Origin of the sequence: Cupriavidus necator (assembly GCF_040578825.1) — a bacterium.
Classification (GTDB): Bacteria; Pseudomonadota; Gammaproteobacteria; order Burkholderiales; family Burkholderiaceae; genus Cupriavidus; species Cupriavidus necator_E.
This window is the reverse complement of sequence record NZ_JBEFLI010000041.1, coordinates 1-56,355: the sequence shown is the minus strand read 5'-3', so window position 1 is coordinate 56,355 and position 56,355 is coordinate 1. Positions and strand designations below refer to the sequence as shown.

At 66.1% G+C, this 56,355-nt stretch carries 50 protein-coding genes and 2 pseudogenes (1 of these 52 only partly in view); 35 read left to right on the top strand and 17 right to left on the bottom strand.

Annotation, left to right across the window (positions count from 1 at the left end; translation table 11 throughout):
- A protein-coding gene (gene benA / locus AB1I47_RS20275; protein ID WP_354685519.1) for a benzoate 1,2-dioxygenase large subunit crosses the window boundary here: on the bottom strand, positions 1-661 show its 5' portion. 734 nt of this gene lie to the left of the window's left edge; only the first 661 of its 1,395 coding nucleotides appear in the window; it begins with the start codon at positions 659-661; its stop codon lies beyond the left edge, outside the window.
- A gap of 95 nt (positions 662-756) precedes the next feature.
- Positions 757-1,680: a catechol 1,2-dioxygenase gene (gene catA / locus AB1I47_RS20270; RefSeq protein ID WP_354685518.1), complete on the bottom strand. Its 924-nt coding sequence runs from the start codon at positions 1,678-1,680 to the stop codon at positions 757-759.
- A 160-nt stretch (positions 1,681-1,840) separates the two neighbouring features.
- Here catA and AB1I47_RS20265 point away from each other — a divergent pair, with 160 nt between their 5' ends.
- Positions 1,841-2,758: a LysR family transcriptional regulator gene (locus AB1I47_RS20265; RefSeq protein WP_354685517.1), complete on the top strand. Its 918-nt coding sequence runs from the start codon at positions 1,841-1,843 to the stop codon at positions 2,756-2,758.
- Positions 2,759-2,762: 4 nt separating this feature from the next.
- Here AB1I47_RS20265 and AB1I47_RS20260 read toward each other — a convergent pair whose 3' ends face one another.
- Positions 2,763-3,656: a LysR family transcriptional regulator gene (locus AB1I47_RS20260; protein ID WP_354685516.1), complete on the bottom strand. Its 894-nt coding sequence runs from the start codon at positions 3,654-3,656 to the stop codon at positions 2,763-2,765.
- A 110-nt stretch (positions 3,657-3,766) separates the two neighbouring features.
- Here AB1I47_RS20260 and AB1I47_RS20255 point away from each other — a divergent pair, with 110 nt between their 5' ends.
- The 4 genes from AB1I47_RS20255 (at position 3,767) to pcaD (ending at position 7,171) form a co-directional block, all read left to right on the top strand.
- Entirely contained in the window at positions 3,767-4,903 is a 1,137-nt protein-coding gene (locus tag AB1I47_RS20255) for a muconate/chloromuconate family cycloisomerase (RefSeq protein WP_354685515.1), read from the top strand.
- A 44-nt stretch (positions 4,904-4,947) separates the two neighbouring features.
- A complete protein-coding gene (catC, locus tag AB1I47_RS20250) occupies positions 4,948-5,226 on the top strand; it encodes a muconolactone Delta-isomerase (protein WP_354685514.1) in 279 nt (92 codons plus the stop codon).
- Positions 5,227-5,255: 29 nt separating this feature from the next.
- A complete protein-coding gene (locus AB1I47_RS20245; protein WP_354685513.1) occupies positions 5,256-6,269 on the top strand; it encodes a tripartite tricarboxylate transporter substrate binding protein in 1,014 nt (337 codons plus the stop codon).
- 119 nt (positions 6,270-6,388) lie between these two features.
- Positions 6,389-7,171: a 3-oxoadipate enol-lactonase gene (gene pcaD / locus AB1I47_RS20240; protein WP_354685512.1), complete on the top strand. Its 783-nt coding sequence runs from the start codon at positions 6,389-6,391 to the stop codon at positions 7,169-7,171.
- A gap of 56 nt (positions 7,172-7,227) precedes the next feature.
- Here the strand turns inward: pcaD and AB1I47_RS20235 are convergent, their stop codons facing one another.
- The gene (locus AB1I47_RS20235) at positions 7,228-8,244 is read right to left on the bottom strand and encodes a LysR family transcriptional regulator (protein ID WP_354685511.1); all 1,017 of its coding nucleotides are present in this window, start codon (positions 8,242-8,244) and stop codon (positions 7,228-7,230) included.
- Here AB1I47_RS20235 and AB1I47_RS20230 point away from each other — a divergent pair.
- On the top strand, positions 8,243-9,346 hold the full coding sequence (locus AB1I47_RS20230) for an NADH:flavin oxidoreductase (RefSeq protein WP_354685510.1): 1,104 nt from the start codon (positions 8,243-8,245) through the stop codon (positions 9,344-9,346). The genes AB1I47_RS20235 and AB1I47_RS20230 overlap by 2 nt on opposite strands.
- Positions 9,347-9,517: 171 nt before the next feature.
- On the top strand, positions 9,518-10,522 hold the full coding sequence (locus tag AB1I47_RS20225; RefSeq protein ID WP_407935874.1) for a tripartite tricarboxylate transporter substrate-binding protein: 1,005 nt from the start codon (positions 9,518-9,520) through the stop codon (positions 10,520-10,522).
- Between the two features lie 24 nt (positions 10,523-10,546).
- Here AB1I47_RS20225 and AB1I47_RS20220 read toward each other — a convergent pair whose 3' ends face one another.
- Positions 10,547-11,470 (bottom strand): LysR family transcriptional regulator, encoded by a 924-nt coding sequence (locus AB1I47_RS20220; RefSeq protein ID WP_354685509.1) that lies wholly within the window; start codon positions 11,468-11,470, stop codon positions 10,547-10,549.
- A gap of 206 nt (positions 11,471-11,676) precedes the next feature.
- Here AB1I47_RS20220 and AB1I47_RS20215 point away from each other — a divergent pair, with 206 nt between their 5' ends.
- On the top strand, positions 11,677-12,855 hold the full coding sequence (locus tag AB1I47_RS20215) for a CaiB/BaiF CoA transferase family protein (protein ID WP_354685508.1): 1,179 nt from the start codon (positions 11,677-11,679) through the stop codon (positions 12,853-12,855).
- Between the two features lie 26 nt (positions 12,856-12,881).
- A complete protein-coding gene (locus AB1I47_RS20210) occupies positions 12,882-13,700 on the top strand; it encodes an HpcH/HpaI aldolase/citrate lyase family protein (RefSeq protein ID WP_354685507.1) in 819 nt (272 codons plus the stop codon).
- Positions 13,701-13,718: 18 nt separating this feature from the next.
- Here AB1I47_RS20210 and AB1I47_RS20205 read toward each other — a convergent pair whose 3' ends face one another.
- On the bottom strand, positions 13,719-14,345 hold the full coding sequence (locus AB1I47_RS20205; RefSeq protein ID WP_354685506.1) for a helix-turn-helix transcriptional regulator: 627 nt from the start codon (positions 14,343-14,345) through the stop codon (positions 13,719-13,721).
- 205 nt (positions 14,346-14,550) lie between these two features.
- On the opposite strand from AB1I47_RS20205, the gene AB1I47_RS20200 reads away from it, so the two are divergent.
- The 3 genes from AB1I47_RS20200 to AB1I47_RS20190 all read left to right on the top strand — a co-directional run bounded on the left by AB1I47_RS20200 (position 14,551) and on the right by AB1I47_RS20190 (position 17,442).
- The gene (locus tag AB1I47_RS20200; protein WP_354685505.1) at positions 14,551-15,399 is read left to right on the top strand and encodes an HTD2 family dehydratase; all 849 of its coding nucleotides are present in this window, start codon (positions 14,551-14,553) and stop codon (positions 15,397-15,399) included.
- A gap of 28 nt (positions 15,400-15,427) precedes the next feature.
- Positions 15,428-16,588, top strand: a complete 1,161-nt coding sequence (locus AB1I47_RS20195) for an acyl-CoA dehydrogenase family protein (RefSeq protein ID WP_354685504.1) — start codon at positions 15,428-15,430, stop codon at positions 16,586-16,588.
- Between the two features lie 347 nt (positions 16,589-16,935).
- Positions 16,936-17,442 (top strand): DUF6496 domain-containing protein, encoded by a 507-nt coding sequence (locus AB1I47_RS20190; protein ID WP_354685525.1) that lies wholly within the window; start codon positions 16,936-16,938, stop codon positions 17,440-17,442.
- A 151-nt stretch (positions 17,443-17,593) separates the two neighbouring features.
- On the opposite strand, the pseudogene AB1I47_RS20185 reads toward AB1I47_RS20190, so the two are convergent.
- The 3 genes and pseudogenes from AB1I47_RS20185 to AB1I47_RS20175 form a co-directional block, all read right to left on the bottom strand.
- Positions 17,594-17,674: pseudogene (locus AB1I47_RS20185) on the bottom strand (helix-turn-helix domain-containing protein); the annotation flags it as partial.
- A gap of 385 nt (positions 17,675-18,059) precedes the next feature.
- Complete coding sequence (locus tag AB1I47_RS20180) at positions 18,060-19,586, bottom strand: sensor domain-containing diguanylate cyclase (RefSeq protein WP_354685503.1); 1,527 nt, start codon at positions 19,584-19,586, stop codon at positions 18,060-18,062.
- 64 nt (positions 19,587-19,650) lie between these two features.
- Entirely contained in the window at positions 19,651-19,785 is a 135-nt protein-coding gene (locus AB1I47_RS20175; protein WP_354685502.1) for a hypothetical protein, read from the bottom strand.
- A gap of 46 nt (positions 19,786-19,831) precedes the next feature.
- On the opposite strand from AB1I47_RS20175, the pseudogene AB1I47_RS20170 reads away from it, so the two are divergent.
- Positions 19,832-20,197: pseudogene (locus AB1I47_RS20170) on the top strand (RraA family protein); the annotation flags it as partial.
- 56 nt (positions 20,198-20,253) lie between these two features.
- Here the strand turns inward: AB1I47_RS20170 and AB1I47_RS20165 are convergent.
- The 3 genes from AB1I47_RS20165 to AB1I47_RS20155 form a co-directional block, all read right to left on the bottom strand.
- A complete protein-coding gene (locus tag AB1I47_RS20165) occupies positions 20,254-22,545 on the bottom strand; it encodes a xanthine dehydrogenase family protein molybdopterin-binding subunit (protein WP_354685501.1) in 2,292 nt (763 codons plus the stop codon).
- A 76-nt stretch (positions 22,546-22,621) separates the two neighbouring features.
- Positions 22,622-23,608, bottom strand: coding sequence for an FAD binding domain-containing protein (locus AB1I47_RS20160; protein WP_354685500.1), 987 nt, complete (start codon positions 23,606-23,608; stop codon positions 22,622-22,624).
- Positions 23,605-24,186 (bottom strand): 2Fe-2S iron-sulfur cluster-binding protein, encoded by a 582-nt coding sequence (locus tag AB1I47_RS20155; RefSeq protein WP_354685499.1) that lies wholly within the window; start codon positions 24,184-24,186, stop codon positions 23,605-23,607. The genes AB1I47_RS20160 and AB1I47_RS20155 overlap by 4 nt, the downstream gene beginning before the upstream one ends.
- Before the next feature lie 179 nt (positions 24,187-24,365).
- Here AB1I47_RS20155 and AB1I47_RS20150 point away from each other — a divergent pair, with 179 nt between their 5' ends.
- Positions 24,366-24,743: an enoyl-CoA hydratase/isomerase family protein gene (locus AB1I47_RS20150; protein ID WP_354685498.1), complete on the top strand. Its 378-nt coding sequence runs from the start codon at positions 24,366-24,368 to the stop codon at positions 24,741-24,743.
- Positions 24,744-24,822: 79 nt separating this feature from the next.
- Here AB1I47_RS20150 and AB1I47_RS20145 read toward each other — a convergent pair whose 3' ends face one another.
- Positions 24,823-25,047, bottom strand: coding sequence for a DUF2188 domain-containing protein (locus AB1I47_RS20145; RefSeq protein WP_354685497.1), 225 nt, complete (start codon positions 25,045-25,047; stop codon positions 24,823-24,825).
- Between the two features lie 510 nt (positions 25,048-25,557).
- Here AB1I47_RS20145 and AB1I47_RS20140 point away from each other — a divergent pair.
- Positions 25,558-26,088 carry a cysteine peptidase family C39 domain-containing protein gene (locus AB1I47_RS20140; RefSeq protein ID WP_354685496.1) on the top strand — a complete coding sequence of 177 codons (531 nt, stop codon included), beginning with the start codon at positions 25,558-25,560 and terminating at the stop codon, positions 26,086-26,088.
- Between the two features lie 63 nt (positions 26,089-26,151).
- On the opposite strand, the gene AB1I47_RS20135 is transcribed toward AB1I47_RS20140, so the two are convergent.
- On the bottom strand, positions 26,152-26,304 hold the full coding sequence (locus AB1I47_RS20135; RefSeq protein WP_354685495.1) for a hypothetical protein: 153 nt from the start codon (positions 26,302-26,304) through the stop codon (positions 26,152-26,154).
- A 209-nt stretch (positions 26,305-26,513) separates the two neighbouring features.
- Between AB1I47_RS20135 and AB1I47_RS20130 the strand changes: the two genes are divergently transcribed.
- The 3 genes from AB1I47_RS20130 (at position 26,514) to AB1I47_RS20120 (ending at position 28,432) form a co-directional block, all read left to right on the top strand.
- Positions 26,514-27,074, top strand: coding sequence for a hypothetical protein (locus tag AB1I47_RS20130; RefSeq protein WP_354685494.1), 561 nt, complete (start codon positions 26,514-26,516; stop codon positions 27,072-27,074).
- A gap of 17 nt (positions 27,075-27,091) precedes the next feature.
- Positions 27,092-27,736, top strand: a complete 645-nt coding sequence (locus tag AB1I47_RS20125) for a hypothetical protein (RefSeq protein ID WP_354685493.1) — start codon at positions 27,092-27,094, stop codon at positions 27,734-27,736.
- Between the two features lie 243 nt (positions 27,737-27,979).
- Positions 27,980-28,432, top strand: coding sequence for a fumarate hydratase (locus tag AB1I47_RS20120; protein WP_354685492.1), 453 nt, complete (start codon positions 27,980-27,982; stop codon positions 28,430-28,432).
- An 82-nt stretch (positions 28,433-28,514) separates the two neighbouring features.
- Here AB1I47_RS20120 and AB1I47_RS20115 read toward each other — a convergent pair whose 3' ends face one another.
- Complete coding sequence (locus AB1I47_RS20115) at positions 28,515-31,961, bottom strand: adenylate/guanylate cyclase domain-containing protein (protein WP_354685491.1); 3,447 nt, start codon at positions 31,959-31,961, stop codon at positions 28,515-28,517.
- 129 nt (positions 31,962-32,090) lie between these two features.
- Positions 32,091-33,173: a GlxA family transcriptional regulator gene (locus AB1I47_RS20110; protein ID WP_354685490.1), complete on the bottom strand. Its 1,083-nt coding sequence runs from the start codon at positions 33,171-33,173 to the stop codon at positions 32,091-32,093.
- Positions 33,174-33,517: 344 nt separating this feature from the next.
- On the opposite strand from AB1I47_RS20110, the gene AB1I47_RS20105 reads away from it, so the two are divergent.
- The 7 genes from AB1I47_RS20105 (at position 33,518) to fdhA (ending at position 42,065) form a co-directional block, all read left to right on the top strand.
- Positions 33,518-34,906, top strand: coding sequence for an L-serine ammonia-lyase (locus AB1I47_RS20105; protein ID WP_354685489.1), 1,389 nt, complete (start codon positions 33,518-33,520; stop codon positions 34,904-34,906).
- Between the two features lie 16 nt (positions 34,907-34,922).
- Positions 34,923-36,167 carry a sarcosine oxidase subunit beta family protein gene (locus AB1I47_RS20100; protein WP_354685488.1) on the top strand — a complete coding sequence of 415 codons (1,245 nt, stop codon included), beginning with the start codon at positions 34,923-34,925 and terminating at the stop codon, positions 36,165-36,167.
- Positions 36,168-36,192: 25 nt separating this feature from the next.
- Positions 36,193-36,525 carry a sarcosine oxidase subunit delta gene (locus AB1I47_RS20095; RefSeq protein WP_354685487.1) on the top strand — a complete coding sequence of 111 codons (333 nt, stop codon included), beginning with the start codon at positions 36,193-36,195 and terminating at the stop codon, positions 36,523-36,525.
- The gene (locus tag AB1I47_RS20090) at positions 36,522-39,533 is read left to right on the top strand and encodes a sarcosine oxidase subunit alpha family protein (RefSeq protein WP_354685486.1); all 3,012 of its coding nucleotides are present in this window, start codon (positions 36,522-36,524) and stop codon (positions 39,531-39,533) included. Before AB1I47_RS20095 ends, AB1I47_RS20090 begins: the two co-directional genes overlap by 4 nt.
- A complete protein-coding gene (locus AB1I47_RS20085; RefSeq protein ID WP_354685485.1) occupies positions 39,523-40,176 on the top strand; it encodes a sarcosine oxidase subunit gamma in 654 nt (217 codons plus the stop codon). The genes AB1I47_RS20090 and AB1I47_RS20085 overlap by 11 nt, the downstream gene beginning before the upstream one ends.
- A complete protein-coding gene (locus AB1I47_RS20080) occupies positions 40,173-40,628 on the top strand; it encodes a dihydroneopterin aldolase (RefSeq protein ID WP_354685484.1) in 456 nt (151 codons plus the stop codon). The genes AB1I47_RS20085 and AB1I47_RS20080 overlap by 4 nt, the downstream gene beginning before the upstream one ends.
- A 240-nt stretch (positions 40,629-40,868) precedes the next feature.
- The gene (gene fdhA, locus AB1I47_RS20075; protein WP_354685483.1) at positions 40,869-42,065 is read left to right on the top strand and encodes a formaldehyde dehydrogenase, glutathione-independent; all 1,197 of its coding nucleotides are present in this window, start codon (positions 40,869-40,871) and stop codon (positions 42,063-42,065) included.
- Between the two features lie 262 nt (positions 42,066-42,327).
- Here fdhA and AB1I47_RS20070 read toward each other — a convergent pair whose 3' ends face one another.
- The gene (locus AB1I47_RS20070; RefSeq protein ID WP_354685482.1) at positions 42,328-43,353 is read right to left on the bottom strand and encodes a GlxA family transcriptional regulator; all 1,026 of its coding nucleotides are present in this window, start codon (positions 43,351-43,353) and stop codon (positions 42,328-42,330) included.
- A 450-nt stretch (positions 43,354-43,803) separates the two neighbouring features.
- Between AB1I47_RS20070 and AB1I47_RS20065 the strand changes: the two genes are divergently transcribed.
- The 10 genes from AB1I47_RS20065 to AB1I47_RS20020 all read left to right on the top strand — a co-directional run bounded on the left by AB1I47_RS20065 (position 43,804) and on the right by AB1I47_RS20020 (position 56,202).
- On the top strand, positions 43,804-45,078 hold the full coding sequence (locus AB1I47_RS20065; RefSeq protein WP_354685481.1) for a serine hydroxymethyltransferase: 1,275 nt from the start codon (positions 43,804-43,806) through the stop codon (positions 45,076-45,078).
- A 29-nt stretch (positions 45,079-45,107) separates the two neighbouring features.
- Entirely contained in the window at positions 45,108-46,079 is a 972-nt protein-coding gene (locus tag AB1I47_RS20060) for a dipeptidase (RefSeq protein WP_354685480.1), read from the top strand.
- A 137-nt stretch (positions 46,080-46,216) separates the two neighbouring features.
- Positions 46,217-46,750, top strand: coding sequence for a DUF5943 domain-containing protein (locus tag AB1I47_RS20055; RefSeq protein WP_354685479.1), 534 nt, complete (start codon positions 46,217-46,219; stop codon positions 46,748-46,750).
- 60 nt (positions 46,751-46,810) lie between these two features.
- Complete coding sequence (locus AB1I47_RS20050) at positions 46,811-48,874, top strand: NADH:flavin oxidoreductase (protein ID WP_354685478.1); 2,064 nt, start codon at positions 46,811-46,813, stop codon at positions 48,872-48,874.
- A gap of 2 nt (positions 48,875-48,876) precedes the next feature.
- The gene (locus tag AB1I47_RS20045) at positions 48,877-50,802 is read left to right on the top strand and encodes a (Fe-S)-binding protein (protein ID WP_354685477.1); all 1,926 of its coding nucleotides are present in this window, start codon (positions 48,877-48,879) and stop codon (positions 50,800-50,802) included.
- Positions 50,803-50,806: 4 nt separating this feature from the next.
- Entirely contained in the window at positions 50,807-51,973 is a 1,167-nt protein-coding gene (locus AB1I47_RS20040) for an electron transfer flavoprotein subunit alpha/FixB family protein (RefSeq protein ID WP_354685476.1), read from the top strand.
- On the top strand, positions 51,970-52,755 hold the full coding sequence (locus AB1I47_RS20035) for an electron transfer flavoprotein subunit beta/FixA family protein (protein WP_354685475.1): 786 nt from the start codon (positions 51,970-51,972) through the stop codon (positions 52,753-52,755). The genes AB1I47_RS20040 and AB1I47_RS20035 overlap by 4 nt, the downstream gene beginning before the upstream one ends.
- Before the next feature lie 55 nt (positions 52,756-52,810).
- Positions 52,811-54,052: an aromatic ring-hydroxylating oxygenase subunit alpha gene (locus tag AB1I47_RS20030; RefSeq protein WP_354685474.1), complete on the top strand. Its 1,242-nt coding sequence runs from the start codon at positions 52,811-52,813 to the stop codon at positions 54,050-54,052.
- A 20-nt stretch (positions 54,053-54,072) separates the two neighbouring features.
- A complete protein-coding gene (locus tag AB1I47_RS20025) occupies positions 54,073-55,221 on the top strand; it encodes an FAD-binding oxidoreductase (RefSeq protein WP_354685473.1) in 1,149 nt (382 codons plus the stop codon).
- Between the two features lie 117 nt (positions 55,222-55,338).
- Entirely contained in the window at positions 55,339-56,202 is an 864-nt protein-coding gene (locus AB1I47_RS20020) for a glycine betaine ABC transporter substrate-binding protein (protein WP_354685472.1), read from the top strand.
- Positions 56,203-56,355 lie beyond the last annotated feature (153 nt).

The window sequence follows — 56,355 nt, the reverse complement described above, 5'->3', positions numbered from 1 at the left end:
TCCAGTTGCCTTCGAAGGTATAGGTCGACGAGCCGCGCAGCACTTCCAGGCCGTCGGCGGACTGGTCGACGATCATGTCGATGATGCGTGCGGCTTCACCCAGGAAATCCTTCAACGGCAGCACGTCCGGATTCAGGCTGCCGAACAGGAAGCCGCGATAGTTCTCGAAACGCGCTACCTTCTTCAGGTCGTGCGAGCCTTCCTTGTTGAAGCAGTCCGGGTAGCCGGCCTGTTCGGGGTCTTTCACCTTCAGCAGCTTGCCGCTGTTGTTGAAGGTCCAGCCATGGAAGGGGCAGGTGTAGGTGGCCTTGTTGCCGCGCTTGTGGCGGCACAGCATCGCGCCGCGGTGGCTGCACGCGTTGATAAAGGCGTTCAGCTCGCCCTGGCGGTTGCGCGCGATCACCACCGGCTGGCGGCCGATATGGGTGGTGTAGTAATCGTTGTTGTGGGGGATCTGGCTCTCGTGGGCCAGGTAGATCCAGTTGCCTTCGAAGATGTGCTTCATCTCCAGCTCGAACAGCGCTTCGTCGGTGAAGGCGCGGCGATGCAGGCGGTAGTCGCCGCGGGCCTTGTCTTCCACCAGGAAGGTATCGAGGTCCAGCGGCGCGCTGGTGTCGGGGCGAGCGGGGGCCGCGCCCTTATCCGGATAGATAGGGATCATGGAGTCGTCTCCTGCCGAGGTCTTGTCTGCCGTGGCGGCGCACCGCCCGGCCTGCTATGGGCGCCCCATCCGGGGCGGCCCGGCCGTGGGGAAAATCAGGCGGCGGCGCGCTGGCGTTCCACCTCGGCGGCGGGGGCGCCGGCGGTCTCCGGCAGCAGCCGGAAGTCGAAGTCGATCGAGGCGAACGGGCGGCTCACGCCATGCTTGTCGAGCGCGGCGGCATCGGCCACACGCGTGACTGCCGGCACCAGGCCCTCGCGGCTGGCGAAGGCGAAGTCGTCCCACAGGTATTCGTCGCCGTCGATATTGATCTGCGTGGTCAGCTTGCGGTGGCCGGGGGCCGACACGAAGAAGTGGATATGCGCGGGGCGGCGGCCATGGCGGGCCAGCAGGTCCAGCAGGCGCTGCGTGGTGCCTTGCGGCGGGCAGCCGTAGCCCATCGGCACGGTGCTGCGGAACTGGTAGCGGCCGTCGGCATCGGTGACGATGGTGCGGCGCAGGTTGAAGTGCGACTGGGTGGTATCGAAGAAGGAATAGTTGCCCAGCAGGTTGGCATGCCAGACTTCCACGCGCGCACCGGCCAGCGGCTTGCCGTCGGTGCCGTAGACCGTGCCCTGCATGAACAGGATTTCGCCCTGGTCCTCTTCGCTGCCGTCGTCCAGGCGGGCAAAGCCGGTGCTTTCCGGCGCGCCGGCCACGTACAGCGGGCCTTCGATGGTGCGCGGCGTGCCGCCGGCGAGCCCGGCGCGGGCTTCGGCCTCGTCGGCGCGGATGTCCAGGAAGCGCTCCAGGCCCAGGCCGGCGGCAAGCAGGCCGAGTTCCTGGCTGGCGCCGGCCTCGGCAAAGTACTCGATGCCCTTCCAAACTTCGCTCGGGCTCAGGTCCAGGTCTTCGATCGCCTTGAACAGGTCGGACGTCAGGCGCACCACTACCTGTTGCACGCGCGGATTGGCCTCGCCGGGGCGGGCGGTTGCAACGATAAAGCCCTTTACCAGCGCTTCGATTTCCGTGTGGGTCATAGCTGTCTCCAGTCTCGTGTTCGCGGGGTGTCGTTGATTGCTCAGACAATGCTTTTTTGGTATCAAGCTTGCTGTCTGGCCCGAGACGGAGCATAGTTGACGCGTATTTGCGCGGTCCAACACCGATTTAGTATCTCTTCGATACCCGGAAGGTATATTCGTGGAATTGCGTCACTTGCGTTACTTCGTCGCCGTGGCGGAGGAACGCAACTTCACCCGCGCCGCCGAGCGGCTGCATATTGCCCAGCCGCCGTTGTCGCGGCAGATCCAGCAACTCGAGGAGGATCTGGGCGTCCAGCTGTTCGAGCGCCAGACGCGCCCGCTCAGGCTGACCGACACCGGGCGCTTCTTCTACACGCATGCGCTGCGGGTGCTGGCGCAGACCGCGGAACTGGAGGCCATGACCCGCCGCGTCGGCCAGATCGAGCGCAAGATGCAGGTCGGCTTTGTCGGCTCCACGCTTTACGGCATGCTGCCCAGGATCATCCGGCGCTTTCGCGAGGAACACAGCGACATCGAGCTGAGCCTGCACGAGATGTCGACCATGGACCAGATCAGGGCGCTGAAAGAGGGCCGCATCGACGTGGGCTTCGGCCGCATCCGTTATGAAGACCCTGCCATACGGCGCGTGGTGCTGCGCGAGGAGCGCATGATCGTGGCGCTGCCGGTCGGCCATCCGCTGGGCGAGGGGCGGCAGGAGCTGTCGCTGCATGAGCTGGTGGGCGAGATGCTGATCATCTTCCCCAAGGCGCCGCGGCCCAGCTATGCGGACCAGGTGCTGGCCGCCTTCCACGACCGCGCGCTCAAGCCGCGGCGCATCCAGGAAGTGCGCGAGCTGCAGATCGCGCTGGGGCTGGTGGCGGCGGGCGAGGGGATCTCGGTGGTGCCGAGCAGCGTGCACGGCCTGAAGCGCGACGATGTCACCTACGTGGAGCTGGACGACCCCAAGCTGGTGTCGCCCATCATCATGAGCATGCGCATGCTCGACGAGTCCGCCGACCTGCGCGCCATGCAGGAAATGATCTACCGGTTGTACGAAGAGGCGGGCATTGCCTACCTGCCGCCCACGCAGGAGTAGGGCATCACGCCAGTTCCTGCTGCCCCTGCTGCAGCACCCATGCCACCGCGCGCGCCAGGAAGGGCGAGGTATCGCCGGCGCGCAGGCTCATGATCACCGGCGAGACGAAGCCGGGGGCGTCGATGGGGCAATAGCGCACGTCGTCGCGGTGCAGGCGCTGCACGGAGGCGGGCACCAGCGTAATGCCCAGTCCCGCCGCCACCAGCCCCAGCGCCGTCTGCAGCTCGTTGGCTTCCTGCACCACGCGTAGCTGCAGCCCGTGCGCGCGGAACAGCGACAGCACATGGTCCGCATAGCTGGGCCGCGGCCGCGCGGGGTACAGCACGAAGGGGTGTCGGGCCAGCGCCTCAGCGGTCAGCGTGCCGTCGCGCGGCATCGGCTGCGCGGCCGGCAGGGCGGCGACCAGCGGCTCGGCCATCACCACTTTCTGCGTGATGGCCGGATCGTTCAGCGCAATACGGCCAAAGCCCAGGTCGATGCGGCCGGCCTTCAGCGCCGCCACCTGCTGCACCGTGATCATCTCGGTCAGCCCCACCTCCACCTGATTGTCGGCGCCGCGCAGCTCGCGGATCAGTTCCGGCAGGAAGCCGTACAGCACCGACGGCACGAAGCCGATGCCGAACCAGCGTTTCTCGTTGCGGCCGATGCGGCGCGTGCCTTCGATCGCTTCGTCCAGCCGCTGCGTCAGTTGCAGCGACTGCTCCAGCAGGAAGCGCCCGGCCTCCGTCAGGCGCAGGCCGCGGCCGACGCGGTCGAACAGCGCCACCCCGATTTCTTCCTCGAACTGGCGGATCTGGCGCGACAGCGGCGGCTGCGCCATATGCAGCAGCGATGCCGCCCGCGTCACATTCAGTTCCTGGGCAACGGTCTGGAAATAGCGCAGGTGACGGAGTTCCATATCTGGCCTTATCGATACCTATGGGGTATGAGATCAGACATCATCGGTCTTGGACGCCAGCAAAGTCAAGGCGCATACTCCGATGCCATATCGAATTGCATCCTAAAGGTATGAAAGTGGGCACCCAAGCGACGATCACCGCAGTCCAGGCAATCCTGGTCGACCTGCCGACCATCCGGGCGCACCAGCTCGCCATGGCCACCATGCAGCAGCAGACGCTGGTCATCGTGCGGCTGCAGTGCAGCGACGGCATCGAAGGCATCGGCGAGGCCACCACCATCGGCGGGCTGTCCTACGGCGACGAAAGTCCCGAAGGCATCAAGCTGACCATCGACACCTACCTGGCACCGGCGCTGGTGGGCCAGGACGCCGCCAACGTGCATGCGGCCATGGCGCGGCTGAACCAGGTCGCGCGCGGCAACCGCTTCGCCAAGTCGGCACTGGAAACCGCGTTGCTCGATGCGCAGGGCAAGCGCCTGGGCGTGCCGCTGGCCACGCTGCTGGGCGGCGCCGTGCGCGACACGCTGCCGGCGCTGTGGACGCTGGCCAGCGGCGATACCGCGCGCGATATCGAAGAGGCCGAGCAGTTGCTGGAAGCGCGCCGCCATAACACCTTCAAGCTCAAGATCGGCCGGCGCGCGGTGCGCGACGACGTGGCCCACGTGGCCGCGATCAAGCGCGCGCTGGGCGATCGTGCCCGTGTGACCGTGGACGTCAACCAGGCCTGGAACGAGGCCGATGCCGCCACCGGCATCGCCATGCTGGAAGCCGCCGGCATCGACCTGATCGAACAACCGACGCCGCGCGAGCAGCGCGCCGCACTGGCCCGGCTGGCCGCGCGCTTCGTCGTGCCGATCATGGCCGACGAGGCAGTGTGCGGGCCGGAGGACGCGATGGAACTGGCGCGCATCGGCGGCGCCGATGTGTTTGCCCTGAAGATCGCCAAGTCCGGCGGCATCTTCGGCATGCTGCGCACCGCGGCCGTGGGCGATGCCGCCGGCATCGCGCTTTATGGCGGCACCATGCTGGAAGGCAGCGTCGGCACCATCGCCGCCGCCCACGGCTTCTGCTCGCTGCCCCAGCTGGCATGGGGCACGGAGCTGTTCGGGCCGCTGCTGCTCAAGGACGATATCGTTACGGCGCGCCCGGAATACCGGGATTTCGCGCTGCACCTGCCGCAGGGGCCAGGCCTTGGCCTGGCGCTGGACGAGGACAAGCTGGCGCACTATCGCCGCAAGCAGGGCTGAATATCGACCCAACCCTGCCCCCAAACACGATCGGAGGAACCCTCATGCTTTATCTGGTCCGGATGGACGTCAACCTGCCGCACGACCTGCCCGCGGCGCAGGCCGATGAAATCAAGGCGCGCGAGAAGGCCTATGCGCAAGACCTGCAGCGCCAGGGCAAGTGGCAGCAGCTTTATCGCGTGGTGGGCGAATACGCCAACTACAGCATCTTCGACGTGGAATCCAACGACGAACTGCACACGCTGCTGGCGGGCCTGCCGCTGTTCCCGTACATGAAGCTGGCGGTCACGCCGCTGGCCAGGCATCCGTCGTCGATACGCTGAACGACATCAGAAGAAAGGACTGGAGACACATGAAATCCCTGCTGCAACGGCTGTTCCTGCGGCCCTCGACGACACCTGGCGCCCGCACCGGCGCGGCCGCGCTGATGCTCGCCCTGGCCGCGGCCAGCGCGCCCGCGCATGCCGCGTGGCCCGACCACCCGATCCGCTGGATCGTGCCGTTCCCCGCCGGCGGCGCCATGGACAATATCGCGCGCACGCTGGGGGAAGATATGTCGCGCACGCTCGGCCAGGCCATCGTGGTGGAAAACCGCCCCGGCGCCGGCGGCAATATCGGCGCGGAACTGGTCGCGCGCGCGCCGGCCGACGGCTACACCATGATCATCGTCGCCAATGGCATGGCGGTGAATCCGGCGCTGTATGGCAGGCTCAGCTACGACCCGGTGAAGGACTTTGCGCCGGTGTCGCTGCTGGCCGTGGTGCCCAATGTGCTGGTGGCCAACAAGGCCAGGACGCCGGCGAAGACGGTGGCGGAGGTGGTGGCCAATGCCAAGGCAAAGCCAGGCAAGTACGCCTATGCGTCCGCGGGCAATGGCACGTCGATCCACCTTGCGGGGGAGTTGTTCACGTCGATGGCGGGCGTCGACCTGCTGCACGTTCCCTACAAGGGCAGCGGTCCGGCCATGACCGACCTGCTTGGCGGGCAGGTCGACTATATGTTCGACAGCATCACCTCGGCCAAGCCGCATATCGATTCCGGCAAACTCACCGCCATCGCGGTAACCACCAGCAAGCGCTCGACGGCGCTGCCCAATGTGCCTACGGTGGCCGAGTCGGGATTGCCTGGCTATGAGCTGTCGCCGTGGTTCGCCGCCTTTGTGCCGGCGCGCACGCCGCCCGCCGCCATCGAAGGGCTGAACCGCGCCATGCTCGAAGCGCTGCGCAAGCCTGATGTGCAGAAGCGGCTGGCGGCGATCGGCGCCGAGCCCATCGGCAGCACGCCGGCGGCGCTGCGCGACCACCTGGCGCGTGAGACCGCCAAGTGGGGCGAGCTGATCCGGGCGCGGGGGATTCGCGCGGATTGATGCTCAACCACAGGCTCTTGCTTACCGCTTGTGTACTCCCTCTCCCGCTTGCGGGAGAGGGGAGCAAACCGCCCCAATTCCCACATCCTGACCAAATCCCGCCAAGGAACACCCACCTCATGAGCACCGCCACACGCGACGATCTTCGCCTGCACTACGAACTCGAAGGCCCGGCCGATGCGCCAGTGCTTGTCATGTCCAACTCGCTGGGCACCACGCTGGCAATGTGGGACCCCCAACTGCCCGCGCTGCTCAGGCATTTCCGCGTGCTGCGCTACGACACGCGCGGCCACGGCGCCTCGTCGGCCAGCGCACAGCCGTTCGGCATGGCCGAACTCGGCGCCGATGTGCTCGCGGTGATGGACCATGCCGGCGTGCAACGCGCGCATTTCTGCGGCCTGTCGATGGGCGGCATGACGGGGATGTGGCTGGCGCGGCATCATCCGGACCGCTTCGGCCGCTTCGTATTGGCCAACACCGCGGCGCTGATCGGTCCCGCCTCCGGCTGGAACACCCGCATCGAGACTGTGCAGCGCGACGGCATGGCCGCCATCGTCGACGGCGTGCTGGCACGCTGGTTCACCCCGGGCTGGCTGGCAAGCCATCCCGCCCGTGTCGCCCCCGTGCGCGAGATGCTGGTTCAGGTCAATGCATCGGGCTACATCGCGAACTGCGCGGCAGTGCGCGACGCCGACCTCCGCGCGATCCTGCCGGCCATCGACGCCGAAGTGCTCGTCATCGCAGGCCTGCAGGACGCCGCGACGACAGCCGAGCAGGGGCGTGCCGTGGCCGATGCCATTCCCGGTGCCGAGTACCTTGCCCTCGATGCGGCCCATCTCTCCAACTGGGAGTTGCCTGCCGAGTTTGCAGATGCGGTGACATCGTTCCTGCAGCGCGGCTGACCGCGCCGCTGTGGCACGACGGCGAGCCCATGATCGTCATGGTGCGATGACGACGTTCAGGCCTGAGTCCCCAAAGACCACTGCGGCCCATCCTTCGTCAGGCTCTGTTCCAGCGCTTCAAGAAACACGCGCACCCGCATCGGCACGTACTTCCTGGTCGGCAATACCGCCCAGATCGATAGCTGCTGCGGCTGCGCGTCGTTCAGATCGATGGCGACCAGCGACCCGTCTGTCAACTCCCCCCGTACATCCCAATACGTCAGCAACGCCAGCCCAAGCCCTTGCAGGCATGCGGTGCGAACACCTTCGATGCTGCTGCACAGGAACCTGCCGTCGACCCTCACCGCTCGGGTCTGGTCGCCAACGATAAACGGCCAGTGCGCCATGTTGCTGAGCCGCACGCAGGAATGCCCCTCGAGGTCGGCCAGCACTTTGGGAGCGCCATGTCTTTGCAGGTACGCCGGCGTCGCGCACAGAACGCGAGGGTTGGGGGCGAGCGCGCGTGCAACCAGTTCGGAATCCCGCAGCGGCGCGATGCGGATCGCGACATCGATGCCGCTGCCGGCGATGTCCACGATGGTGTCGCTCAACTGAAGCTCGATGCGCATGGCCGGATTCTGCTCGAGCAGCAGGGGGATCAACGGCATGACGCCGATCCGGCCAAACGCGGCGGGGGCAGTGACCCGCAGCAGGCCGGTCGCGCCCCGGGACGCCGGCGTCAACGTGCCGCGCGCTTCTTCAGAGGCATCCAGTATGGTGCGCGCGTATGGCAGGAACTCTTCGCCTTCGGGCGTCAGCGACACCGAACGCGTCGTGCGGTGCATCAGGCGGACCCCCAGCTCGCGCTCCAGCGCGGCCAAGCCGCGGGAAACGGCCATCGGTGTCATCCCCATCTGCCGCGCGGCGCTGGCAAGGCTGCCGCCTGCGTTGGCCGCGACAAACACGGCGATGTCGGTGATGTTCATGGTGTAACGAAAACCGTTATGCTGGCCGATCACTTTCGGAGATTGTTTGGGTGATGCGCAGAAATTATATTCGTTTCCGTTATCCACAGCGAATATGTGCCCTGCCATGAACCCTGATCCGTCCCCTCTCTTTGCGCCCAGCGAGCTCCTCAACGTCAAGCTCGGCAACCGGCTCGCCGTAGCGCCGATGACGCGCGTGACGGCCACCGAAGACGGTGTACCGACCGATACGATGGCCGCTTATTACAAGCGCTTTGCGCGCGGCGGCTTCGGTCTCGTGATCACCGAGGGCAACTACATCGACAAGGCGTTTTCCCAGGCCTACGCCAACCAGCCGGGTCTGGCAGACGACGTCCAGGCAACTGGCTGGCACGCCCTGATCGATGCTGTCCACGCGGCGGGCAGCAAGGTGTTTGCGCAGATCCAGCATGCCGGCGCGTTGTCGCAGGGCAACCGCTATCGGCCCGGAACGGTCGCACCCTCGGCGGTGCAGCCCAGGGGCGAGCAGATGCCGTTCTACCGAGGCGAGGGTCCATACCAGGTGCCGCGAGCGCTGACCGACGAGGAAATCGCGGACGTGATCGCGAGCTTCGGCGCTGCCGCGGCACGTGCCGTCAATGTGGCTGGCTTCGACGGCGTCGAAATCCACGGCGCCAATGGCTACCTGCTCGATCAGTTCCTGACCGACTACACCAACCTTCGCAACGACCGCTGGGGCGGCGATATCGTGCAACGGCTGACACTCAGCACCGAGGTCGCGAAAGCCGTACGGCACGCCATCGGTGGCCGCGCGCCCGTGGGGATGCGCATTTCGCAGGGCAAGGTGAACGACTTCGTTCACAAGTGGGCCGAAGCGGAGGCGGGCGCCGAAGCCGTATTCGGAACGCTGGCCGACGCTGGCCTGGACTATATCCACGTGACTGAGTTCGAAGCGTGGCGGCCGGCGTTCGGCAATCATGGAGCGAGCCTGGTGAAGCTCGCACGCAAGTATGCGCCCGCGGTGACGATCATCGCCAACGGCGGCCTCCACGACCCGGCACGCGCCATCGAGGTGATGCAGCACGGCGCCGATATCGTTGCGCTAGGGCGCGGCGCGCTGGGCAATCCCGACTGGCCGCAACGGGTTCAGCGGCGGGGCACGCTGGCTGAGTTCGACCGCGCGGTGCTCGCGCCGATCGCAAATATCAAGGCTTCGGAACTTGCCGCGTGACCCCGTGATTGCGATGCGCTCCGCCGTCGGATCGCCTGCGTTCGGCCGCGCCGTATGGCCCGTTCGGTAAATCCGGATTGCCCTCCGGTGCGGTTATCGCGCACTCTAGTCTTCGTTTGATAACCGACCGGGCGCGATACAGCACGCCCCGGCGACATGGAGACGGTGATGATGCGTATGCGAACGGGCAAGGCCATGCTGGCCGGTATCAGGTGGATGTCGGGCGGAGCGCTCGGCCTGGCGTTTTCCGCGGGGGCGCTGGCGGCGGACGCCTATCCGTCCAAGCCGATCACGCTGGTGGTGCCGTTCTCGGCCGGCGGCCCGACCGATGTGGTGTCCCGGGCGCTTGGGCAGGCCATGGCGAAGGATCTGGGGCAGAGCGTGGTCGTGGAAAACAAGCTCGGCGCCGGCGGCACCGTGGCGGCCGCATTCGTGGCACGGGCGCAGCCGGATGGCTACACCATCCTGATCCACCACAACGGCATGGCGACGGCGCCGGCGCTGTACAAGAAGCTCTCCTACAGCCCCGTGAAGGACTTCGAGTACATCGGGCAGGTGGCGGATGTGCCGATGACGCTGCTGGGCCGCAAGGACCTGCCGCCGGCCAACGCGGCGGAGCTGATCAAGTACGTGCAGCAGAACAAGGAGAAGGTCTCGCTGGCCAATGCCGGCCTTGGCGCGGTGTCGCAGCTATGCGGCCTGCTGTTCGAGGAGGCAGTCAAAGTCAAGATGACTTCCATTCCCTACCAGGGCACCGGCCCCGCGCTGACGGCGTTGCTGGGCGGGCAGGTGGACCTGCTGTGCGACCAGACCACCTCGACGCTGCCGCATATCAACGCCAACCGGGTCAAGCTGTATGGCGTGACGACACCGAGCCGCATCAAGGCGCTGCCCAATGCGCCGACGCTGCAGGAAGGCGGCCTGAAGGGCTTCTCGATGAAGGTCTGGCACGGAATCTATGCGCCCAAGGGCACGCCGCCCGAGGTCACTGCCAGGCTGACCAAGGCGCTGCAGCAGGCACTGAAGGATCCTGCCGTGGCCAAGCGGCTTGACGACCTGGGTGCGGAGGTTGTTCCGGTAGACAAGCAGACGCCGGAAGGGCTGCGCAGCTGGCTCAAGGCGGAAAGCGACAAGTGGCAGCCGCTGCTGAAGACGATGAAGGTGGAGGCCGACTGACATCGATCGAAGCGATCCTGCTTATCAGAGATTAAGTCCGGCCGGGCTGCCGCCCGCAGCCTGCGCCACCTCGATCAGCTCATCGATCAACGCCTTGGCGCAACCCGGCAGCCCTTCCAGTTCCCGCACGATCACCGCACGCTCGCGGATTGCCCACGGCTCGTGCAGTTCGATAATCTCGATCTTCATCGTCTGCTTGTGGCGCAATGCCGCCGACAGCGGCACCACGCCGATGCCCACCCCCGCCTCGATCATCCGGCACATCGCTTCGAAGCTGCGGATCTGGATGCGGATCTGCAGCTTGCGCCGCTGGTCGCGCACGAGTTCGGTCAGAAAGGCGTGCAGGGTGCTGCCTTCATGCAGGCTGACGTGCTCGTAGTCGAGGGTATCTTCGAATGAAACCTTGTCCTTTTGCGTCAGCGGATGTCCGACCGGTGTCGCCAGTACCAGCTTGTCAGTGCTGAAATGGATGACCTCGAGGCCTTCCGAGTTCAGCGGTCCGGAAATGATCCCCAGGTCTGCGCTGCCGTCCAGCACGCCGCGAATAATGTCGCGCGTCAGGCGTTCCTGCAGGTCGACGGTGACGGCGGGGCGCTCTGACATAAAGCGCGCCAGCACCTCGGGCATGAACTCGGTGACGGCCGTGGTGTTCGCAAAGATGCGGATATGGCCGACCGAGTCCTTGGAATACTCTTCGAATTCGCTTTTGACATGCTCGAACTGGCGTTCGATCACGCGGGTATGCCGCAGCAGGCGCTCGCCGGCAGGGGTCAGGGCCAGGCCCTTGCTTTCACGGTAGAACAGGCGGGTACCGAGCTGGTCCTCCAGCGCCTTCAGGCGCGCGCTGGCTGCGGCGGGCGATAAAAATGCCTTTCTCGCCCCGCGCGACAGGTTTTCTTCCTCGGCGATGCGGGCAAACAGCCTGAGGTCGGCAAAATCAAAATGCATAGGTGCTCCTTGTCCTGAACTGTACCAAGGCGTCACATATGTCGCAAACCGGGAGGCTGCGATGCATTCGGCGCAAGCGAACGGCTGCTTCCGGAAATCGAGATTTACCGAATCGCCGCGCGCTGCGAGACTTGCTCCGACCGAATCCCAGCCGTTCGTTGCTGCCGTGGCAGTGACGAACGCAAATCTTCCCAAAAAGGCATGCTATGCGTCCCCTTGATGGCATTACCGTGGTTTCCCTGGAGCATGCAATCGCTGCGCCGTTCTGTACCCGCCAGCTCGCCGACCTGGGCGCGCGCGTGATCAAGATCGAGCGGCCCAGAGTCGGCGATTTCGCGCGCGGCTATGACGAACGCGTGGACGGCATGTCGTCGCACTTTGCCTGGACCAACCGCTCGAAGGAAAGCCTGGCGCTGGACCTGAAGCACGCGGAGGCGCCTGCCATCCTGCAGAAGATTTTTGACCACGCGGACGTGCTGGTGCAGAACCTGGCGCCGGGTGCCGCCGACCGGCTCGGGCTGTCCTACGAAGCGCTGTCGCAGCGCTATCCCGGCATCGTGGTCTGCGATATCTCCGGCTATGGCAACGACGGCCCCTACCGGGACAAGAAGGCCTATGACCTGCTGATCCAGGCCGAGTCGGGCTTCGTCTCCATCACCGGCACGCCGGAAAGCCCGTCCAAGGCCGGCTGCTCGATCGCGGATATCGCCGCCGGCATGTATGCCTACACCAATATCCTGGCGGCGCTGTTGCAGCGCGGCAAGACCGGGAAGGGCGCCCATATCGACGTATCGATGCTGGAAAGCATGGTCGAGTGGATGGGCTATCCGCTCTACTACGCGTTTGACGGCGCCACGCCGCCGCCGCGCGCCGGCGCCTCGCACGCGACCATCTTTCCCTATGGCCCGTTCACGGCCGGCGACGGCAAGACCATCATCCTCGGCCTGCAGAACGAGCGCGAGTGGGAGGCCTTCTGCCGGGTGGTGCTGGAGCGGCCGGAACTGACCACCGACGAGCGCTTCGTCACCAACTCGCTGCGCGCGAAGAGCCGTGTCGAGCTGACGCAGATCATCACCGACGTGTTCGCCGCGCTGTCCATCGACCAGGTGGTCGAGCGGCTGGAGCGCGCCCAGATTGCCAACGCCCGCATGAACGATATGCGCGATGTCTGGAACCACCCGCAATTGAAGGCACGCGAGCGCTGGACCTCGGTCAGCTCTCCCGTGGGCGTGATCCCGGCGCTGCTGCCGCCCGGCATGCCCAATGCCTTCGAGCCGCGCATGGACGCCATCCCGGCGCTGGGCGAGCACAGCGAAGCCATCCTGCGCGAGCTCGGCTACACCGGCGACGATGTGGCGCGGCTGCGCACCGAAGGCGCCATCTGATCCGCCTGTATCCAGAAAGGATGCCCATGACCGCCACCGCTATCGCCCGTTCCTACCTGTTCGTGCCGGCAAACCGGCCCGAGCGCTTTGCCAAGGCCCATGCGTCGGGCGCCGACCGCGTCATCCTGGACCTGGAAGACGCCGTCTCCGAGGCCGACAAGGACCGCGCCCGCCACTTGCTGGCTGAGTACCTGGCCGCCGGCGGCAGCGGGCTGGTACGTATCAATGCCACGCAGACGCGCTGGTTCGAGGATGATGTGCGCGCATGCCTGAAGCCAGGCGTGCAGGGCGTGGTGCTGCCCAAGGCGGAGAGTGCCGCGCAGATCGCGCAGGTCGTGCGGCATCTGCCACCGGAGGTCAAGGTGCTGCCGCTGATCGAAACGGCGGCGGGCATGACCAACGTGAAAGAGATCGCTGCCGCGCCCGGCGTCGAACGCCTGGTCTTCGGCACGGTGGATTTCCGCACGGAGCTGGCGATCGAGGGCGACGACCAGGAGCTGCTGTTCTTCCGCTCGATGCTGGTCCTCGCCTCGCGCGCCGCGGGCATCGCCGCGCCCGTGGATGGCGTGACGGTGGCCATTGCCGATCTCGACGAACTGCGCGCCGCCAGCACGCGCGGGCGCCGGCTGGGATTCGGCGCGAAGCTGTGCATTCATCCTTCGCAGGTCGAGGAAGTCAACAAGGCCTATCGGCCCTCTGAAGCGCAACTGGCGTGGGCCGAGCGCGTGCTCGAAGGCGCAAAGTCGAGCCCCGGTGCGTTCCAGCTCGATGGCGAGATGATCGATGCGCCGGTGATCGCGCGTGCCACCGACCTGCTGCGGCAGGCGGGCCGCGTTGTTTCCTGACAGGCGAGCCCCGCCTCGCTACTTCCCTTGCAGCCCGTCCTCGCGCAGGCGCGAAACCGTCTGCAGCGACACGCCAAACCAGTCGTAGAAGGACGCCTCCAGGTCCCCGCTGTCGGTCCACCCCACGCGCGCCTTCAGGTCGGCCACCGACAGGTTGGACTGGATCGACTCGAACAGCGCCCGCATCAGCCGCTGCGTGCGGCATATCTGGGTAAAGGCCGCCCCCTGCCTGAACAGCGCCGTGCGGATACGGTCCGGCGTGGTCTGCAGGGCCTGCGCCATCACCCGCGCATTCCATTCCTGTTGCGGGTGATGGAAGACCGTCCCTGAAATCAGATCGCGCAGGTATTCGACCCTGGGCGCCGTTCCCGCGCCCAGCTTCACCACCGAGCTCGCATCGCGCACATCAACGGTGTCGTCATCCAGCTCCAGATCGCATACACAGGGACTGAACACCCCACCCGTCAGGTGCAGGTCGATGCAGGCAAAGGCGGGAACGCTGACGGTCTGCCCTTCGCGCAGCGTGCGCGCGAAGCCGCGCGCGGCGAGGGTGTTCTGGCCGCGGGATGACGTAATCCGCATCGGGAAGGCGGGAATGAGCCGATGCAGGGACACACGGCTGCGGCAACGGATCTGGACTTGCATGGAAGCACTTCAACGCATCGGTGATGCCCAGATGCTCGCCCCACTTGGCGGTTCGGTAAATCCGTTTCTTCCGAACGCTGCATTCGGCCGGGCGGCAGGGCCATGCTTTCCGCCGCAGCGAACGGCTCGTTCCGAACTTGCGAATTGGAAGCAGCGGCGGCACGGTGCATAGTGGAGCCCAGGCAATCAAGACCAGAGAGATGTGATGGACGTTGTGAAGCTGAAGGAATGGATCGGGAAGACCACGGAAAGCCAGGACGAGATCACGGCGTTTCCCGTCAAGGCGCTCGCGGCGACCCTCGATTACGATGACCCCACTCCGGTTCGCGGCGACGCGATCGCGCCGCTGTGGCACTGGCTCTATTTCCTGCCACTGCACCGGCAATCCGAGATCGGCGCTGACGGCCATGCCAGGCTCGGCGGCTTCCTGCCGCCGATGCCGTTGCCGCGCCGCATGTGGGCGGGCGGCCGGCTCTGGTTCCACCAGCCGCTGCGCATCGGTGATGCGGCCACCAAGGTGTCGCGCATCCTCGACGTGAGCGCCAAGAGCGGGCGCAGCGGCTCGCTCGCCTTTGTCACGGTCGAGCACAAGTATTCCGGGGCCAACGGGCTCGCGGTGACCGAAGAGCACGACATTGTCTACCGCGAGAACGCCTCGCCGAACGCGCCCGCACCGGAACCGGTACCGGCCCCGACGGGTGAGGAGTGGGTGCATGAGGTGGCGACCGACCCGGTGCTGCTGTTCCGCTTCTCCGCGCTGACCTTCAATGGTCATCGCATTCACTACGACAAGCAATACGTGACCGCGGTCGAGCACTATCCGGACCTGATCGTCCACGGTCCGCTGCTGGCGATGCTGCTGCTCGAGCTGGTGCGCAAGAACCTGCCGGATGCGGTGGTCAAGAGCTTCTCGTTCCGGGGCGTGCGGCCGACCTTTGTGCCGCAACGCATCTTCGTCTGCGGCAAGCGCGGCGAAGACGGCAAGTCGGTCGAGCTGTGGATCCGCCACGAAGACGGTGCCCTCGCGATGAGCGCGTCCGCTGAACTGAACTAAGCCCCCAAAAGTTGTTGGAGACCAGGCTGTGCAGAACAGAATCGATGAGTACCAGGAAATCCGTGAAGCCGTGCGCGATCTGTGCGGACAGTTCTCGTCAGAGTACTTCCGCAAGGTGGACGAGGTACGTGGCTACCCCGAAGAGTTCGTCAATGCGCTGACCGCCGCCGGCTGGCTGGCAGCGCTGATCCCGGAGGAGTATGGCGGCTCGGGCCTGGGCCTGACCCAGGCGTCCGTCATCATGGAAGAAATCAACCGTGCCGGCGGCAATTCGGGCGCCTGCCACGGCCAGATGTACAACATGGGCACGCTGCTGCGCCATGGCTCGGCCGAACAGAAGAAGCTGTACCTGCCCAAGATCGCCAGCGGCGAACTGCGCCTGCAATCGATGGCCGTGACCGAGCCAACCACCGGCACCGACACCACCAAGATCAAGACCACCGCCGTGCGCAAGGGCGACAAGTACGTCGTCAACGGCCAGAAGGTATGGATCTCGCGCGTGCAGCATTCGGACCTGATGATCCTGCTGGCCCGTACCACGCCGCTTGCCGAATGCAAGAAGAAGTCGGAAGGCATGTCGATCTTCCTGGTCGACCTGCGCGAGGCCATCGGCAAGGGCCTGACGGTCCAGCCGATCATCAACATGGTCAACCACGAGACCAACGAGCTGTTCTTCGACAACCTGGAAATCCCGGCGGAGAACCTGATCGGTGAGGAAGGGAAGGGCTTCAAGTACATCCTCGACGGCCTGAACGCCGAGCGTACTTTGATCGCCGCCGAGTGCATCGGCGACGGCTACTGGTTTATCGACAAGGTGACCAAGTACGTCAATGAGCGTGTGGTCTTCGGCCGGCCGATCGGGCAGAACCAGGGTGTGCAGTTCCCTATCGCCAAGGCCTTTGTCAATGTGGAAGCGGCTAACCTGATGCGGTTTAAGGCGGCCAAGCTGTTCGATGCGCACCAGCCGTGCGGCGCTGAGGCCAATATGGCGAAGTTGCTGGCGGCGGATGCTTCCTGGGAAGCGGCTAATGCCTGCCTGCAGTATCACGGTGGTTTTGGCTTTGCGGCGGAGTATGACGTTGAGCGCAAGTTCCGGGAGACGCGCCTTTACCAGGTGGCGCCGATTTCGACGAACCTGATTCTTTCTTACGTTGGCGAGCATATTCTGGGGATGCCGCGGTCGTTTTGAGGGTTTGCTTCAGCGGTCTCAGGACTTCGTGACCCGTCACGGGTTTACGCTGCTCCGGGACTGGCTGCTTGGGGTGGTTGGCGATTCGCAATGAATGGCGGAAGCTGTCGCAGGACGCTCCGTTTTCAGGCTTGGTAGATTCGTCGCACGGTGAGCAGATTTGGCAAGGCGCAAATACTATTGGCGCCTCTGTGAGCGGCGGTGACTGCACGGTTGGCAAGCCTGGAACGACCTTTGCGTGGAATGTCATATCAACCCGCCGGCAGATGGCGGGCCCTGATCAGCGCCGCGGGACATGCATCTGCCATGGCCCAGGCCGGATGACCGCGGCTGTCATGGAGACGACCATGCCAAGGGCATCGAGCATAGCCCAAGCGAGGGCAGACAAGAGAGAAGGCAAGGCGCCGACCACCCAGGCCGGCCATTTCGTTCGCGACGAGATCGAAGCCGTGCGCAAGGGCAAGCACGGCGTGCGCTCTGCCAAGCAGGCCATAGCGATCGGGCTGTCGGAGGCCCGCCGCGCTGGCGTGGATGTGCCGCCGAAGAAGGGGGCGACCAAGGCGGAAACCAAGGCCGCCGCCGCCAAAGCCGCCGCCGCCAAGGCTGCACCGCGGCGGGCCAGTTCGGAAAGCACGGCCAAGCGCTCCCAGGCTGCGCTCAAGGCACTCAAGCGCGAGAGCACCGCCGGCGCATCGCCCAAGGCGCTGTCGGCGCAGGCCAAGAGCGCGGCCAGCAAGCGCACTGCCTCCGATCGTTCGGCTGCCGCGAAGAAGGCGGCGAGCACCAAGGGGGCTTCGGGTCGCTCCGAAGCGGCTCGCAAGGCGGCTCGCACGCGTGCGGCACGGAAGGATTGACATCCTCCCCTCCTTCGGCCTGCGGCCACTGCCTGACGGCGGAAAAGGGAGGGGATTCCTTCGGCGCTACGCGATGCGTTGCGCAGTCGCTGCGGTGGGTTCCTGCTTCACCGAGCGGCCCGACTGCACCGACTCTCCACAGGCTGCAACGCGATCCGGCGAATCGGCGCATGTCGCGCTGCTGCTCACCGCGCGGCATCAGTTCGAACTTGAAGGCCTGGAGTCGTTGCATCTGGCCAATGTACAGGTGGCCGAAGCGCCCAAACGTGAAACGCTGTAAGGTCGCCACTGTGTCTGCGATCTCGATGAGTGACCGTGGTCTGGCGCCTCAGGTCCGGTCGCGTCCTTTCCCGTACATACCGGGCGGGTAGATCGGATAACGCAGCGCCGCGAATACCAGGACGACGGTGGCGATCGCGGTGATCCAGTCGAGCAGGTCCATAACCCCTCCCCTGTGCGTGTTGTGCGTGTTGTTGCGCGTGGTGCGCGGCACGCGCCGATGGCTTGCATTTCCACCATAGCCAACGCGTGCCGGCTGCACAACTAAGCTCTGCGCATAACCATAGGCGGGCGCAGCCCGCGGCACGCGCCGCGCCGGACAGGGTGCAGCAGGGGACTCAGGACGCCAGCGCCGGCGCCATGGCGCTGAACGTCGCCACGCAGTTGCGCCCGGAGCGCTTGGCCAGGTAGAGCGCTTCATCGCCGGCGCGAAGGAACGCGCGCAGCTCGCCGAACGCTCTTTCGCTGCCGGGGCGATTGGTGTCGGTCACCACGCCGATGCTCACCGTCAGTTGCCCGTCGACGCCGGCCGCATTCGGGATCCGCAGTGCTTCGACTGCCGCGCGCACGGTTTCGGCGAGCGCTGCCGCCCCCGCCGTGTCGGTGTCGGGCAGCAGGATGGCGAACTCCTCGCCGCCATAGCGGCCCGCATAGTCGCCGGGCCGGCGCACATGCCGCTGGATGCAGGCACCCACCGCGGCCAGCGCGTCGTCGCCGGCCTGGTGGCCGTAGCGGTCGTTGAACTGCTTGAAGTGGTCGACGTCGAGCATCAGCAGCGACAGCGGCTGGCCGTGCCGGCGCGCACGGCGCCATTCCATGTCGGCGGCATCGTCGAGTGCGCGCCGGCTGCCGAGCCCGGTCAGGCCATCGGTATTGACCATCCAGCGCAGGTGTTCTTCCATCTCCGCGCGGCGGCGCCACTGGCGCGCCAGCGACACCGACAGCGCGATGATCGCGGCGTCCATCGCGGCAATCAGCGCGCCGAACAGCCAGGCCCGCCGATACCAGGCAGCGAGCACGTCGTGGGTCGCACGTCCCACCACCACAATCAGCGGGAAGCCCGGGATGCGCCGGAAGCTGTAGAGCCGCTGCACGCCGTCGACGGCCGCGACGCCGATAAACGAACCCTGCGTCCCCTGCAGCAGCGGCGCAAAGGAAGCACTGCCGGAGATGTCGCGCCCGATCGATTCCGCTTCGTACGGCCGGCGCATGATGATGGTGCCGTCCGTGCGCAGCAGCGTCAGCGTGCCACCCTCGCCCAGGCTCACGCCGTCGAACAGCTTGCGGAAGTACTGCAGGCGCAGGGTGCCGACGACGATGCCGGCAAAGCTGCCATCCGGCGCCGAGAGCCGGCGGCTGATGCCGATGGACTTGTTTTCCGGCGTCAGCCGCGGCTGGAACGGCCGGCTCAGGAACAGTCCGGCGTCAGTGGCATTGCGGTGGGCCTGGAAGTAATCACGGTCAGACACGTTGACCGGCCGCGGCGGCCATTGTTGCGAGTCGAGCACCAGCTTGCCGTTGCCATCGGTGACCAGCAGCGAGCCCATGTCCTCCGCATTGATGGAGCGGTCGAACAGCAGGCGCTGACGCAGCGCGGCAGGCTGCGCCATGATGGCCGGATCGTGCATGGCTTCGAACACGCCGCTGATGGCCAGCTCATGGATCTGCAGGTTGCGGGTGATGCTGCGCTCCAGCGTCAGCGCCAGGTTGGCCGACGCCTCCGTGGCATTGTCGAGGGCATCCCGGCGCATCTGCAGCAGGGCGAGCGTACCGAGCGCGGCGATCATGCAGACGAGCACGAGGCTCGCGGTGACGATCAGGGAAGCCGGTCGCTTAACGGCTTTGCGAACCGCGAAGTGATTCATGTGGCGCACGTAGGAGGGTCTTCTTTTTGTATGTGCCCATTGTAGTACCTGGCGGCGGGCCCGCTCAGCCGGCTTGTGCGTTTAGCGCACCCGGAAATGACGGCACCAGCGCGCTGTCGTCGTCCTTGCGCGTGACGGCAACGATGGTTGCGGTGCCCTTGAGCCCGGTGACCGGCACAAAGGCGATATCACCATCCATGAAGCCCAGGGCCAGAAGGGCGCGCTCGACGGCCGCCTGAAGCCCCGCGCAGCATATCGGCCTGGCCGGCCTGGTGATCCACGGCGCCGTGCGCGACGGCAATGCCATTGTCGAAACGGGCTTCCCGGTGTTCTGCCGCGGGTTGTCGATCAAGGGCACCAACAAGAACCAGCCTGGCAAGGTCCATGTGCCGGTGTGCTTTGCCGGTGTGTCGATCTCGCCCGGCGATATCGTGGTCGGGGACCGCGACGGACTGGTGGTGGTAGCCGCCGCCGGGGTCGAGGCCGTGCTGGCGAAAAGTGCCGAGCGGGAAGAGAAGGAAGACTGGATGCGCCGCCAACTGGCCGAAGGCAAGACCATGGTCGAGTTGTTGGGGCTGGCCGGGACGCTGGAGCGGCTGGGGCTGAGCTGACCCGTCGTCCCCGCGTGCGCGGGGATGACAGTAGTGGCGGGGACCGGCCCAATAACCTAAAGCAGCTTGTCCAGCGTGATCGGCAGATCGCGCACCCGCTTGCCGGTCGCATGAAACACGGCATTGGCGACGGCCGCAGCGGCGCCGGTAATGCCGATCTCGCCAACCCCGTGCGCGCCCAGCGGCGAATGCTCGTCCGGGATATCGGTGTAGACGATGTCGATATGCGGGATGTCCAGGTGCACCGGAATGTGGTACTCGGCGAGCGACCGGTTCATGATCCTGCCTTTGCGCTCGTCGAAGTACGTTTCCTCCGCCAGCGCCATGCCAATGCCCATCACGATGCCGCCGCGGAACTGGCTGGTGGCGGTCTTGGGGTTCAGGATGCGGCCGCAATCGAACGCACCCAGCCAGCGTGATACGCGCACCTCGCCGGATTCATCGTTGACGCGCACCTCGCAGAACTGTGCGCCGTAAGACGCCATCGAGTACTTGATGAACTCCAGCGGCATGCCGGACTTCTCTTCCGCTTCCACGTAGTCGCGGCCGGCGCGCCGCAGGATCGCGCTGTAGCTTTCCCCCTGGCTGTCGTCGCCGATGCGGTAGAGGCCGCCATTGCGCGCTTCGATATGCCCCCTGGCGCCGGCAAGCGGTGAGTCGCTGCCCGCCAGTGCCACCAATTCCCGGTGCGCCTTTTCCACCGCCGCCTGCACCGCCGCGGCGATGCTGGTGGTCTGGCTGGAGCCGCCGGCCAGGATCGGCGAATCAGGCATGGCGGAATCGCCGTAGATAAAAGACACCTTGTCGATCGGCAAGCCGAGCCGGTCGGCCGCGTGCTGCAGTTGCACCGTCGCCATCCCCATCCCCATTTCATGGGCCGCCACCTCGACTGCCGCGGTGCCATCCACATTGATCAGCACGCGTGCGGCGGCCTGGAACCGGTAGACCGGATAGTAGGCCGTGGCCACGCCCTGGCCGATCCACCACTTGCCGTCGCGCTGCGAGCGCGGCGCGGCGGGCCGTTCGTTCCAGCCGAAACGGTCGGCGCCTTGCTGGTAGGCCTCCAGCAGGTTCCTGCAGGAAAACTCGGTGTCCTTGGTCGGGTCCTTCTTCGGTTCATTGATGCGGCGCAGTTCGATCGGATCGATCTTCAGCGCGTAGGCGAGTTCGTCGATGGCCGATTCCAGCGCAAAGGTGCCGATCGATTCCCCTGGCGCGCGCATCCAGCTATTGGCGACGGTATCCAGGTTGACCACCTTCTGCCCGATAAACGTATTGGCCGCGGCGTACAGGTGCCGCGCGGTGAAGGAAAACTGCTCGGGGTAATTGGCGTGGGTCGTGGTCGCGGTGATGCCGGTGTGGATCAGCGCGGTGAGCCTGCCATCCTCGTTGGCGCCCAGGGCCACGCGCTGCTCGGACGGGGTGCGGCCGCCGACGATGCGGAAGACACCTTCGCGGGACAGCGCCAGCTTGACGGGTCTGCCGGCAATCTTTGCGGCCGCCACGCACAGCACGGTGTGGTTCCACAGCGCGGCCTTGCCGCCAAAGCCGCCGCCGACAAACGGCGCGATGACCCGGACATCGTCCGTGCGCAGGTGAAAGACCGAGGCGAGGGCGTGCTTGTACCCGTTGACGAACTGCGTGGCGTCGTAGACCGTGAGATGGTTGCTGTCATCCCATGCGGCGATGGTCGCATGCGGCTCGATGGCGTTGTGGTTGTGCGGAGGCGTCCGGTAGAGGTGGTCGACCTTGACGTGCGCCTCGGCAAGCGCCTTGTCCGCATTCCCCTTGCTGACTTCGGGTTCTTCGCTGAGGATGGCGGACGGCACGATGGCCCGGGGCTTCTCCGCCTCGAATGAGGTGATGGCCTGCTCGGTGTCGTATTGCACGCGTACCAGCCACGCCGCGTGTTCTGCCTGCTCCAGCGTTTCCGCCACCACCACCGCGACCGGCTGCCCGTCCCAGCGCACGGCGTCGTCCTGCATGATCGACAGCTCGCTGGCGGCGAAGCCCCGGTCCATATGCATCATGTTCATCAGCGGCGGGTTCTTCATCCGCGGCGCGTTCTGATGCGTGACGATGGCGATGACGCCGGGGCTGCCCTGCGCAGCAGCGGCGTCGATGGCAACGATTCTCCCTTTGGGGATCGTGCTGTGGACGAGGACGGCATGCGCCAGGTGGTCGGGCTGGAATTCTGCGGTGAAGCGCGCCTGGCCCCTGACCTTCGCCGGTCCGTCAACGCGGCTCATCGGCCTGCCCAGGTGCCCGTGGCTGTGGATCAGCGGATCGGGCGCCTTGTCCGGCACGAACTGGACGACCGTTTCGATGATCTTCTGCAGTACGCCCATGATCGTTCTCCGCTATGGTCTCGCTTGGGCTTGGGCTTGGGCTTGGGCTTGGGCTTGGGCTTGGGCCTGGTCAGCGTCAGGCCCGGTCCGCCAGTTCGCCGAGCACGCCGACGATGGTGCGCTTTGCCAGTTCGATCTTGAAGGCGTTGTGAGCCAGGCCCTGCGCCGGGGCAAGTTCCGCTTCGGCGGCCCGCGTGAAGCTCTCGGTATCGGCGGCAGCCCCGACCAGCGTGCGCTCTGCCTCGAAGGCCCGCCACGGTTTGTGTGCCACGCCGCCCAGGGCCAGGCGTACGTTCTTCACCTTGCCATCCTCCACCTCTATCGCCGCCGCCACGCTGACCAGCGCGAACGCATAGCTGGCCCTGTCGCGCACCTTCCGGTACAGCGAATGCCTGGCGAACGGCAGCGGCGGAATGGCGATCCTGGTAATCAGCTCGTCCGGGCGAAGCTCAGTCTCGATATGCGGCGTATCGCCCGGCAGCCGGTGAAAATCCACCAGCGGCACCGAGCGCTCGCCGTCCGGTCCGAGCACGTTGACCATCGCGTCCAGTGCAGCCAGCGCGACGCACATATCGGAAGGGTGCGTGGCGATACAGTGTGCCGAAGCGCCCAGGATCGCATGCATCCGGTTGAAGCCGTCGATGGCATCGCAGCCGGAGCCCGGTTCGCGCTTGTTGCACGCCGCGGCGCCGTCGTAGAAGTAGAGGCAGCGGGTCCGCTGCATCAGGTTGCCGGCCACCGTCGCCATATTGCGGATCTGGCCGGAGGCGCCGAAGAGGATTGCCTGCGCCAGCAACGGATAGCGTTCGCGCACTACCCGGTCCAGGGCCACCGCCGTGTTCTTCATCGCCGCGCCGATCACCAGGCCACCATCGGCGGAGGCCTCGATCCGGTCCAGCGGCAGGCCGGAAACATCGATCAGCGCGTCGGGCTGCTCGATGTTCTCCCGCATCAGGTCCACCAGGTTGGTGCCGCCGCCGAGGAGCCTGGCATTGTGATGGCGGGCCAACAGTTGCAGCGCGGACTGTGCATCCGCGGCCTTTTCATAGGCGAAGTTCTTCATGGCGCGGCCCCTGGCTCGCCCGCTGTGTCCCCCGCGGCGTCTCGAATCGCCTCGCAAATTCCGACATAGGCACCGCACCGGCAAAGATTGCCGCTCATGCGTTCCTTGATTTCCTCGTCGGTCAGGGCGTGTGGGCCACCGGTCATATCTGCCGAGACGGCGCTCGGCAGGCCGCGGCGGAATTCGTCCAGCATGCCGATCGCCGAGCAGATCTGCCCGGAGGTGCAATAGCCACACTGGAAGCCGTCGCGCTCGATAAAGGCGGCCTGCAGCGGGTGCAACGCCCCCTTGTCCGCAAGGCCCTCGATGGTGGTGATCTCGCGCCCTTCATATTGGATGGCCAGCGCCAGGCAAGCGAGGATGCGGTTGCCGTCCACCAGCACCGTGCAGGCGCCGCAGGCCCCCTGGTTGCACCCTTTCTTCGATCCGGTCAGCCGGAGATATTCCCGCAGGGCATCGAGCAACGACGTGCGTGGCTCCAGCGTCAGTGCATGCTCGGTGCCGTTGATCCTCAGGTGCACCAGCGCCTTGCCCACCGGTGGGCTGCCGCCTTGCGGCTGGTCGTCGGAAAGTTGCATGCTGGCCTCCTGGATGCTCTCGCCAAGAACGGTCAATCCAGATTAGCAACTGAGACGGGAACAGGTGTCGGAATTCGTCAGATGCGAGCGGCGTTCGGTAGAGCGGAGATCACGTTGGCGGGTCGCGCCGCGTCGGCTCTCCGCTAGGACCCGACCGCGAGCCGCGCAGGGATCGTTGCATGCTCGGCGCAGGCACGGGAAATCGAATTCACTTCACGCACCTGCCGCGCATCGTTGGCCGGCACGTCGCGTTCGACCTGCTGTTCACCGGGCGTGCGTTCAGTGCCGAGGAAGCCATGACGTTGCACCTCGTCAACCGCGTAATACCCGAGCATCAGGTGCTGGCGGAGGCCCGGGCGCTGGCGCAGGCGTTGGCAGCCAAATCGCGTAGTGCGATGACCATCGGGCGGGCGGCGTTTCACCGGGCCGTGGACAGTGACTATCGGCGCGGTGTGTCCTATGCGGTCGATACGTTTTGTCAGGTGGCCGCGACCAGTGGTGCGCGGGAAGGGATTGCAGCGTTTGTGGAACAGCGTCGTCCGCGGTGGCCAGACTGAATTCAATGGCGGCTTGAGTCGACGCAGCGAGCCCGATTGCGTCAGGATGGGTCGCATCAGAGTGGCGGCTGGCCGCGCATCAGCCGTGTCCGCTAGCGGATTCCTCTGCGAAACCGCTGCGCAAGCGCACCGTGCCGTCTTGACGGTGGATGTGCAGTTCGCATTGTTCGCGTTTGGCTCGGTCCCATCCAGCCGCTATTGCCGCTTCAAGAGAGGAAAATCGCTGGGGCCTTTCGACAAGACCTTCTGTTTCGAGTGCCCACCCTGATTCGGCTGGCAAAACGCGAATGATTCGCGTATGCATTTTTGTCTCCCACTGTCTGTAGGGTACACCCCCGAAAAAAGCGCCCGCTACGTAGAGCGGGCATTGGGAAAGACGAATTGGTGAACGAATTCGTCTTCGCTCATATTGCGCTTATGTGTTTGGCGTTGGATATACCCTCTTAAGAGGGGCGTAGCCCTAATGCAAGCCAAACGAGCGTCTCAATCCTCAATCAGCCTTGCGCGGCGGACACTAGGCCGTTTGCACGATGGGCACGCGCGCCCCCGTGCACTACGCTTGCAGTAACGATCACACCACTGAAACCGGGGGGAAATCATGGGTGAGCGAAATTCGCGCCGCCGCCACGCGCCGGCGGGCCTTGCGCTATGCGAGGCGCCGGCACAAGACATAGAAGTTGCATCAGCGCCATGGCGGCGAACACAGCAACCCAGGACGCTCCCCACCGAGCATCCCGGCACTTCCCACCTGTATTGCATTGCCGACCGCTGGGAATCTCCTGCCGCAATGCAGCTGACGGGCGCGGATGATCCCATGCTAGGCTGCCTGCTGTTGCTGAACCGGACCTTGCAGCAGCCGATTCCGTCCGAGGTCTTACTGGAAGGACTGCTGCTGGAGGGGCAGCGCCTGACGTTGCCGCTGCTCTGCGCGGCGGCGGCGCGTACCGGCTTGTCGACCAGGCTGGTCGAGCAGGACCTCGACGATATTCCGGACACCTCGCTGCCGGCCATCCTGTTGCTGGGCAAGAACTGGCCGTGCGTACTGCTGCAGCGCTGCCAATACGGACGGTTTATCGTCGCCCTGCCAGGTTGGGGCGGTGGGGTTCTCGACGTCAGTCGCGAGGAACTGCTGGCCCAGTACAGCGGACACGCCGTCTTCGCGCAGCCCACGCTGAAAGCGGATGCGGCAGCCGATACGGAGGCGGCGCAGCCGTTCCCGTCGCCTGGCGCCGCGCTGAAACCAACATGGCGGCTCCATTGGGAGCGGCTGCATGCTTCGACGCTCAGGATGCTATCCCTGCGCGGCAGGCAGCCGACTGAGGACGCGGCGCCCGCTGGTGGCTAGCCGGTGTGCGGTCTGTTGTTCTCAGCCGCAATGCTGTGACCAATGACGGCGCGGCCTGGGCAACTACCACCATGCGCGCTTGAACAGGCTTAGCTGATTCACCTGGAACAGGCGCGCCGGCCGCTGCTTTCCGCCCCGAAACTCATCTGTCGCCGCCAGGATGTCAGCTTCATCGGCCGCCTGGCCGGGATTGACGTCGGCGCTGTGCGCAATCACCCGTCGCCGCCATCCACCCTCCCGAAGAAGGGTGTAATCCGTTCACAACGTGCCGATGATCGGGGCATCCGCATAGTCTGCCAACAGGGCGACGCTTGAGGTAAATTGCCAGTGCGCCGCCCTGGGAAAGCGGCGCCGCATCCAATAGCCGCGGCGGGGCAAGGTTCGCCTGGCAATCATCCATAACAACAAAATAAGAGGGTAGCTCCGTGGGTCGTTTTCTCTCGTCGCTGGCGCTGTCCGCGCTGGCTGTGGTCGTCTCCGGCTGTGCCGTCGTGGCACCCGCCTATACCCCGTCCATCGACAACGTGCAGGCGTTGAAGGGCAGCGGTGCCGGCAAAGCCCGGGTCGGCGCCTTCGATGCCGTGCAGGGCACGGCAAATCCCAATCCGATACCGCTGCGCGCCAATACCATGCGCTCGCCTTATGGCGGTACGTTTTCGGCATACCTGTCCGAAGCGATCACGCGCGAGCTGACCATGGCCGGCAAGCTCGCTCCTGACTCGGATATCGAGATTACGGGAACGCTGCTGAAAAACCAGGTCGACCCCGCCATCGCAACCGGCACCGGCACCATCGAGGCCCGCTTTGTCGTGAAGAAGGGCGGCGCGGTGCGCTACGACCGCGTCAAGTCCGCCCGGCGCGAATGGGAATCCTCATTCGCCGCCGCCATTGCCATTCCGCGCGCGGTGCAGGAGTACAGCATTTCCGTGCAAACGCTGCTGGCCAGCCTCTATGCGGATCCGGATTTCATCAACGCTCTTAAATAACGAGAAAGGAATCAGCAATGCGGTCATTGGTTCAAATCGGCGCCGTGCTGGCGAGCGCCGCGGTACTTGCCGGCTGTGCGCATCCGATCGTCATGGCGACGGAAAAATCCGCGCCCTCGGAACAGGTGGCACAGAAAATTGACAAGAATGTCGGCTATGTCATTCCCGCCGCATTGCGTGAGAAGGAAGTCATTACGCCAGGAGGCGGCGGCGACAAGGTCAGCTATTTCCCATACCGCGATATCGAATTGCCGCTGTATTCGACGCTTTCCAATGTCTTTGCCCATGTCAGCAAGCTGAAGGCGCCCAATGACGAGGCCGCCATCCGCAGTGGCCAGGTCAGCTATATCGTGACGCCGGAGATGGTTACCGACTCGTCGTCCGAGAGCGCGCTGACGTGGCCGCCGACGCAATTCTCGGTCACGCTGACCTGCACCGTGACCGATCTTGCCGGTGCCGTCGTGCTGAAGAAGGAAGTGCGCGGTGTCGGCAAGGCGGAATTCTCGGAATTCAAGCGCAATTTTGCCCTGTCGGCGCACCGCGCCAGCGAGGATGCCCTCAAGCAGTTGCAGGCCGCCCTGGCATCGGCACCCGAACTGCGCAACGCATCGGCCCAGACCTCGCCAAACGCCGTTGCGCCGAAGGCGACAGCGGCTCGCTAGACCGCCCCAAAAGACCGCCCCAAAAGACCGCCCCAAAAGCGGACAGGCGGCAATCATCCGGGGCGGCACGCTGGCGTGTCCGCCCCGTTTTTTTATTCCGTGCGGTGGTCCGCCGTTATGCCGGCGCGCCCAATACAGGGCGCTGCATGCTTGCGTCTGCAGCCCTCCAATTAGCAGATCGCTTTTGGTCAAGGCGCCCGAAGCGGTTATACTCCGCGCTTCTCCAATTAACGGGAAATAAACATGGTCGCAGCTACCAAAAAAACCACTCAGGCGAATGCAGCAGTCACCAAGAGCAAGCCTGCCGCAAAGAAGTCGGCCGTGCCGACGAAGAAGGCCAGCGTGCTCGCACGCGAAGCCCAGGCAGCGAAGAAGGCCTTGCTGAAACTGCGCGCCGACACGAAGAAGGCAATCGAAGCGGCAAAGCGTGAGGTCGCCCAGGCAGTGGAAGCCGCCAAGGCCGCGGTGCGTTTCGAAAAGCAAGCCGCAAAGGAAAAGCTTGCTGCGAAGAAGGCCAAGGGCGGCAGCGCCAGGAAGGCAACGGGCACCAAGGCCGCCGCCCCGAAGGCGGCTGCGAAGAAGGCCGCTGCCGGCAAGCCGGCAGTGAAGGCTGTCGCGAAGAAGGCGGCAGTGAAGCCGGCCGCGAAGAAGCGGGTTGCGAAGGCACCTGTCGCAGCGCCGGCCGTGTCGGTGTAATTGCTGCTTCGGCCGGTACGGAAGTTAAAAAACCGGCCGATTGACGGAACTGGGCGCACCGCTTGCGCCCGGTCCAGAAGCATTACCCCTGCTGTTTTCCTTCGAGTTCGGCAAGCAGCGCCCTGGCTTCCCGCAGGTCTGCCGTGTCCAGGCCTTCGCTGAATCCGCCATAGCTGTCGGCCAGCATCCGGTAGGCGTCAGCCTCCTTGCCTTGCTGCTGCCACAGCCGGGTCAACGCCATCACCCCGCGCAGTTCGAGAGAATGGGCTCCCTGGCGGCGTGCGATTTCAATCGCCCGCAGGAAGCAGGCCTCGGCTTCGCCCTGACTGTCATGCCCATTGCCTTCGCCGGCCGGCACCATCAGCGTGAGCTCCCCCTTGAGCCGGTGCAGTTCGGCTTCGTATACGCGTTCTTCGGTTCGGTCCGCCACGGCCAGCGCCTCGGCCAGCGTCGCAAGCCCGGTCTCGGCTTGACCGGCCTTTGCGCAGGCCTCGGCCAGTATCGCCAGGTAATGGGTCCGCAATAGCTCGGCCCCGGTGGCGCGATATGCGCTCAGGCCCTGTTGTATCAGCGCCATGCCCTCGGCCGCACGTCCCTGCGCAGCCAGTGCCCAGCCAGAGACGATGGTTCCGCAAGCCAGCCCGTACGGCAGGCCGTAATCGTATGCGAGGGCGACCAGTGCCTGTGCGAGATCCTGTGCCGGCTGCGTTTCGCCGCGCAGCAGCCGCACCTCGGCGGCGGACAACAGGGCATCGGCCGAGTCCGAAGGATGGGCAGGGGTCTGGGTCAGGACCAGCGCTTCCTGGCTACGCGCCCACGCCTGATCCGGATAGCCGAGCAGCCACAGGTCCATGGCGAGCAGGGCCAGGCCCTGCACGCCGGGTTCCAATCCATAAATAAAGCCGTGCGAGCGGTGCTGGCCGGGATCATAGAGGGCCATGGCCTGCTCCAGCTGTGCCCGGGCGGAGGTCAGTTCGCCGAGATAGGACAAATTGGCGCCTAACGCCCGATGCGCCTGGACGAGCAACCCGGTGTCCTGCGCCTGTTGGGCCAGCGCAAGCAGTTGCTCCGCCAGCTCGCGCGCGGTCCGGAGTTCGGCATGGACTGTGTAATAGGTGCGCAGCCCCAGCAGGGCAGGAAACAGCTGGACCGTCTCCCCGAGCTGCCGGCACAGCGCCAGCGCGCGCGTGTAGGTGGCTTCCACTTCCGGGGCAGCGAAGCCCTTGTTGGCCATCCAGGCCGGGCCCAGGGTGAGCTGGAGTGCGAGTTCCTGCCGCGCGCGCTCCGGCGCATCGGGTAGCGTTGCGAGCAAGGCCAGGGCCATGGTGAGGTGCGTGACCGCCTCGGCGTCGGCCGAGCGATGCACTGCCTGGCGTCCGGCGCGGTGCAGGTATTCCACCGCCTTCGGCGTGTTGCCGCTGCGGCTGAAGTGATAGGCCAGCTCGCTGCAGTGCTCCTCGAGCTGGGCGCTGAACAGCGCTTCGATCGCCTGGGCGGTGCGCTCATGCAGTGCACGGCGCCGCTCGCTCAGCAGCGAGCCGTAGGTCACCTCCTGGGTCAGCGCATGCTTGAAGCTGTACTGCACCTCCGGAAATGCCGGCTGCTCGTAGATGAATTCGCCGGCCTGCAGCCGCGCCAGCAGGCTCTTCGTCGTGTCCTCCGGCTGCTCGACCACGCGCGCGAGCAGGCTCCAGGGAAATACCTTGCCGATCACCGCCAGCGTCTGCAGCAGCGCCTTCTCCGCTGGCTGGAGGCGATCGATGCGGGCGGCGAGCACGCCCTGCACGGTGGCCGGGATGTGCAGCTTGCCGGGGACCTGCTCAAGGCGGTAATGCCCGCGCTCGCCGCGCAAGACCTGGCCCTCGACCAGTTCCTGCACCACTTCCTCGATAAAGAACGGATTGCCTTCGGTCTGCGCCAGGATCAGCTGCTCGAGCGGAGCCAGGCCGGCGGCATCGCCCAGCAGGGCGCCCAGCAGTTCGCGGGCTTCGGCTTCGCCCAGGGGATCCAGGCGTAGCTGGGTGTAGTAGCTCTTGCGGCTCCAGTCGTGCCGGTACTCCGGCCGGAAATTGACCAGCAGCAGGATGCGGGCGCTGGCCACGCTCTCGCCCAGGAAGCCCAGAAAGGCCTCGGTTTCGCTGTCGAGCCACTGCAGGTCTTCCATGACCAGCTCCACCGGCTGGGCCAGGCTCTCGCGCACCAGCAGCCGCTTGATCGCCTCGAAGGTGCGCTGCTGGCGGACCTGGGAGTCCATCTGCGCCAGCGCCGAGCCCGGCTCGGCGGCCCCGAGCAGGTGGAACAGATAAGGCAGGCTGTCTTCCATGCCACGGTCCAGCGTCAGCAGCTTGCCGGTGAGCTTCTCGCGCCGCCGGCGCTCATCGTCCTGCGCCGTGATCTGGCAATAGTTGCGCAGCAGCTCGATCAGTGGCAGATACGGATAGGCCTTGCCGTGCGAAACCGAGAAGGTTTCGAGCACCAGGCAATCGCGCGGCGCGAGCAGCTTGAACTCATGGCAAAGGCGCGACTTGCCGACCCCTGGCTCGCCGACCACGCCAACGATCTGGCCATGTCCGGCCTGCGCCCGTGCGCGCGCCTCGCGCAGCAGCTCGAGCTCGCGGACGCGGCCGACAAAACGCGCCAGCCCGCGGCTGGCCGACACCTGCAGCCGGGTGCGCAGCGGGCCGAGCCCGAGCACTTCGAAGACCGCGAGCGGCTCGCGCAGGCCCTTGATCGGCGTCGCGCCGAGGGGCCGGAACGCGAAATAGCCTTCGGTCAGGTTGCGGGTGTGCTCGCTCGCGACGATGGAGCCGGGCACCGCGATGCTCTCCATGCGCGAGGCAATGTGGATCGAATTGCCAACCGGGTCGTAGTCGGTATGCAAATCCTTGATGCGGATCGTGCGCACCACCACTTCGCCGGAGTTGATGCCGACGCGGATCTGCAGCGCGATGCCCTGTGCCACCCGCACGCCGTCCGCGTACTGGCGCATGGCCTCCTGCATGCGCAGCGCCGCCAGCAGGGCCCGCTGCGGATGGTCTTCGTTGGCGATGGGTGCACCGAACAGTGCCAGGATGCCGTCGCCCATCGACTTGGCGACAAAGCCCTCATAGTGATGCACGGCCTCCATCATCAGCGCCAGCACCGGGTCGATCAGCCGGCGCGCGTCTTCGGGATCGAGGTCATGGATCAGTGCGGTCGAGCCGGCCATGTCGGCGAACAGCGCGGTGACCGTCTTGCGCTCGCCGTCCGCCGGGCCGCGCGCTTCCATTTCTGCCTGCGCTGCGCGGATGCGCTCGGCCAGATAGGGCGGGGTGTAGTCGATGGGGGTGCTGGGGGCCGGTGCCGAGACCGGTTGCGTCGCGCCCGATGGCGTCGGCGGCGTCAGTGGCGCGCCGCATTCGCTGCAGAACTTGGCGCTCGCATTCGCTTCTTGCCCGCAGGCGGGGCAGACGCGCACAAGCCTGGCGCCACATTCCTCGCAGAACTTGGCGCTTGCCGGATTCTCGAACCCGCAGCTTGCGCAGCGCATGGGGCTTGCCTCCCTTTCCGGGCCTGCAAGTTTCAACCATTGAATGGTAGCAACGGGGCCGGAAAACGGAATATGTTGCCCCGCCAGGCCCTGGGAACCGCCGTACCAGGCCGGCCTGCGCGTGAGGCATCAGCCACACGGAATCGCGTCGTTCTCCGGGATCGTGCCGGCATCGCTGTCGGGCAGCACCGGCTCGGCCGCGGGCACACCCTGCTCGCGGTAGGTCGCGGGCGGCACGCCGAACTGCTTGCGGAACTCGCGGCCGAGGTGCGATGCGTCGGCGAAGCCGCAGCTCAATGCAATGTCCGCCACGGTACGGTCCGAGCTCGTCAGCAGCCACGCGGCGGTGCGTAGCCGCACATGCTTGGCGAATGCCTGCGGGCTTTTGCCGGTCTCCGCCTTGAACAGCCGCTCCAGCTGCCGTGCCGACAGGTCGAGCTTGCACGCGAGCGCCTCGAGCGGCAGCGCGCGCCCGACGTGCTGTTCCATCAGCAGGATCGCGCGCTTGACCTTCGGGTGCGTCGCGGGCTCGAGGCCGGGCGGATGTGGCTGCGGCGCGTTGCCCTTCTGCATCTCGCCGACGAGCAGGATCCGCAGCGCCTTCTGCACGGTCGCGTGATCGAAGTGGCGCAGCAGGATGGCGGCGGCGACGTCGATCGACGCGCGCCCGCCCGAGCAGGTGATGCGCCGGCGATCGATCACGAACAGCCGGTCGGCGATCAGCAGGTCCGGATCGACCGCCGGGAAGCGCTCGATGAAATCCCAGTAGTGGAACCAGCTGACGCAGGCCCGGTGCCCGTTGAGCACGCCCGCGCGCATCAGGGTAAACACCCCCGTGCAGATGCCGACGATCGTCGCGCCGCTGCCGGCGGCGCGGCGGATGAAGTCGATCGTCTCGGGGCCGGCCTGCGGCCCCGAGTGCAGCAGCCCGCCGACGACGACCACGTAGTCGAACGGCTCGGCGGCATCGAATGTCTCCCACGGCGCCACCTGGATCCCGCAGCTCGCGCGCACCGGCGCCAGCGTGTTGCCGATCACGCTCCACATGCAGCGCACCGGCTTGCTGTAGTCGCCGTCGTCGGCCGACAGCCGCAGCATGTCGACGAAACCCGAAAACGCGGTCAGCGTGAAGTTCGGCAGCAGCACGATTCCGAAGCGGATGCGCCGCGGTGCCGGCTCGGCGACGGGAGAAACGGGAACGTCGGATGTCATGGCGGCTTCAGTCTGGACAGGCTTGCGGGGGCGGTCTGGCGCGGGTTGCGGGGTGGCAGCGTCGGCTGGCGAGCGCCAGGGATGCGTACGGGACGGCACCCATGGCGCGCTCGCCGCCGATCGGGCACAACCCGGCGCCGTCGCAGCCAGCGTCGCCGATCGGCACGCCGCCGGCTTTCGCTTTTCCGACGGGAACCATCGGCAAAGCGAACTTCCGGCGCACGTGGCGCCGCGACTGGCGGTGCCATCCCACGTCGATGCCGTTTTTGTTCTATCGGGGAATTCTACGTTTTGATGTACTGCCACACAACGCTACTACCACGCAAAAGCACAGGGGCAGTCAGATGAACGTCAGTGTTTTCGACCTGTTCAAGATCGGCATCGGGCCGTCCAGTTCGCATACGGTCGGCCCGATGATCGCCGCGTGCCGCTTCGTGTCGCACGTCGAGGACGCGAACCTGCTCGGCTTCGTGCGCAGCGTGCGGGTCGAGCTGTACGGCTCGCTCGGCGCGACCGGCAAGGGCCACGGCACCGACAAGGCCGTGCTGCTCGGCCTCGAAGGGCATTTGCCCGACCGGATCGAGCCGGACATCATTGAGCCGAGCCTTGCCGCGATCCGCGCGCAGAAGTCGCTGAACCTGCTCGGCAAGCAGGCGATCCGCTTTGACGAGAAGGAGCATATCAGCTTCTACCGCCGTCTGATGAGCGGCACGGGCAGCGTCGTGCATTCCAATGGCATGCGCTTCCAGGCGTTCGACGAGCAAGGCCAGTTGCTGGTCGAGAAGGAGTATTACTCGATCGGCGGCGGCTTTGTCGTGAACCGCGATGGCGATCGCGTGAACGGTGTACGCGCGGCGGCGGAGGTACCGTATCCGTTCCGCACCGGCGCCGACCTGATGCGCGCATGCAGCGACAGCGGGCTGTCGATCGCCGGGCTGATGCTGCGCAACGAATGCGCGCTGCGGCCGGCCGAAGAGGTGCGCGCCGGATTGCTCGCCATCTGGCGCACGATGGCCGCCAGTGTCGAGCGCGGCTGCAAGGTCGAGGGCGAACTGCCCGGACCGATGCGCGTAAAGCGCCGCGCTGCCGACCTGTACAGCCGGCTGCGCGCGCGTAGCGAGGAATCGCTGCGCGATCCGCTGTCGATGCTCGACTGGGTCAACCTGTATGCGATGGCGGTCAACGAAGAAAACGCGGCCGGCGGCCGCATCGTCACCGCGCCCACCAACGGTGCGGCTGGCGTGATCCCCGCGGTGCTCCACTACTACGTGAAGTTCGTGCCCGGCTCGGACGAGGACGGCATCGTCGAGTTCCTGCTGACCGCGGCCGCGATCGGGATCATCTACAAGGAGACCGCGTCGATCTCGGGCGCGGAGGTCGGTTGCCAGGGCGAAGTCGGCGTTGCGTGCTCGATGGCCGCGGCTGCGCTCGCCGCGGTGATGGGTGGCACGCCCGATCAGGTCGAGAATGCCGCCGAAATCGGCATGGAGCACAACCTGGGGATGACCTGCGATCCGGTCGGCGGGCTCGTGCAGATCCCATGCATCGAGCGCAACGCGATGGGCGCGATCAAGGCGCTCAACGCGTCGCGGATGGCGCTGAAGGGCGACGGCCAGCACTACGTGTCGCTCGATTCGGTGATCAAGACGATGCGCGAGACCGGCGCCGACATGAAGACGAAATACAAGGAGACGTCGCGCGGCGGCCTGGCCGTGAACGTCATTGAATGCTAAGGAAGGGGTCCACAAAATGAGCCGCTATTCGATATTCAGTCTGTTCCGCAACGGCCTGTCTTATCACGAGAACTGGGAGAAGCAATGGAAGAGCCCGGAGCCCAAGCGCGAGTATGACGTGGTGATCGTCGGCGGCGGCGGGCACGGCCTGGCGACCGCGTACTACCTCGCCAAGGAACACGGCATCACCAACGTCGCCGTGCTCGAGAAGGGCTGGATCGGCGGCGGCAACACCGCGCGCAACACCACGATCGTCCGCTCGAACTACCTGTGGGACGAATCCGCGGCGCTCTACGAAAAGGCGATGAAGCTGTGGGAAGGGCTGTCGCAGGACCTGAACTACAACGTGATGTTCAGCCAGCGCGGCGTGATGAACCTGGCGCACACGCTGCAGGACGTGCGCGACACCGAGCGCCGGGTCAACGCGAACCGCCTGAACGGCGTCGACGCCGAGTTCCTGACGCCGCAGCAGATCAAGGAGATCGAACCGACGATCAACCTGAACAGCCGCTACCCCGTGCTCGGCGCGTCGATCCAGCGCCGCGCCGGCGTCGCCCGGCACGACGCGGTCGCGTGGGGCTTCGCGCGCGGTGCCGATCGCGCGGGCGTCGACATTATCCAGAACTGCCAGGTGACCGGCATCCGGCGCGACGGCGGCGCGGTCGTCGGGGTCGAGACGGTGAAGGGCTTTATCAAGGCGAAGAAGGTCGCGGTGGTCGCGGCCGGCAATACGACCACGCTCGCCGACATGGCAGGCGTGCGCCTGCCGATCGAGAGCCATCCGCTGCAGGCGCTGGTGTCGGAGCCGATCAAGCCGGTGGTCAACTCGGTGATCATGTCGAACGCGGTGCATGCGTATATCAGCCAGTCCGACAAGGGCGATCTGGTGATCGGCGCGGGCATCGACCAGTACACCGGTTTCGGCCAGCGCGGCAGCTTCCAGGTCATCGAAGGCACGCTGCAGGCGATCGTCGAAATGTTCCCGGTGTTCTCGCGCGTGCGGATGAACCGCCAGTGGGGCGGCATCGTCGACGTGTCGCCGGATGCCTGCCCGATCATCAGCAAGACCGATGTAAAGGGCCTCTACTTCAACTGCGGCTGGGGCACGGGCGGCTTCAAGGCGACGCCGGGCTCGGGCTGGGTGTTCGCGCACACCATCGCGCGCGACCAGCCGCATCCGCTGAACGCGCCATTCGCGCTCGACCGCTTCTATACCGGCCACCTGATCGACGAGCACGGCGCCGCCGCCGTCGCGCACTGAAGGCCACCGCCACCAGGAGAAAGAAATGTTGCTGATCGAATGTCCGTGGTGCGGACCGCGCGCCGAATCCGAATTCTCGTGCGGCGGCGAGGCCGACATCGCGCGCCCGCTCGAGACCGAGAAGCTGTCCGACCGCGAATGGGGCGACTACCTGTTCATGCGCACCAATACCCGTGGCACGCATCGCGAGCAATGGATCCACGCCCAGGGCTGCCGCCGCTGGTTCAAGGTGGAGCGCGATACGGTCACCTATGACATCAAGGGCTACGAGACCTTCGGCCAGCCCGGCGCAAGCGTACCGCATCAAGCAGCGCAAGAAGCACCGCAAGAAGCACCGCAAGTAAGGGGCAAGAAATGAGCCAGAAAGACCGTCTCGGCACCGGTGGCCGCATCAATCGCGCGGCGCCGCTGACCTTCACGTTCAACGGACGCACCTATCAGGGGTTCCAGGGCGACACGCTTGCGTCGGCGCTGCTCGCGAACGGCGTGCGCTTTGTCGCGCGCAGTTTCAAGTACCACCGTCCGCGTGGCATCGTGACGGCGGATGTCGCCGAGCCGAATGCCGTGGTGCAGCTGGAACGCGGCGCGTACACGGTGCCGAACGCGCGCGCAACCGAAGTCGAGCTGTATCACGGACTCGTCGCGACGAGCGTGAATGCGGAGCCCGACCTCGAACGCGATCGCATGGCGATCAACCAGAAGTTCGCGCGCTTCATGCCCGCGGGCTTCTACTACAAGACCTTTATGTGGCCGCGCAAGATGTGGCCGAAGTACGAAGAGAAGATCCGCCATGCGGCCGGTCTGGGCAAGGCGCCCGACATGCGCGACGCCGATCGCTACGACAAGTGCTACGCGCACTGCGACGTGCTGGTGGTTGGCGGCGGCCCCACGGGCCTGGCGGCCGCGCATGCGGCGGCCGTGTCCGGCGCGCGCGTGATCCTGGTCGACGATCAGTGCGAACTGGGCGGCAGCCTGCTCTCCGGGCGCACCGAGATCAACGGCAAGCCCGCGCTGCAGTGGGTCGAGCAGATCGCGGCTGAACTGCGCAAGCTGCCGGACGTGACGATCCTGTCGCGCAGCACCGCGTTCGGTTATCAGGACCACAATCTCGTGACCGTGACGCAGCGGCTCACCGACCACCTGCCGGCGTCGAAGCGCCAGGGCACGCGCGAGCTGCTGTGGAAGGTCCGTGCAGGACGGGTGATTCTTGCGACCGGTGCGCACGAGCGCCCGATCGTGTTCGGCAACAACGACCTGCCGGGCGTCATGATGGCGTCGGCGGTGTCGACCTACATTCATCGCTACGGCGTGCTGCCGGGACGCGACGCGGTCGTGTTTACCAACAACGATCGCGGCTACCAGGCGGCGCTCGACCTGAAGGCGTGCGGCGCGAAGGTGACCATCGTCGATGCGCGTGCTTCGACCAATGGCGCGCTGCCGGCCGCCGCGAAGCGGCAGGGCCTGACCGTGCTGAATGGTGCGGTGGTGACGGCCGCATCCGGCAAGCGGCACGTCGCGTCGGTGGACGTGGCGGCTTATGCGAACGGCAAGACCGGCCGCAAGGTGTCGACGATCCAGTGCGATCTGGTCGCGATGTCGGGCGGCTTCAGCCCGGTCCTGCACCTGTTCGCGCAATCGGGCGGCAAGGCGCGGTGGGACGATGAGAAGGTGTGCTTCGTGCCGGGCAAGTCGATGCAGGCCGAGGTGAGCGTTGGCGCGGCCGCGGGCGAGTTCAGCCTGGCGCAGGCGCTGCCGCTCGCGATCGAGGCGGGCGCCGCCGCGGCCAAGGCCGCCGGCTTCAGTAACGCCAAGCGCCCCGCGGCGCCCAAGGTCGCATCCGTCACGGAAGGCGCACTGCTGCCGCTGTGGCTCGTCGGCAGCCATGAGGCCGCCGCGCGCGGGCCGAAGCAGTTCGTGGACTTCCAGAACGACGTCGCCGCGTCCGACATCCTGCTCGCCGCGCGCGAAGGCTTCGAGTCGGTCGAACACGTGAAGCGCTACACCGCGATGGGCTTCGGCACCGACCAGGGCAAGCTCGGCAACATCAACGGCATGGGGATCCTGGCGCAGGCGCTGGGCAAGTCGATTCCCGACACCGGCACGACGACGTTCCGCCCCAACTACACGCCGGTCACGTTCGGCACGCTGGCGGGACGCGAACTCGGCGACTTCCTCGACCCGGTGCGCAAGACCTGCATCCACGAATGGCACGTCGAGCATGGCGCGCTGTTCGAGGACGTCGGCAACTGGAAGCGGCCGTGGTACTTCCCGAAGAAGGGCGAGGACCTGCATGCGGCGGTCAAGCGCGAATGCCTCGCGGTGCGCAACAGCGTCGGCATCCTCGATGCATCGACGCTGGGCAAGATCGACATCCAGGGCCCGGACGCGGTGACGCTGCTGAACTGGATGTACACCAACCCGTGGAACAAGCTCGAAGTCGGCAAGTGCCGCTATGGCCTGATGCTCGACGAGAACGGCATGGTGTTCGACGACGGTGTGACGGTGCGGCTCGGCGAGCAGCATTTCATGATGACGACGACCACGGGCGGCGCCGCGCGCGTGCTGACCTGGCTCGAGCGCTGGCTGCAGACCGAATGGCCGGACATGAAGGTGCGCCTTGGGTCGGTGACCGATCACTGGGCGACGTTCGCGGTCGTCGGCCCGAAGAGCCGCAAGGTGCTGCGCAAGGTCTGCGATGACATCGACTTCGGGAACGCAGCATTTCCGTTCATGAGCTATCGGAACGGCACCGTCGCCGGCGCGAAGGCGCGCGTGATGCGGATCAGCTTCTCGGGCGAGCTTGCGTACGAAGTGAACGTGCCCGCGAACGCCGGGCGCGCGGTGTGGGAAGCGCTGATGGCCGCGGGTGCCGAGTTCGACATCACGCCGTACGGCACGGAAACGATGCACGTGCTGCGCGCGGAGAAGGGCTACATCATCGTCGGCCAGGACACGGACGGCTCGATCACGCCGTACGACCTGGGCATGGGTGGTGTCGTCGCGAAGTCGAAGGACTTCCTCGGCAAGCGCTCGCTGACGCGTTCGGACACCGCAAAGGAAGGCCGCAAGCAGTTCGTCGGCCTGCTGACGGACGACGCGCAGTTCGTGCTGCCGGAGGGTGCGCAGATCATCGCGCCGGACACACAGGTGTCGACGACTGACCCGACGCCGATGCTCGGCCATGTGACGTCGAGCTATTACAGCCCGATCCTGAAGCGCTCGATCGCGCTTGCCGTGGTGAAGGGTGGCCTGAACAAGATGGGCGAAAGCGTGGCGATTCCGCTGGCAAACGGCCGGCGCGTGACCGCGAAGATCTCCAGCCCGGTTTTCTACGATACGGAAGGGGTGCGCCAGAATGTGGAATGAAACGAATATCGCTACGCCGGTGGCAGACAGGCCGGCGTCTGACGCGCGCACGCGCGGCGTGCGGCTCGAGTCGCCGTTCATCGGCGCGGCCGAGCTGCTGAACGCGCACCAGGCGCGCGCGTCGAAACACTTCGTGATGCGCGAGCGCGCCTTTCTCGATCTCGTCAACGTGCGGGGCGATCTCTCCGACCCTGCGTTCGTCGACGCGTTCGAGGCGGTGGTCGGCTGCCGTCCGCCGGCCGCACCGAACACGGTCGCGCGCGGCACCGCCCATGACGTGCTGTGGCTGGGCCCCGACGAGTGGCTCGTTCGGTCGAACGCGCCGGTGCCGGCGGGCGTGCTCGAGCCAAAGCTCGCCCAGGCGATCGCCGGCGCGTATGCGGCGGCGGTCGACGTCGGCAGCGGCTACACGGTCGTCGAGATCAGCGGCGAGCGCGTACGTGACGTGCTGGCGCGCGGTTGCCCGCTCGACCTGCATCCGCGCGTGTTCAAGCCGGGGCAGTGCGCGCAGAGCCACTACTTCAAGGCGTCGATCGTGCTGGTGCCGACCGGCGTCGACCGCTACGAGATCGTGGTGCGCCGCAGCTTTGCCGATTATTTCTGCCGCATCATTCTCGACGCCGCGGCGCCGTTGACAGCATGAAGCCGGTCGACAACGCGTTCAGCGCGCCGCTTGAGGGGCTCGCTACGCTCGATTCGCAGCTCCTGCCCGGTCGGGGCTGGAGCGTGTTTATCGATGCGTTGACGGTGCCGGTGCGGATCGGCGTCTATCCGCACGAGCACGAAGCCCCGCAGCCGATCGTGATCGATGCGCGTCTCGGTTATCGCCACGAGCCGCGCGAGGATGGCGAGTGGATCGACTACGACGGCTATTGTGCGCGCCTCGCCGCGTTTCTGGCGCACAAGCCGCATACGCGGCTGCTCGAGACGCTGGTGGCCGAAATCGCGGAGCTGTCGTTTCGGGAATGGCCGGCGCTCGACACGCTGACGCTCGCCGTGCACAAGCCGAAGATCCGGCCCGGCACGCAACGCGTCGGTGTCGCGCTTGAATGGACACGGGCCGATTACCTCAGGCGCAGCGGGCAGGCGGCCTGAGCATTGCCTCCGGGCCGTATCGGCACCGTGCTAACGCGTGTCGGTATTGGACACAGGTCTCCCGGTCTCAGCTACACCACGCGTCGGCGGTCGCGGCGATGTCGGCGCTGTGCAAACGCTCGTCGGTTTTTGCACATCGGCACCCCGGTCTCCCGGACTACTCTCGAAGACACGTGCCGCGCATGCCGCGCCCACGGGTGTGGCGCGCGGCGCGATTCAACGAGACATGGAGACAATGCGATGAGCAGCAACCGAGGTGTCGTATATCTTGAGCCGGGCAAGGTCGAGGTACAGAAAATCGACTATCCGAAAATGGTGGATCCGACGGGCCGCGCGATCGGCCACGGCGTGATCCTCAAGGTCGTGACCACGAATATCTGCGGCTCGGATCAGCATATGGTGCGCGGCCGCACGACTGCGCCGATGGGGCTGGTGCTCGGTCACGAGATCACCGGCGAGGTGATCGAGATTGGCCGCGACGTCGAGACGCTGAAGATCGGCGATCTGGTGTCGGTGCCGTTCAACGTCGCGTGCGGGCGTTGTGCGATGTGCAAGGAGCAACACACCGGCGTATGCCTGAGCGTGAATCCGTCGCGTGCCGGCGGTGCGTACGGGTACGTCGACATGGGCGGGTGGATCGGCGGGCAGTCGGAGTACGTGATGGTGCCGTATGCCGACTTCAACCTGCTGAAGTTCCCCGACCGCGACCAGGCGATGGCGAAGATCCGCGATCTGACCTGCCTGTCGGACATTTTGCCGACTGGTTATCACGGTGCTGTCACCGCGGGGGTCAAGCCTGGCTCGACGGTATACATCGCCGGCGCGGGTCCGGTCGGCATGGCGGCGGCGGCTTCGGCGCGGCTGCTCGGCGCGGCCTGCACCATCGTCGGCGATATGAACCCGGCGCGTCTGGCCCATGCGAAGGCGATGGGCTTTGAAGTGGTCGATCTGTCGAAAGATGCGACGCTCGGTGAACAGATCGCCGAGATTCTTGGCACGCCGGAGATCGATTGCGCGGTCGACTGCGTCGGTTTCGAAGCGCACGGGCATGGTGCGTCGGGGCACGCGGAGGAGGCGCCGGCTACGGTGCTGAATTCATTGATGGAAATCACGCGGCCCGCGGGGGCGATCGGGATTCCCGGGCTGTACGTGACCGACGATCCGGGCGCAAAGGACGCAGCGGCGCAGCACGGCAGCCTGAGCATCCGCTTCGGGCTTGGCTGGGCGAAGTCGCACTCGTTCCACACCGGCCAGACGCCCGTGCTGAAGTACAACCGCAACCTGATGCAGGCGATCCTGCACAATCGCCTGCCGATCGCGGAGATCGTCAACGTGTCAGTGATCTCGCTCGATCAGGCCCCGGAAGGGTACAAGCAGTTCGATGGCGGTGCGCCGCGGAAGTTTGTCATCGATCCGCATGGGATGCTGGCGGCGTGAACGGTTGTACGTGAGGCTGCTGACAGAGCGAAAACTGAGAGTTTTTCTCCCCTCTCCCCGCTTGCGGGAGAGGGGCGGCGGAGAGGGCAGGCCTGTGCCTTGCGATATGGCTTGGTGGTTCGCGACGTCCTGGCCCTCACCCTAGCCCTCTCCCGCTAGCGGAAGAGGGAACCGGTCAGCGGTCATTCAGGCACCATCGTCCAACGCACCGCTTGTTTTCTCTCTTCTCCCGCAAGCGGTAGAGAGAAGCAAACAGCGTGGATCACGCGTGCATCACCGCAGAATACTTCGCCGACCCCGCCATCCCCGCCGCCTTCGCCAGCGGCGCGACCTGCTGCCTGCGTTCGCGCGTCGGCGCGACGCCGAACGCATCGCGGTAGCTCTTGCTGAAATGGCACGCGGACTGGAAGCCGCACACCATCGTGATATGCATGATGGACATGTCGGTCTGCAGCAATAGCTCGCGCGCCCGGCGCAGACGCAGCGTCAGGTAGTAATGCGTCGGCGTCATCCCGAGATGGTCGCGGAACAGGCGCTGCAACTGCCGCTGCGACATGCTCGCCAGCCGTGCGAGCTCTTCGCGCGACAGCGGCTCCTCGATATTGTTTTCCATCAGCGAGATCACCTCGAACAGCGACTTGTTCGCCGAGCCCAGGCGCGCGACCAGCGGCATCTTCTGCTGCGCGCTCGTGTCGCGCACATGTTCGACGATGAACTGCTCCGCGATCTGGGTGACGCGTGGGGTGCCGATGCGCTTGGCGATCAGGTGCAGCATCATGTCCAAGGGCGCGACGCCGCCCGTGCAGGTGACACGGTCGCGATCGATCACGAACAGTTCCTTCAGGAAGCGCGTGTCGGGAAACTCCTCCTTCAGCGCCGACATGTTCTCCCAGTGGATGGCGCAGGCATAACCGGCGAGCAACCCCGATTTGGCCAGCGCGTAGGTGCCGGTACACAGGCTGCCCAGCACGATGCCCTCGCGCGCCGCGCGGCGCAGCGCCGACAGGTGTTCCGCCGTCGTCGCGCGCTGCACGTCGACGCCGCCGCAGACGAAGACGATGTCCGGGCGCCCGATGCTGTCCGTGCGGCAGGTGTCGAGCGCCAGTCCATTGCTCGCCGTTACCGGGCCGCCCTCCGGGCTGACGATGGACCAGCGGTACAGCTCCTGGCCGCTGAGGTAGTTCGCCATCCGCAGCACCTCGATGGCGCTGGTAAACGCAATCATCGAGAAGTTGGGCAGCGGCATAAAGGCGAAGTGGGACAGCGACGCGGTTCGGTCGGGTGACATGGGGGCGTTCCTTGATTTCAGATGGCTTTCAGGTCTGATGCCTGGATACCGTCGAAGGCTTTATTGATAAAGCGGGCGCAACAAACGTGCCATACGGCGAAACCCTACATTTGTGGGGCCGTGGCCCCGGCGCCGCGCGGCTGTTGCACCGCAGGGGTGACAAGCCGCACTTGCGCCGCGCCAGCGGCACTGCCGTAGTGCAATGCAGCATCCGGCGAGTGCGCGGCACGGCGGCTTTGCTGTGGTCCGGCTGCGTCCCATGGCCGACTTGTGCAAATCGGACGCGAATGGCGGAAAAGGAAAAGATCGCGTCTGAATTCATCAATCGACGGAAAACCCGAACGACAAGAATAGAGCCGTCGGCAACGTGCGCTGACCACCCGGGAATACCAGGCGCAGCGCACCTTACCCGCCTGTCAGGCAGCCACCTCAATCCCTCACGGAAGCTCTATGTCGAACACCCAGTCATTCTTCTCGCAGCCCCTGGCCGAGCGCGACGCGCTGGTGCGCGGCGCCCTCCTGAAGGAACTCGAGCGGCAGCAGTCGCAAGTCGAGCTGATCGCTTCGGAAAACATCGTGTCGCGCGCCGTGCTCGAAGCGCAAGGCTCGGTGCTGACCAACAAGTACGCGGAAGGGTATCCGGGCAAGCGCTACTACGGCGGCTGCGAGTTCGCTGACCAGGTCGAGTCGCTCGCGATCGAGCGCGTGAAGCAGCTCTTCAACGCCGGCTTCGCCAACGTGCAGCCGCACTCCGGCGCGCAGGCCAACGGCTCGGTCATGCTTGCGCTGACGAAGCCGGGCGACACCGTGCTCGGCATGTCGCTCGACGCGGGGGGTCACCTGACCCATGGCGCGAAACCCGCACTGTCGGGCAAGTGGTTCAACGCCGTGCAGTACGGCGTAAGCCGCGACACGATGCTGATCGACTATGACCAGGTCGAAGCGCTGGCCCATGAGCACAAGCCGAGCCTGATCATCGCCGGCTTCTCCGCCTATCCGCGCAAGCTGGACTTTGCCCGCTTCCGTGCGATTGCCGATAGCGTGGGCGCGAAGCTGATGGTCGACATGGCGCACATCGCCGGCGTGATCGCCGCGGGCCGCCATCCCAATCCGGTCGAGCACGCGCACGTCGTCACCTCGACGACTCACAAGACCCTGCGCGGCCCGCGCGGCGGCTTTGTGCTGACCAACGACGAAGAGATCGCGAAAAAGATCAACTCGGCCGTGTTCCCCGGCCTGCAGGGCGGCCCGCTGATGCATGTGATCGCGGGCAAGGCGGTCGCCTTCGGCGAGGCGCTGCAGCCCGAGTTCAAGACTTATATCGACAACGTCCTCGCCAACGCCGCGGCGCTCGGCGAAGTGCTGAAGGCGGGCGGCGTCGACCTGGTCACGGGCGGCACCGACAACCATCTGCTGCTGGTCGACCTGCGTCCGAAGGGGCTGAAGGGCACGCAGGTCGAACAGGCGCTTGAGCGCGCCGGCATCACCTGCAACAAGAACGGCATTCCGTTCGACACCGAGAAGCCCACCATCACCTCGGGCATCCGGCTCGGCGCCCCGGCCGCAACCACGCGCGGCTTCGGTGTTACGGAGTTCCGCGAGATCGGCCGCCTGATTCTCGAAGTGTTCGAGGCGCTGCGCGCCAACCCGGAAGGCGACCAGGCCACCGAACAGCGCGTGCGCCGCGAGATCTTCGCGCTTTGCGAACGCTTCCCGATCTACTGACCCCCGTACCAACAAGACTGGAGCAACCAATGAGCGCGCTGCATCAAGACAGCATCATCATCGACGGCCTGAACATCTCCAAGTTCGAGCGTTCGGTGTTCGAAGACATGCACAAGGGCGGCATCACCGCCGCGAACTGTACGGTGTCGGTCTGGGAGAACTTCACCAAGACCGTCGACAACATCGCGCTGATGAAAAAGCAGATTCGCGATAACGGCGAGCTGCTGACGCTGGTGCGGACCACCGACGACATCCTGCGCGCGAAGCGTGAAGGCAAGACCGGCGTGATCCTGGGCTTCCAGAACGCGCACGCGTTCGAGGACAACCTTGGCTATATCGAAGCGTTCGCCGACATGGGCGTGCGCGTCGTGCAGCTCTGCTACAACACGCAGAACCTGGTCGGTACCGGATGCTATGAGCGTGACGGCGGACTGTCCGACTTCGGCCGCGAAGTCATCACCGAGATGAACCGTGTCGGCATCATGGTCGATCTGTCGCACGTCGGCGGCAACACCTCATCCGAAGCGATCGCGTTCTCGAAGAAGCCGGTCTGCTATTCGCACTGCCTGCCGTCGGGCCTCAAGGAACATCCGCGCAACAAGAGCGACGCGCAATTACGGGAGATCGCCGATGCGGGCGGCTTCGTCGGCGTAACGATGTTCGCGCCGTTCCTCAAACGCGGCATCGACGCAACGGTCGACGACTATATCGAAGCGATCGACTACGTCGTGAACCGGATCGGCGAGGACGCGGTCGGCATCGGCACCGACTTCACCCAGGGCTACAGCACCGAGTTCTTCGACATGCTGACGCACGACAAGGGCCGCTATCGCCGGCTGACCAACTTCGGCAAGGTCATCAACCCGGAAGGCATCCGGACCATCGGCGAGTTCCCGAACCTGACCGCGGCGATGGAGCGCGCGGGCTGGAAGGCGTCGCGCATCCGCAAGATCATGGGCGAGAACTGGGTGCGCGTGTTCAAGGACGTCTGGGGCGCATAAGCCCGCATAAAGCCGCCAGTTTTTTTTACGCGAATCACAAGACACGGGACGTGCCCGCGCGACAGACGCGGGCACGCGGGCGATGCCGCGCCTGCGCGATGACGCAAACGGCCATTTTTCCTCACGGAGTCACCACGATGCAACCGCAACTGCCGATCAACGTCGATCCCGATACCGGCGTCTGGACCACCGACGCGCTGCCGATGCTGTATGTGCCGCGCCACTTCTTCACCAACAACCACGTGGCCGTGGAAGAGGCGCTCGGCCGCGATACGTACGCGGAAATTCTCTACAAGGCCGGCTACAAGTCCGCCTACCACTGGTGCGACAAGGAAGCGAAGCTGCACGGGATCAGCGGGATGGCGGTGTTCGAGCACTACCTGAAGCGGCTGTCGCAGCGCGGCTGGGGGCTGTTCTCGATGCTGGAAGCCGATCCCGCGGCGGCCCGCGCGCGCATCGCGCTGCGCCACTCGTCGTTCGTGCTGGCGCAGCCGGAAAAGGAAGGCAAGCTTTGCTACATGTTCGCCGGCTGGTTCGCCGGCGCGATGGACTGGGTCAACGATACGACCCCGGCAGGCAAGGGCGCCCCGCGCGCGCAATCGAAGGAAGTGCAGTGCGCGGCCGAGGGTCACGATCATTGCGTGTTCGAAGTGTCGCCGGTCGCCCCCTAACTCCCCACTGACCGCACCCGTCCGCAGTACGAAACATACAAACGCCAGAGGTCGTCCGCGATGCGTTATCCCCACTTGTTCAAACCTTTGCAGCTCAACCAGCTGACGCTGCGCAACCGGATCGTCAGCACCGCGCATGCCGAAGTGTATGCCGAGCCGGGCGGCCTGCCGGGCGACCGCTACATTCGCTATTACGAGGAGAAGGCCAAGGGCGGCGTCGGGCTGGCGATCTGCGGCGGCTCGAGCCCGGTGTCCATCGACAGTCCCCAGGGCTGGTGGAAATCGGTGAACCTCGCCACCGACCAGATCATCGATCCGCTGTCGCGTCTCGCCGAGACGATGCACCGCCACGGCGCCAAGATCATGATCCAGGCCACGCACATGGGGCGCCGCTCGGCATTCCACGGCGAGCACTGGCCGCACCTGATGACGCCGTCCGGCGTGCGCGAGCCGGTGCACCGCGGCAACGCCAAGATCATCGAGGTCGAGGAGATCCGCCGGATCATCGCCGACTTCGCGGCCGCCGCGAAGCGCGTGAAGGACGCGGGGATGGACGGCATCGAGATCTCGGCCGCGCACCAGCACCTGATCGACCAGTTCTGGAGCCCGCGCACGAACTTCCGCACCGACGAGTGGGGCGGCAGCCTGCAGAACCGGCTGCGCTTCGGCGTCGAGGTGCTGCAGGCGGTGCGCGAGGCGGTCGGCAAGGATTTCTGCGTCGGCCTGCGCATGTGCGGCGATGAATTCCATGAGGACGGGCTCGATCACGAGCAGCTCAAGGAGATCGCGCAGGCGATGTCCGAATCGGGGCTGATCGACTACCTCGGCGTGATCGGTTCCGGCGCGGATACGCACAACACGCTCGCCAACTGCATGCCGCCGATGGCGCTGCCGCCGGAACCGTTCGTGCATCTCGCCGCGGGTATCAAGGCGGTGGTCAAGGTGCCGGTGATGCACGCGCAGAGCATCCGCGACGCGGGCCAGGCCGAGCGCCTGCTCGCCAGCGGCATGGTCGACCTGGTCGGCATGACGCGTGCGCAGATGGCCGATCCGCATATGGTCATCAAGATCCGCGACGGGCGCGAGGACGAGATCAAGCAATGCGTCGGCGCCAACTACTGCATCGACCGGCAGTACAACGGCCTCGACGTGTTATGCGTGCAGAATGCCGCGACGTCGCGCGAGGCAACCATGCCTCACCTGATCGAGAAGTCGCGCGGCCCGAAGCGCAAGGTGGTCGTGGTCGGCGCGGGCCCGGCGGGGCTGGAGGCGGCGCGCGTCGCGCGTTCCCGCGGACATGAGGTCGTGCTGTTCGAGAAGAACGCCGAAGTCGGCGGGCAGATCATGCTGGCGTCGAAGGCGCCGCAGCGCGAGCAGATGGCGGGCATCGTGCGCTGGTTCGACATGGAGACCAAGCGCCTCGGCGTCGACCGGCGCCTGGGCGTCGAAGCCGACGCGAAGATGATCATGGCGGAGAAGCCGGACATCATCGTGCTGGCGACCGGCGGCCGCGCCTTCTCCGACCAGGTGCCCGCATGGGGCGTCGCCGAGGGGCTGGCAGTCAGTTCGTGGGACGTGCTGTCGGGGCGGGTCGAGGGCAAGCAGAACGTGCTGGTCTACGACGGCGTGAGCACGCACGCCGGCGCGGGCGTGGCCGACTACCTGGCCAGCCGCGGCGCCAAGGTGGAAATCGTCACGCCGGACGTGAAGGTGGCCGATGACTGCGGCGGCACGACGTTCCCGATCTTCTATCGCCGCCTGTACGCGCAGGGCGTGATCCACACCCCGAACTACTGGCTCGATCGCGTCTACGAGGAGGACGGCAAGAAGATCGCGGTGCTGCGCAACGAATACACGGAAGAACTCGAGGAGCGCGCGGTCGACCAGGTGGTGATCGAGAACGGTTCGACGCCGAACGACGCGCTGTACTGGAAGCTGAAGCCGGAATCGGTCAACCGCGGCCAGGTCGACGTGCATAAGCTGTTCGCGGCGGAGCCGCAGCCGTGCCTGTCCGAGACGCTCGGCAACGGCCGCTTCCTGTTGTTCCGGGTCGGTGACTGCATCTCGATGCACAACATCCACGGCGCGATCTACGACGCGCTGCGGCTCGTGAAGGATTTCTGACGATGAACCCGTCCAACCTGATTACCGTCCTGCTCTGGCTGTCGGTGGCGGGACTCGCGTTCGCGGTCGTGAAGCGCGCGTCGTACTGGCGGCTCGGGCGGGCGAGCGCGCCCGGCACGTTCGGCATAGCCAACCTGTTCGCGATCCCCAAGCGCTATTTCGTCGACCTGCACCACGTCGTCGCGCGCGATCCGTATATCGCCAGGACGCACGTCGCGACGGCCGGCGGCGCGATCGGCGCGCTGGCGCTGGTGTTCGTCAACTACGGTCTCGCCATCTACTCGCCGTGGCTCGACAAGCTGACCTTTGCCGCGGCGCTGGTGATGCTGGTCGGTGCGGTGTTCGTGTGGCGCCGCCGCCGGGCAAAGGACGTGCCCGCGCGTCTGTCGAAGGGGCCGTGGAATACGCTGCCATGGCTGCTCGGTTCGTTCGCGCTCGGCCTCGCCCTGTTCTCGCTGGTGCCGGCCGGTCTGATGTCGGGCGCGTTCGCGGTGTTCTGCGCGGTGCTGATCGCCGTCGGCGCGCTGGCCATGACGGTCGGCGCAGCGCAAGGCGGGCCGATGAAGCATGCAATCGCGGGGCTGCTGCATCTCGCATTCCATCCGCGCCAGGAGCGCTTCGCGGCATCGCCCGAGTCGTATACCGGAACCGGCACCGCCACGCCGCCGACCGCGCTCAAGCTGCCCGACATCGAGCACCAGGAGTATGGCGTCGCCAAGCCGGTCGAGTTCCGCTGGAACCAGCTGCTGAGCTTCGACGCGTGCGTGCAGTGCGGCAAGTGCGAGGCCGCGTGTCCGGCGTTCGCCTCGGGCCAGCCGCTGAACCCCAAGAAGCTGATCCAGGACCTGGTCGTCGGGATGGCGGGCGGCACCGATGCCGCGTACGCAGGCAGCCCGACGCCGGGCATTCCGGTCGGCCGGCATCGCGGCGAGCCGGACAGCCAGATCGTGTCCGGCCTGATCGAGGCGCAGACGTTGTGGTCGTGTACGACCTGCCGCGCGTGCGTGCAGGAATGCCCGATGCTGATCGAGCACGTCGATGCGATCGTCGACATGCGCCGTAACCAGACCCTTGAGCATGGCACCGTGCCGGGCAAGGGCGCCGAAGTGCTCGCGAACCTGCGTGAAACCGGCACGATGGGTGGCTACGATACCGCTGCGCGCTATGACTGGTCGGTGGACCTGAATGCGCCGGTGGCGCAGCCGGGCAAGACGGTCGACGTGCTGATCGTCGCCGGTGAAGGCGCCTTCGACATGCGCTACCAGCGCACGCTGCGCGCGTTCGTCAAGGTGCTGAACCAGGCGGGCGTCGACTATGCGGTGCTCGGCGAGGTGGAAACCGACACCGGTGATGTCGCGCGCCGCCTGGGCGACGAGGCGACCTTCCAGCAGCTGGCGAAGCATTTGATCGGCACGCTCGGCACGCTGTCGTTCCGCCAGATCGTGACGGCCGATCCGCACGTGATGCATAGCCTGCGTAACGAGTACCGCGCGCTGGGTCTGCGTGTCGAGGTCAAGCATCACACCACCTATCTGGCCGAGCTGGCATCGAGCGGGCTGATCGCGCCGAAGGCGGTCGAGGCGCTGCGCGAGAAGCGCATCACCTATCACGATCCCTGCTATCTCGGGCGCTACAACGGCGAAACCGAAGCCCCGCGCAAGCTGCTGAAGACGATCGGCATCCAGGTGGTCGAGATGGAACGCAACGGCATGCGCGGCCGCTGCTGCGGCGGCGGGGGCGGCGCACCGTTGACGGATATCCCGGGCAAGCAGCGCATCCCCGACATCCGCATCGCCGATGCGCGCGCGGTGGGCGCGGACGTGGTCGCGGTCGGCTGCCCGAACTGCACGGCGATGCTCGAAGGCGTGGTCGGCCCGCGCCCGGACGTGCTCGACGTGGCCGAACTGGTCGCCGCCTCGCTGGAGTGAACCGATGAACACGATTAAACGAATCGACCCGCGCCGGCCGTTCATCATCACGGCGGCGGGCCTCAGGCGGATCACGCTGGGCGAGTCCGGCAGCGCGGACGCAAGCGCCGCGCACTGGCCTGCGCACGGCCATGGCGCCGAGGCGGCAAAGCCGCGGCGGATGGTGAAGGATCCGCGCCACGTGCTGCTGGTGGCCGCGCACAGCGAGCGCGGGGCGCTCGACGAGCATGCGCGCCAGGCAGTCGCGGCGGCCGCGCTGCTGGCCGATGCGCAGACCGAAGTCGCGCTGATGGTGTTTGGTGACATGAAGGATGACGCGGCGGCACTCGGCGCCGACAAGCTTGTCGTGCTGCCCGAGTTCGACCGGCGCACGTTCGCGCCCGACAGCGAACTGCGCGCGCTGCAGGCGTGCGCGACGGCGCTGTCGCCCAGGCATGTCTTCCTGCCGGACAACGCGAGCGGGGACGGCGACCTGGGTCGCCGGTACGCGGCTGCGACAGGCGCGAGCGTGGCGACGGAAGTGGTCGAGATCGACGCGCGCCACGTCGGCGTCTATGCGCATGCGAAGCGCGCTTTCGCCACCCGCGCGCTGCCGGAGGTGATCCTGCTCGCGCCGGGCGCGGTTGACACGAAGCTGCCGTTCACCGGCGCTGGCGAGCAGCTGTCCGGCGATTTCCTGCACGCCAGGGGCGGAACGCAACTGTATCGCGACCTCGGCCTGGAGGAGATCGACGCCGCGCAGGTCGCGCTGGAGGAGGCGGACTTTATCGTGGCGGCCGGCAATGGCGTGACCGATATCGGCGCGTTCGAGCGGCTCGCGGGCGCGTTCGGCGCGGCGATCGCCGCGAGTCGCGTGGCGGTCGATAACGGGCATTTCACGCGCGACAAGCAGGTCGGCGCGACCGGCAAGACGGTCGAGGCCAGCGTCTACATTGCGTTCGGCATTTCCGGCGCGGTGCAGCACCTGCAAGGCATCAAGGACTGCCGTCACGTGATCGCAGTCAACCTGGACGGCAGCGCGCCGATCGCCAAGCGCGCGAACCTGACCATCGTCGGTGACGCGCAGGCGACCATCGCCGCACTGATCGAGCAGGTACAGGCCGCGCGCCCCGCACGGGGACAGCAACCGGCCGCAGCCCGCGCCCGGCAATCCGCAGGAGCCGCAGCATGAACGCCCCCAGACAAGTGCAACGCATCGCGGTGCTGGTGTCCGTAGGACGCCATCCCGTCAGTGGCGCGCCGCGCTACAGCCGCAACGACGCGGCCGCGCTCGAGATCGGCCGCGGCCTGGCGGACAAATATCGCGCGCAGCTCGCGGTGATCCACGCCGGCGACGCCGCCGATCCCGCGCTCAACGACTACCTGGCGCTTGGTGCACGCGAAGTCCATGTGCTCCCTTGCGCGGGTGGCGAAGATGCCGCACGCGTGCTCGCGGCCCATGTGAAGGACTATGACCTCGTGCTGACAGGCACCCGCGCGGAGGGTGCGTACGACACAGGAATGCTGCCGTACCACGTCGCCGCGGCGCTCGGCCGGCCGCTGGTGGGTTCGGCCGTCGACGTCGACATTTCCGGCGGGCGCGTCGCCGTGCGGCAGTTCCTGCCCAAGGGCCTGCGCCGGCGCGTCGATGCGGCGCTGCCGGCGGTGGTGGCCGTCCATCCGCTCGCGAACGCGCAGCCCCGCTACGCATACGCGCGGCTGCGCGCGGGCACGGTCCGGCCGGTGCCGGCGGCACGCTTCGAGGACGGCGCGGCCGCCGCCTGGACGCTCGGCGCCGTCGAGCGCAAGCCGGTCCGGCTGGCCGCCGCCGAGAAGCGGTCCGGGCATGCCCGGATGCTGTCGGCGACGACGACCGAGAGCCGCGGCGGAAACGTCGTAAACGGTGGGACTTCGGTCGAAAAAGCACAAGTGATCCTCGCCTACTTGCGCGAGCATCAACTCATCGACTACTGACACGTTGCCGGTCTGTCGGCAAGCAACCAGGGATGCAGGAAATCCGGAGCAAACAATGAAAGTATCGGCAGACATTCGTGCGCTGGTGGAGCGGCGCAAGACGGGATACAGCCTCGAGGCGCCTTTCTATCTGAGCGAAGAGATCTTCGCGCTCGACATGGAGGCGATTTTCCGCAAGCACTGGATTCAGGTGGCGGTCGAGCCTGACGTGCCGGAGCCGGGCGATTACGTAACGGTCGAGCTCGGCCAGGACTCGATCCTGATCGTGCGCGACGACGACATGCAGGTGCGCGCGTTCCACAACGTCTGCCGCCATCGTGGCGCGCGGCTGTGCAACGCGGACAAGGGCACGGTCGGCAACATCGTCTGCCCGTATCACAGCTGGACCTACAACCTGAACGGCGACCTGATGTTCGCCGAGCACATGGGCGAGAAGTTCGACCGCTGCAAGCACAGCCTGAAGTCCGTTCACGTCGAGAACCTCGCCGGCCTGATCTTCGTCTGCCTCGCGGACGAACCGCCAGCCGACTTTGCGGCGATGCGTGCGGCCATGGAGCCGTACCTGCTGCCGCACAACCTGGCGGACACCAAAATTGCCGCGCAGATCGATGTGCTCGAGAAAGGCAACTGGAAGCTCACGATGGAGAACAACCGCGAGTGCTATCACTGCGTGGCGAACCATCCCGAGCTGACCATCTCGTTGTACGAGTACGGCTTCGGCTACCAGCGCTCGCCCGCCAATGCCGAGGGCATGGAAGCGTTCGAGCGCACCTGCATCGAGCGTGCCGCGCAATGGGAAGCGATGAGCCTGCCGTCGGCCGAGATCGAGCAACTGCTCGACACCACCGGCTTCCGTACGCAGCGCCTGCCGCTCGACCGCAGCGGCGAATCGCAGACGCTCGACGCCAGGGTTGCGTCGAAGAAGCTGCTCGGCAAGTTCGAGCAGGCCGATCTGGGCGGGCTGTCGTTCTGGACGCAGCCGAACTCGTGGCATCACTTCATGAGCGACCACATCGTCACGTTCTCGGTGATTCCGCTGTCGGCCGGCGAAACGCTGGTGCGCACCAAGTGGCTGGTCCACAAGGATGCGCAGGAGGGCGTCGATTACGACGTGAAGAACCTGACCGCGGTCTGGAACGCGACCAACGACCAGGATCGCGCGCTGGTCGAGTACTCGCAGCGTGGCGCGGGCAGCAGCGCGTACGAGCCCGGCCCGTACTCACCCTTCACCGAAGGCCTGGTCGAGAAGTTCTCGGCCTGGTATATCGGCCGGCTGGCCGAGCAGATCGGCGCGTAGGCGCAACAGCGGAGGCAGACATGATGCGCGATGCGGTCTTTACCGAGCCAGCGGACAGCCGGGTGACGCGCCCGGCGTTCTGGAGCGCGCTCCCCGAGCGCTGGACGAGCGAGGTCGAGGAGACGCTCGTGTGCTGCCACGTGCGGCAGGAAACGCACGACGTGAAGAGCTTCTTCTTCCGTTCGCCAGGAGGGCGCGCGTTTGTGTTCGAGCCGGGGCAGTTCATCACGCTGGAGCTGGACATCGATGGCGAGACGATCAATCGCTGCTACACGATCTCGTCGTCGCCCGCGCGGCCGCACACGATTTCGATCACGGTCAAGCGCGTGCCGGACGGCAAGGTGTCGAACTGGCTGCATGACCACCTGAAGCCGGGGGCGTCGATCCGGGTGCTCGGCCCGGCTGGCGAGTTCACGTGCGCGCGGCATCCGGCGCGCAAGTACCTGTTCCTGTCCGCGGGCTCCGGCATCACGCCGCTGATGTCGATGAGCCGGGCGCACCACGACCTCGCCGAGGACCGGGACATCGTGTTCGTGCACAGCGCGCGCACGCCGGACGACATCATCTTTGCGCGCGAGCTCGACCTGATCGCAGCGAGCCATGCCAACTTCCGCACGTCCTTTGTCTGCGAGCGGCTTGGCGCGCGTACCAGCTGGCCGGGCGTGACGGGCTTCCTGTCGCTGCCGCTGCTGAAGCTGATCGCGCCGGACTTCATGGAGCGCGAAGTCTTCACGTGCGGGCCCGCGCCGTACATGAAGGCGGTGCGCGGCCTGCTCGACGAGGCGGGTTTCGACCGCAGTCGCTACCACGAAGAAAGCTTCTCGTTCGAGACGCTTACGGCGGAAGCCGAGGCCGACGAGGCTGCCGGCGACGCCGTGCCGGCGACAAACGGCGATGCAGCCACGGCGCAGTTCAGCGTCAGCTTCGCGAAGAGCCAGCGCGAGATCCTCTGCGGCGAGGGGCAGCACGTGCTCGATGCGGCGCGACAGGCAGGCGTGCGGCTGCCGGCGTCGTGCACGCAGGGGATGTGCGGCACCTGCAAGGTCAGGCTGGTTTCCGGGCAGGTCGAGATGAAGCACAACGGCGGCATCCGCCAGCGCGAGATCGACCAGGGCATGGTGCTGCTGTGCTGCAGCAAGCCGCGGTCGGATCTCGTGATCGACAAATAAACGGGGAACGCCTGCCAGGCAGCGGGCGGAGCATGACGTCTGTCGCGGAGCCTGGCCACGGCGGATAACGATTCTAACGATACGGGGCGCTACCGCTCCGGCCACTGGAGGTATGCCATGAAGCTTCTCGCAAAGCTGTTTTGTGCCGGCGCAGCGTCGGTGATGTTGACATGGAGCGCGCTGGCGCTCGGGGAGACCAAGCCGACCTTGAAGATAGGCTACGTGGAGGGCTGGGACGACAGCGTCGCGACGACGAACGTCGCGGCACGGATCATCGAGAAGAAGCTGGGCTACCCGGTGCAGCTCGTGCCGGTCGCGGCGGGCGTGATGTGGCAGGGCGTCGCGCGCGGCGATCTCGATGCGACGCTGTCCGCCTGGCTGCCGGTGACGCAGGGCGCGTACTGGGACCAGTTCAAGGCCAAGGTGGTCAATCTCGGACCGAACTTCACTGAAGCACGGATCGGCCTGATTGTTCCCGCATCGGTGAGCGCGAAGAGCATCGACGACCTGAACGCGCAGAAGGGGACATTCGAAGGCCGTATCGTTGGCATCGATGCCGGTGCCGGCGTGATGCGCAAGGCGTCCGAGGCGATCAAGAGTTATGGGCTCAGTTATTCGCTGATGCCGAGTTCGGGCAGCGCGATGACCGCTGAACTGGCGCGCTCGATGAACGCGAACAAGCCGGTGATCGTCACGGGGTGGGCGCCGCACTGGATGTTCGCGAAGTGGAAGCTGCGTTTCCTGGAGGACCCGAAGAAGGTGTTCGGCGATGCCGAGCATGTCGACAACATCGTGAACCCGGGCCTGGAGACGAAGGCCAAGCCGGTCGTCGCCTTCCTGAAGAAATTCCAGTGGAAGGCGGGCGAGATCGACAGCGTGATGCTGGCGATCCAGAACGGCACCAAGCCCGATGCGGCGGCCGATGCGTGGATTGCCGCGAATGCTGAACGCGTGAATGCGTGGGTGGAGGGCGCGCGTTAGGCCCCGCTGATTGCGGAAAAAGTCTCTTATGCCGCCGGTTTGCTCCCCTCTCCCGCTTGCGGGAGAGGGGAGCATACAAGCGGTCATTCATGGGCCGTAGGGTGCTTTTCCTACTGAATAATCCCCCCGCCCAAACAAACCTCCCCGTCATAC

Coding starts and splice junctions, on each gene's coding strand:
- AB1I47_RS20085 (WP_354685485.1), top strand. CDS start 39,523: ATGTGGAATGAAACGAATATCGCTACGCCGGTGGCAGACAGGCCGGCG.
- AB1I47_RS20050 (WP_354685478.1), top strand. CDS start 46,811: ATGCGTTATCCCCACTTGTTCAAACCTTTGCAGCTCAACCAGCTGACG.
- AB1I47_RS20155 (WP_354685499.1), bottom strand. CDS start 24,186: ATGCAACTTTCCGACGACCAGCCGCAAGGCGGCAGCCCACCGGTGGGC.
- AB1I47_RS20125 (WP_354685493.1), top strand. CDS start 27,092: ATGCGGTCATTGGTTCAAATCGGCGCCGTGCTGGCGAGCGCCGCGGTA.
- AB1I47_RS20080 (WP_354685484.1), top strand. CDS start 40,173: ATGAAGCCGGTCGACAACGCGTTCAGCGCGCCGCTTGAGGGGCTCGCT.
- AB1I47_RS20145 (WP_354685497.1), bottom strand. CDS start 25,047: ATGCATACGCGAATCATTCGCGTTTTGCCAGCCGAATCAGGGTGGGCA.
- AB1I47_RS20220 (WP_354685509.1), bottom strand. CDS start 11,470: ATGCATTTTGATTTTGCCGACCTCAGGCTGTTTGCCCGCATCGCCGAG.
- AB1I47_RS20030 (WP_354685474.1), top strand. CDS start 52,811: ATGAAAGTATCGGCAGACATTCGTGCGCTGGTGGAGCGGCGCAAGACG.
- AB1I47_RS20225 (WP_407935874.1), top strand. CDS start 9,518: ATGCGTATGCGAACGGGCAAGGCCATGCTGGCCGGTATCAGGTGGATG.
- AB1I47_RS20190 (WP_354685525.1), top strand. CDS start 16,936: ATGCCAAGGGCATCGAGCATAGCCCAAGCGAGGGCAGACAAGAGAGAA.
- AB1I47_RS20235 (WP_354685511.1), bottom strand. CDS start 8,244: ATGGCAGGGCACATATTCGCTGTGGATAACGGAAACGAATATAATTTC.
- AB1I47_RS20260 (WP_354685516.1), bottom strand. CDS start 3,656: ATGGAACTCCGTCACCTGCGCTATTTCCAGACCGTTGCCCAGGAACTG.
- AB1I47_RS20180 (WP_354685503.1), bottom strand. CDS start 19,586: ATGAATCACTTCGCGGTTCGCAAAGCCGTTAAGCGACCGGCTTCCCTG.
- AB1I47_RS20230 (WP_354685510.1), top strand. CDS start 8,243: ATGAACCCTGATCCGTCCCCTCTCTTTGCGCCCAGCGAGCTCCTCAAC.
- AB1I47_RS20040 (WP_354685476.1), top strand. CDS start 50,807: ATGAACACGATTAAACGAATCGACCCGCGCCGGCCGTTCATCATCACG.
- AB1I47_RS20070 (WP_354685482.1), bottom strand. CDS start 43,353: ATGTCACCCGACCGAACCGCGTCGCTGTCCCACTTCGCCTTTATGCCG.
- AB1I47_RS20245 (WP_354685513.1), top strand. CDS start 5,256: ATGAAATCCCTGCTGCAACGGCTGTTCCTGCGGCCCTCGACGACACCT.
- AB1I47_RS20200 (WP_354685505.1), top strand. CDS start 14,551: ATGGACGTTGTGAAGCTGAAGGAATGGATCGGGAAGACCACGGAAAGC.
- AB1I47_RS20025 (WP_354685473.1), top strand. CDS start 54,073: ATGATGCGCGATGCGGTCTTTACCGAGCCAGCGGACAGCCGGGTGACG.
- AB1I47_RS20120 (WP_354685492.1), top strand. CDS start 27,980: ATGGTCGCAGCTACCAAAAAAACCACTCAGGCGAATGCAGCAGTCACC.
- AB1I47_RS20090 (WP_354685486.1), top strand. CDS start 36,522: ATGAGCCAGAAAGACCGTCTCGGCACCGGTGGCCGCATCAATCGCGCG.
- AB1I47_RS20020 (WP_354685472.1), top strand. CDS start 55,339: ATGAAGCTTCTCGCAAAGCTGTTTTGTGCCGGCGCAGCGTCGGTGATG.
- fdhA (WP_354685483.1), top strand. CDS start 40,869: ATGAGCAGCAACCGAGGTGTCGTATATCTTGAGCCGGGCAAGGTCGAG.
- AB1I47_RS20110 (WP_354685490.1), bottom strand. CDS start 33,173: ATGACATCCGACGTTCCCGTTTCTCCCGTCGCCGAGCCGGCACCGCGG.
- AB1I47_RS20140 (WP_354685496.1), top strand. CDS start 25,558: ATGCTAGGCTGCCTGCTGTTGCTGAACCGGACCTTGCAGCAGCCGATT.
- AB1I47_RS20115 (WP_354685491.1), bottom strand. CDS start 31,961: ATGCGCTGCGCAAGCTGCGGGTTCGAGAATCCGGCAAGCGCCAAGTTC.
- AB1I47_RS20150 (WP_354685498.1), top strand. CDS start 24,366: ATGCTCGGCGCAGGCACGGGAAATCGAATTCACTTCACGCACCTGCCG.
- AB1I47_RS20255 (WP_354685515.1), top strand. CDS start 3,767: ATGAAAGTGGGCACCCAAGCGACGATCACCGCAGTCCAGGCAATCCTG.
- AB1I47_RS20055 (WP_354685479.1), top strand. CDS start 46,217: ATGCAACCGCAACTGCCGATCAACGTCGATCCCGATACCGGCGTCTGG.
- catC (WP_354685514.1), top strand. CDS start 4,948: ATGCTTTATCTGGTCCGGATGGACGTCAACCTGCCGCACGACCTGCCC.
- AB1I47_RS20105 (WP_354685489.1), top strand. CDS start 33,518: ATGAACGTCAGTGTTTTCGACCTGTTCAAGATCGGCATCGGGCCGTCC.
- AB1I47_RS20210 (WP_354685507.1), top strand. CDS start 12,882: ATGACCGCCACCGCTATCGCCCGTTCCTACCTGTTCGTGCCGGCAAAC.
- AB1I47_RS20160 (WP_354685500.1), bottom strand. CDS start 23,608: ATGAAGAACTTCGCCTATGAAAAGGCCGCGGATGCACAGTCCGCGCTG.
- pcaD (WP_354685512.1), top strand. CDS start 6,389: ATGAGCACCGCCACACGCGACGATCTTCGCCTGCACTACGAACTCGAA.
- AB1I47_RS20095 (WP_354685487.1), top strand. CDS start 36,193: ATGTTGCTGATCGAATGTCCGTGGTGCGGACCGCGCGCCGAATCCGAA.
- AB1I47_RS20175 (WP_354685502.1), bottom strand. CDS start 19,785: ATGGATGGTGATATCGCCTTTGTGCCGGTCACCGGGCTCAAGGGCACC.
- AB1I47_RS20100 (WP_354685488.1), top strand. CDS start 34,923: ATGAGCCGCTATTCGATATTCAGTCTGTTCCGCAACGGCCTGTCTTAT.
- catA (WP_354685518.1), bottom strand. CDS start 1,680: ATGACCCACACGGAAATCGAAGCGCTGGTAAAGGGCTTTATCGTTGCA.
- AB1I47_RS20205 (WP_354685506.1), bottom strand. CDS start 14,345: ATGCAAGTCCAGATCCGTTGCCGCAGCCGTGTGTCCCTGCATCGGCTC.
- AB1I47_RS20060 (WP_354685480.1), top strand. CDS start 45,108: ATGAGCGCGCTGCATCAAGACAGCATCATCATCGACGGCCTGAACATC.
- AB1I47_RS20045 (WP_354685477.1), top strand. CDS start 48,877: ATGAACCCGTCCAACCTGATTACCGTCCTGCTCTGGCTGTCGGTGGCG.
- AB1I47_RS20065 (WP_354685481.1), top strand. CDS start 43,804: ATGTCGAACACCCAGTCATTCTTCTCGCAGCCCCTGGCCGAGCGCGAC.
- AB1I47_RS20165 (WP_354685501.1), bottom strand. CDS start 22,545: ATGGGCGTACTGCAGAAGATCATCGAAACGGTCGTCCAGTTCGTGCCG.
- AB1I47_RS20035 (WP_354685475.1), top strand. CDS start 51,970: ATGAACGCCCCCAGACAAGTGCAACGCATCGCGGTGCTGGTGTCCGTA.
- AB1I47_RS20215 (WP_354685508.1), top strand. CDS start 11,677: ATGCGTCCCCTTGATGGCATTACCGTGGTTTCCCTGGAGCATGCAATC.